Origin of the sequence: Streptomyces sp. NPDC020362 (assembly GCF_040642095.1) — a bacterium.
Lineage (GTDB): Bacteria > Actinomycetota > Actinomycetes > Streptomycetales > Streptomycetaceae > Streptomyces.
In genome coordinates this window covers 1-55729 of record NZ_JBFAET010000036.1, presented here as the reverse complement: position 1 = coordinate 55729, position 55729 = coordinate 1, and the positions used below count along the sequence as shown (strand labels likewise).

The window sequence follows — 55729 nt, the reverse complement described above, 5'->3', positions numbered from 1 at the left end:
GCGCTCGATCACCCCCTGGGCGGCCTTGTGGTACGCCTCCGGCGTTCGCTCGGTCGTGTACCACCCGTTGGCGTACGCCTTGACCCTGTCCGTCACCTTTCCGCCCAGCAACTGCCAGACGGGAACTCCGAGCGCCTTGCCCTTGATGTCCCAGCAGGCCGTCTCGACGACCGCGATGCCGGACATGACGATCTCGCCGGCCCGCCCGTAGTCGCCGTACTTCATCCGGCGTACGAGGTCCTCGACGGCGAACGGGTCGGATCCCAGGATGTGATGGGCCTCGGCCTCCCGCAGATAGCCGATCAGCGCGTCGGTGCGACCGAGCATGCGGGTCTCGCCGACTCCCGTGACCCCCTCGTCGGTGTGCACCTGGACGTAGGTCAGATTGCGCCACGGCGTCCCGACCACGTGTGTGCTGATTCCGGTGATGCGCACGGCAGTTGCCTCTCAGCTGTTCGAGATTTCGTCACACGTTCGAAATGTTGGCGTGACAGTAAGGACGGGGCGGTGGGGGTGTCAATGGGGCGAACGGGTAACGCTTTCGGCAAGGCTTTCGAGAACTTTTTCGGTCCCGCACGAAACCTTCACAGGGGTGCCTAGGAACGTGACCGGAGAGGAATCTAGTCTTCCGGCGTCATGGACTTCTGCCACCCGTGCCAACGGCACCTCAACGGCGCCCTGGCCTGCCCCGGGTGCGGCGCGCCGGCGCAGTCCGTCGCCGTGCGCGCGGACGCTCCCGTCGCGCACGGCTACGCGGGCGCGGTGGCGGCTCCGTACGTCCCGCAGCCCTTCACCGGCCCCTCCGGCGAGCAGTACGCCGGACAGGCGGGGCTGCCCGGCCACACCGCCTACTACGCCCCGGAGCCGCCCGGCGGGTTCGCGAGCGGCGGCACCGATCCGCACGACCACCCGGGCCGCGGCGGCTACGACGAACATCGGAGCCATGGCGGTTACGGCGACCGCCCGGGCCGCGGCGGTTACGACGACCATCAGGGTCATGACGGTTACGACGACCACTCGGGCCAGGACGCCCACGACGCCCACGACGACCACGACGAGCGGGACGACCACGCGGACGCGGACGACACCGCCGGCCGGCACGGCAGCGCGCACCACGGCGAGTCCGGCGGCCGGGCGGCCCGGCGCCAGTCACGGGGCCGGGGCCGTGGCGGCTCCCCCGACGGGGACGAGGCCGCCGACGGCGCCGCCGGTGAGGCCAGCCGCCGTGACCGCAAGGCCGCCGCGCACCGGCGCCGCCGGCGCCGCACGGTGCTGATCACCGCGGGCTTCGTCCTGGCGGCCGGCGGTCTCAGCCTCGCCGAACTGGGCATGGACGCCCCCTTCTCCGGCAACAAGCCGGCGGCGACCGGGGACACCTCGGCGGACGGCGGCACCTCGTCCGCCTCACCGGACCGCACGGCCGCCCCCCTCGACGACACCTCGGGCAGCGCGGCCGGTCCGGACGCCTCCGCCTCCCCGGACGCGTCGGCCTCCGCCTCCGCCTCCAAGTCCCCGAAGGACAGAACCACCAAATCCCCGTCCGCCGAGGACACCGCCGACCAGGGCCGGCAGTCGGCCACGACGGGCTCGGGCTCCGGGCCGGGCGCCTCGGCGCCCACCGCACCGGCGACGTCCGGGCCGACGCCCACCCCGACCTCGAACCCGACGACCTCGAACCCGGCTCCGCAGCCGTCGCCCACGAAGACCTGCACCCGGTTCCTGTGGTGGTGCACGTAGGGAAGCCGCCGGGGGATCCGACGGCCCCGCACCCGGCCCCGAACGCGGCTCCGCAGCCGTCGTCGGCGCAATCCCGGCCCCGGTTCCCGTGGCGGTGCACGTAAGGATGCTGCCAGGTCGCCGTGGTGCGGTCCCGGGGCCGCCGAGCGGTCCGCCCGAGCCGGGTCGTGTGCGCCTCCGCCCCCCATGTGCCCCCGTACCACCCCGTGCTCCCCGTCGTCCGGGGTATCCGTGACACCGACCCGCCGGTGAGGCGGTTGAGTCGAACAGGCACACCTCGCCGTACCGATCTCGGGAACGCCCGGCGGCGGAAGGGTCGTTGTGCACAGAGGGAGCAGCGAGCAGCGGCTCGGTTGAGGAGAACGGATGACGCAGGGGATCACCGTCCACGGCACGGTCAGCGAGGGCTTCGAAGCGGTGCGCGAGGAGTTCGCCGCCTTCGTCGCGGAGGAACGGGACGACTACGAGGGGCAGCTGTGCGCCTACGTCCACGGCCGGCAGGTCGTCGACCTGTGGGCGGGCGAGGGCGTCGACGGGGAGTCGCTGTACGGCGTGTTCTCGTCCACCAAGGGCGCCGCCCACCTCGTCGTGGCCCTGCTGGTGCAGGACGGCACACTGGAACTGGACCGCAAAGTCACCTACTACTGGCCCGAGTTCGGCGCCGAGGGCAAGGGCGCACTGACCCTGCGCGACCTGCTCGCGCACCGCGCCGGACTGGTCGGCACCGACACCGGCTTCAGCCCGGCGGAGCTGGCCGACGACCGGGCCCTGGCCGAACGCCTCGCCGACCAGCGGCCGTTCTGGCGCCCCGGCACCGTCTTCGGCTACCACGCCCTGGTGATCGGCGCGCTGACCGGCGAGATCGTCCGGCGCGCGACGGGCCGCACCCTCCAGGAGCTGTACGAGGAGCGGGTCCGCGCCCCGTACGGCCTGGAGTTCTACCTGGGCCTGCCGGTCTCGCGGGAGCCGCGCTTTCGCACTACGCAGCCGATGCTGCCGACGGCCGGGCAGTCCGATCTGCTCGCCGCGCAGGAGTCCGGACCGCACACGCTCACGTCCATCGCCTTCAACGGGCACGCGGCCGAGCCGACGGTGCTGGAGTCGCTGCCGAACGAGCGCGCGGTCCGGGCCAAGGGTCCGGCCTCGGTGGGCGGCGTCGCCTCTGCGCGCGGGCTGGCCGGGATGTACGCGGCGGTGATCAGCGAGGTCGGCGGCAAGGCGCCGCTGCTGAAGGAGGACACGGTCGCGGAGTTCGGCCAGCTGCACTCCGTCGGGTACGACGTGGTGGCTCGCGCCCACAGGTCCTTCGGCCTCGGCTTCCAGGCCACGGCCGACGCCTGGCACCCCTTCCTCGGCGCGGGCGCGATCGGCCACAGCGGGGCGGCCGGCTCCCAGGCCTTCGCCGACCCGCGCAGCGGCCTCGCCTACGGCTACACCCGGCGCCGGTTCGCGTTTCCCGGGGGTGCGGCACCGGAGAACGACAGACTGGCGAGAACGGTGCACAGGGCAGCGCTGGCGAGCGGCTGACGTCCACTTCTGACGCCGGGAGCGACAGCCGGCCTGAAGGGGTGCAGGGCTGTACCGATGTGCGGCTCCGCCGCGTGGGCGCGAGCAACCCACGACGACCCGCAGTCCACATCGAACCGCACCCCGCAGACGCAACCGGTCAAACGCAGCAGCCGCACCCCACGTCCAGGGATGCGGCTGCCGTTGTACGCAACGAGGGTGCTCAGACCAGCGTCACGGTGATGTTGCCCCGCGTCGCCTTCGAGTAGGGGCACACCTGGTGCGCCTTCTCGATCAGCTCGCGCGCGGTCGCCTCGTCGGCGTTCGGGATCCGCGCGGAGATCTCCACGATGATCCCGAAGCCCTCCTCGTTCCTGCCGATCCCGACCTTCGCGGTGACGGTCGAGCCGGAGACGTCGGCGCCCTCCTGGCGGGCGACGACTCCGAGCGCGCCCTGGAAGCAGGCGCTGTACCCGGCGGCGAACAACTGCTCGGGGTTGGTGCCGGCGCCGCTGCCGCCCATCTCCTTGGGCGGGTTCACGACGACGTCGAGCCTGCCGTCGTCGGTGGCGACACGGCCGTCGCGGCCGTTCTCGGCGGTGGCGACGGCGGTGTACAGGACGTCGGATTGCTGGATGGCCATGCCGGTTGTCTTCCTCCTCGGTCCGCCGTGACTCGCGCCCACGATCGACGGCAGATTTCGGAAAGAAGTTACCGCATTCCGGAAAGCCGGCAGAAGTCCCGGACCGGTCAGAGCTTGACGATCATCTTCCCGGTGTTGTCGCCGCGCAGGACCCCCAGGAACGCCTCCAGGGTGTTCTCGACGCCGTCGACGACCGTCTCGCGGTACTTCAGCGCGCCCGAGGCGACCCAGGGGCCGACCTCCTGGACGAACTGCGGCTGCAGGTCGTAGTGGTCGCCGACCAGGAAGCCCTCCATGCGGCCGCGGATCTGGATCAGGCGGACGAGGTTCTTCGGGCCGGGGGCGGGCTCGGTGTTGTTGTAGACCGAGATCATGCCGCAGATCGCGATCCGGCCGCCCTGGTTGAGCGAGCCGATGGCCGCCTCCAGATGGTCGCCGCCCACGTTGTCGAAGTACACGTCGATGCCGTCCGGGGCGGCCTCGCGCAGCTGCTCGCCCACCGGCCCGTTCTTGTAGTTGAAGGCGGCGTCGAAGCCGTACTCCTCCACCAGCAGCTTGACCTTCTCGTCGGACCCGGCCGAGCCGATGACCCGCGAGGCGCCCATGAGCTTGGCGAGCTGTCCCACCTGGCTGCCCACGGCACCCGCGGCGCCGGAGACGAACACCACGTCGCCCTCCTTGAAGGAGGCGGTGCGCAGCAGGCCGGCGTAGGCGGTCAGACCGGTCATGCCGAGCACGCCGAGGTAGGTCGACAGCGGCGCGGCCGCGGGGTCGACCTTGACGGCGTGCTGGGCGTCCAGGGCGGCGTACTCGCGCCAGCCGAAGAAGTGCAGCACGTGGTCGCCGACCGCGATGCCCTCGGCGTTGGACTCGACGACCTCGCCGACCGCGCCGCCCTGCATGACCTTGCCCAGCTCGAACGGGGGGAGGTAGGACTTCGCGTCACTCATCCGGCCGCGCATGTACGGGTCCACGGAGAGGTACTTGTTCCGCACCAGCACCTGGCCCTCGCCGATGGCCGGGACGGGTGCCTCGACCAGGGCGAAGTCCTCGGGCTTGGGCCAGCCGACGGGGCGGCTGAGAAGGTGCCATTCGCGGTTGATCATGACGGTGCCTTTCCGAATTTACTTCAGTACCTGAAACAACCATGCGCCTGAATATTTCAGGATGTCAAGTAACGGAGTACTCTGGAGCACATGTCCACTCCAGAGAAGACCCGCCGTCCCGACGCCCTGACCATGGAGGTCGTCGAGCTGATCGGTGACGTCGTGACCCGGTTCTACGCGGACTACGAGCTGGCGGCGGGCCGGCACGCGCTGACCGGCCCGCAGGCACGCCTGCTCAGCCTGCTGTCGCTGGAGCCGCTGCCGATGCGCAAACTGGCGCAGAAGCTGAAGTGCGAGCCGTCGAACGTGACCGGCATCGTGGACCGCCTGGAGGCCCGCGGCCTGGTCGAGCGCCGCCCCGACCCCGCCGACCGTCGGGTGAAGCTTGCCGTCGCCACCGACGAGGGCCTCAGCGTCGCCCGCGACCTGCGCGAGGGCCTGCGCTTCGCCCGCGAACCCCTGGCCGGTCTCACCGACGAGGAGCGCGGAGTCCTCAGGGACCTGCTGCGCCGGATGCTCGACGCCTGAGGTCCGGCCTCCGGGTAAAGTTTTCGCCATGCGCGATCTCGGGGTGGGCTTCGGCTATCTGCTGAAGGGCCAGCGGTGGGTGGGCCGGCACGGCCGTCAGTACGGTTTCGGACTGCTGCCCGGCCTGATCACACTGGTCCTGTACGCGGCCGCGCTGGTCGCGCTCGCGGTGTGGGGCGAGGACGCCGTCTCCTGGGCGACCCCGTTCGCGGACCACTGGGCGAGCCCTTGGCAGGGCCTGTTCCGCGGCCTTCTCACCGCCGTCCTCTTCGCCCTCGGCCTGCTGCTGGCCGTGCTCACCTTCACGGCCGTCACCCTGCTGATCGGCCAGCCCTTCTACGAGAACCTGTCGGAGAAGGTCGACGCGGACGTCTCGCCCGACGGCACGGCGCCGCAGTCCGGCCTGCCGCTCTGGCGCGAGCTGTGGATCTCCGCCCGTGACAGCCTGCGCATCCTGGTCAGGGCGGGCCTGTGGGGCGTCCTGCTCTTCGCCCTCGGCTTCGTGCCCCTCGTCGGCCAGACCGCCGTCCCGGTGATCGGCTTCTTCGTCACCGGGTTCTTCCTCACCGAGGAGCTGGCCGCCGTCGCCCTCCAGCGCCGCGGCGTGGAACTGCGCGCCCGCCTCGCCCTGCTCCGTTCCCGCAAGACCCTGGTCTGGGGCTTCGGCACGCCCCTCGGGCTCGCCTTCCTGGTCCCGCTCGTCGCGGTGTTCCTGATGCCGGGCGCGGTCGCGGGCGCCACCCTCCTCGCCCGTGACCTGCTGGGCGAGGAGAGCGCGGCCGAGGAGGAGTCCGAGGCCGACGAGGAGTCCGAGGACGAGATGCGGGTCACTTCCTGAACGTGGCCCCGGCCGCCACCGTCACGATCGCCCGCACCTGGGCGATGATGTCCAGCCGGTTCCGCACGAACTCCGGATCGGTCACCGTCCCCGTCGCCGGGTCGGTGTTGCCCGCGCCGAACTGCAGGACGGGCGTGTGCACATGGCCTCCCGGCAGGGCGTCGTGCAGGCCGAGCCGGTCGCGCAGCAGGGTCGCGCGGTAGGCGATCTCGTTGGAGAGGTAGTCCCCGCCGCCCCCGGCCCGGGCCGTCGAGCCCGGCGTCGGCCCGCCCGGCCGTACGACCGCCTCGGTGCCGCCCGCCGGGATCTCGGTCACCTCGGTGTGGTCGTACACGGGAAACCGGCCCGTGTCCGCGGCCGTGACGGCGGCGTACGGCAGGGTCGTCGTCGTCCACTGGGGCTGCGTGGCCGGATCCGTGACGGGGACGGTCCCGGTCCGGGAGGCGTTGTCGTTGTCGGGGAAGCCGCCCCGCCAGGCCCCGTTGGTACGCTCGACGTCGAAACGCCCGATACGGCCCTGGCTCACGGTGGTGAACAGGTCCACCTGGGGAAGGTACGGCCGCAGCGTCCGCTCGACGGTGCCCTCGGCGAAGTCCTCCCAGCGCACGGGGAACAGGGCCGTCTCCACCCGGGCGGGACCCTCGGCCGTCTCGATCACCGTGCCGTCGAGCGCGAGCGCGCTCGCCCCGGAGGGATTCGAGATACGGATGTCCCGGTCGAGGGTGAAGGGATCGAACCCGGTGACCAGGATGCGCCTGAGGTGCGCCGCCTCGGAGTAGCGGATGTCGGTCTGGCCGCGCGAGGTGCGCTCCAGCTCGTCCAGCAGGGCCGAGCGCCGGCGGTCGCTGAGGGCGAACCCCGGCTCCCAGGTGCGCACTTGCCGGGTCATGCCGAGCCGCGCCCAGTACAGGGGCCGGTCGTCGTCCCGGCTGAGGTCCGCCTGTGGCCCGCCGCCACCCTTCCGGGGAAGCGCTTCGCGCCTTCTTGATTCCGTCGGCCCCCGCCCCTGCGCCCGGTCCACGGCCCGCCGCCACAGCGCCGATCCTTCGCGGACGACGATGCGGCGGGCCTGCGCATAGGAGCGGGCGCCCGTCAGCTCGCGGGCGAACTCCGGTGCCACGTCGTCGAATCCGGAGCGCGCGAGGATCTCCTGTGGTACGGCCTGGTCGAGCCGCTGTTCCTCGACGGTGGGGGAGAGGGCCGCCGGGGCGGCGGAGGCCGCGGTCGCGGGGGCCGACAGGCCGGCCACCAGGGCCATGCCGAGCAGGGCGGTCCGTATGCGGAGGTGGGTCAAGGGGGTTCGGGTCCTTCCGTCGCCGGGGCGCGTGGTGCGGCGGTCGGCGGAAGTATCGCTTGGTGGGTGTGGTCTGCGCCATGGTGAGAATCAGCCGCGTCGCCTCCTCGCCGAGCACCTCGAGGAACGCCCGTACGGCCGGTGACGGCGACCGTCCCCGCACGGTCGCCGCGTACACCGCCCGCGCCGACGCCTCCTCGTCGTGCACCGGGAGCAGGACGACGTCCGGGCGCACCGAGGCGGCGGCAAGTCCCGGCACCAGGGTCACGCCGAGTCCCGCGGCCACATGGCCCTGCTTGGCGGTCCACTCGGCGACCACATGGGCCACCCGCGGCCGGAACCCTTCCCGCAAAGGCGCGCAGCCAGACGGTGGACAGGTCGGGGACGGCAGGAGGCCGTTGCTGATGCGGGATGCGCATGGCGGTCATGCTAGACATTCGCTTGTCGCAGGCAGAGGGGCCGCCTAGCGTCGACGGCATGCAGATCACGGTCGGCAACCCCGCTTCCGCACCCCAGCCCCTGAACGCCCACTCCTCCCAGGTGGCCCGCGTCGAACACGCCGACGGCAGCGCCCTGTTGTACCTCTCGGGGCAGATCGCCGAGGGTGCCACCCTCGCCGAGCAGACCCGGGGCGTCTTCGAGACGATCGACGCGCTGCTCAGGGCGCACGGCGCGACCCTCGCGGACGTCATCAACATCCGCACCTGCCTCACCGACATCACCGGGCTCGGCGAATACGGCGCCGTCAGGCGGGAGTTCCTCACCGGCACCCCACCGACGAGCATGACCTTCGAGGTGCCCAGGCTGTTCCGGCCTCAGGCCCTGGTGGAGGTGGAGGTCGTGGCGGCGGTGCCGACGCCTACCCGCCGGGCCGACTGAGACCGTAGGCGGGTGCGGGTGCGGGTGCGGGTGCGTGGGGGCCGATCGCGCAGTTCCCCGCGCCCCTTCGGGGCGCTTCCGGCACCGGGCGCCTCACTCCACCGGTTCGCCCAGCAGGCTCAGGAAGTCGCGGAACGCGCCCGGCATGTCGACCGACTCCGGGTCCAGCAGCCACTGGTACTGCAGTCCGTCCATCACCGCGATCAGCAGCGGGGCGGTGCGCTCGGGGGTGAGCCCGTTCGGCAGCAGGTCGCCGTACTCGGCGCGCAGCGCGTCCGTCATGGTCTCGCGGACCTGGGCGTAGCGCTCGGTGAAGTAGGCGCGGGCCGGGTGCCCCTCCGTCACGCTCTCGCCGAGCAGCGCCGAGAAGGTCTGGATGATGGCCGGGCGCATCGCGTTGTACTCGACCAGTGAGGTCAGCAGGTCGACCCGCCACCGGGTGTCCGGCACCGCGTCCCACCGGTCCCGCTCCTGGAGCACCGCCACCAGCAGGGCGTCCTTCGTCGGGAAGTAGTGCAGAAGCCCCTGCTGGGTCAGCCCGACCCGTTCGGCCACGGCGGCCAGGCTCGCCCCGCGGTAGCCGCGCGCTGCGATCACCTCCAGGGCCGCGCCGACGATCTCCGCGCGCCGCTCCTCGCTCCTGACCCTCGCGTTCATGACGTCACCGTACGGCATCTCGCCGCTGAAATGTAACGGCAGGATAACAAGACCTACCGATCTACAGGTGACGGATGCAGGATGGGAGGGATCCGAGGGACTTCAGCGAGGAGGCACCACCGTGGCGGAGACGGACGAGGCGCGTACGGACGAGGCCCGCGAGGCGGTCGTGGAAGCGGCCCTCGGGCGGCTCGATCTCGACGCCAAGGCGCGGCTGTTGGCCGGTCAGGACATGTGGACCCTGCCCGCCCTGCCGGAGATCGGCCTGAAGTCCCTCGTCATGTCCGACGGGCCGATCGGCGTGCGGGGCGTGCGCTGGACCGCCGACGACCCCTCCGTAGCCCTGCCCTCGCCGACCGCGCTCGCCGCCACCTGGGACCCCGCACTCGCCCGCCGCGCAGGCGCGCTGCTCGCCCAGGAGGCCCGCCGCAAGGGCGTCCACGTCCTGCTCGCCCCCACCGTCAACCTGCACCGCTCGCCGCTCGGCGGCCGCCACTTCGAGTGCTACAGCGAGGACCCGTACCTGACGGGCGTCATCGGCACCGGTTACGTCACCGGCGTCCAGTCCGGCGGTGTCGGCACCACCGTCAAGCACTTCGTCGCCAACGACGCCGAGACCGACCGCTTCACCGTGAACAACCTGGTCCCCGAACGCGCCCTGCGCGAGCTGTACCTGGCCCCCTTCGAGGCGATCGTCGAGAACGCCCGCCCGTGGGGCATCATGACCGCCTACAACAGGGTCAACGGCACCACGATGACCGAGCACCACCACCTGGTCAACGAAGTCCTGCGCGGCGAATGGGGCTTCGACGGCTTCAACGTCTCCGACTGGATGGCCGCCCGGGACACCGTCGGCGCGATCGACGGCGGTCTCGACGTCGCCATGCCCGGCCCCCAGACCGTCTACGGCAAGGCCCTCGCCCGGGCGGTCCGCGACGGCGAGGTCGCCGAGGCCTCGGTCGACGCCGCCGTACGCCGGGTACTGCGCCTTGCCGCCCGCGTCGGCATCCTGGACGGCGCCGCACCGGCCGTCGCCGAGCCGCCCGCGCCGCTCGACGGCGAGGCCCTGGCCCGCGAGATCGCCCGCCGCTCCTTCGTCCTCGTCCGCAACGAACGCGGCGCACTCCCGCTGAAGCCGGGCACGGTGGCCCTGATCGGCGCCGCCGCCCGCGACGCCCGCGTCCTCGGCGGCGGCTCCGCCACCGTCTTCCCGGCCCGGATCGTCTCCCCGCTCGACGGCCTCACCGCCGCCCTCGCCGACGGCACCCTCACCTACGCGGTGGGCGCCGACCCGGCCACCGAACTCGGCATCGCCGACCAGGGCTTCACCCTCCGCGCGGTCTGCCGCGACGCCGCCGGAGAGGTCATCGGCAGCGGCTCCGTGCCGGGCGGGCAGATCCAGTGGATGGGTTCCGACCTCCCCGAGGGCGTCACCCACGACCGGCTCCACACGGTCGAACTGACCGGCACCTTCACCCCGCGCGAGTCCGGCCCGCACACCTTCGGCATCAGGGGCATGGGCGCCTTCACGCTCACCGTCGACGGGACGACCCGCTACGACGACGTCCAGCGCCCCGTGAGCGACGACCCCTTCGAGACCCTCTTCGCAGCCCCCGAGCCCCGCGCCCGGGTGGAACTCGCCGCGGGCGAGCCCGTCGACGTCTCCCTCACCTACGTCGTGCAGTTCCCCGAGAACATCCCCATGAAGGTCATCACCTTCGCCCTCGCCCACTCCGCCCCGCAGCGCGACCCGGACGAGCTGATCGCCGAGGCCGTCGAAGCCGCCCGCGCCGCCGACACGGCCGTCGTCATGGTCGCCACCACCGACCGCGTCGAGTCCGAGGGCTTCGACCGCAGCGACCTCGGTCTCCCCGGCCGCCAGGACGACCTGGTCCGCGCCGTCGCCGCCGCCAACCCGAACACCGTCGTGGTCGTCAACTCCGGCTCCCCGGTCGAACTGCCCTGGCGGGACGAGGTCGCCGCCGTCCTGCTCGGCTGGTTCCCGGGCCAGGAGGGCGGAGCCGCCCTCGCCGACGTCCTCACCGGCGCCCACGAGCCAGGCGGCCGGCTCCCCACCACCTGGGGCCCGCTCACCGACGCCCCGGTCCGCGGGGTCACCCCCGACCGGGGCGAACTGCACTACACCGAGGGCGTCCTCATCGGCTACCGCGCCTGGGAGCGGGCCGGGCGCACCCCGTCGTACCCCTTCGGACACGGCCTCGGCTACACCGACTGGGCCTATGAGTGCCTGGAGGTGGACGGCACCACCGCGCGCATCCGCATCCGCAACACCGGCGACCGGGCCGGCCGCGAGGTCGTCCAGGTCTACGTCGCCCCGGCCGAGCCCGACGCCGAGCGCCCGGCCCGCTGGCTGGCCGGCTTCGCGGGCGCGGAGGCCGGGCCCGGCGAGAGCGTCGAGGTGAGCGTCGAACTGCCCCTGCGCGCCTTCGAGGTCTGGGACGAGACGGCGAAGTCGTGGGCGTGTGTGAAGGGTTCGTACGAGATCGCGGCGGGCCGCTCGATCGGCGACCGCAGGCTCACCGCGCCGATTAACGTCTGATCCGGGACAAGTCCCCCACGAACAGCCCCGGTCCGGGACCTGACCTCCGGACCGGGGCTCATGCCGCCCGGGCTCATGTGGCAGACTCCCGGGCCGCGAACACCGCAGAGAACGGGCACGGGGGAGAGACACCATGTTTCCAGGGCAGCAGCCACAGCAGCCGGGGCCGTACGGCGGGCAGCCGCAGTACCCGCAGCCGGGGCCCTACGGACAGCAGCCCCAGTACCAGCAGCCCCAGTACCAGCAGCCGTACCCCCCTCAGCAGGCTCAGCAGCCCTACCCGCCGCACCAGGCTCAGCAGCCCTACCCGCCGCACCAGGCCCAGCAGCCCTACCCGCCCCACGCGTACAACCCCCGTCAACCGCCGCAGCCGGCCCCGAACCAGCCCCCGGCGCCCGCCCAGCACCTCGGCGAGGGCCGGATGCGGCTGGACCCCAATCTCACCCCGGACCAGCGCGACCTGGTGCTGAAGATCCAGCAGCGGGCCAAGCCCATGGCGTACGGCCTCGTGCTCGGCATCCCGCTCACCTTCGGCGGCGTCCACTACGGCATCACGCACACCCCCGTCGGCTTCGCCGGCGCGGTCGCCGGACTGGCCCTGCTCGCCTTCGGTGTCTTCTCCCTGCTGCGGATGCAGGCCCTCAAGCGGCAGCTGCGGCTGATCACCCCGGATGCCTGGCGCTCCCCGGCCGCGCATCTGCCCGGCGCCCGCAAGGCCGCCACCCAGGCCGCCTACCTCAACGGCCTGCTCGTCCTGCTGTCCCTCACCGCGACCGGCTATCTGCTCTACAAGGGCGCCGGCTGGGGCGCGTACGGCAACTCCTTCGGCTTCGGCGCCCTGATGCTCGCCGCCGCCCTGCCCTTCGGCATGGCCCTGGCCGCCGCGACCACCATCCCGCAGCTGCTCCAGGTGATCCCGGCCGGCGCGAAGGTCGGCCGCAGCCTGTACTCGATCATCTTCGTGCTCGCCACGACCGTGACCGGCGAGGGCATCAAGGGCGGCTCGCTGCCCCCGATCGTCGCGGGCGGCAGCACACTGCTGATCTGCGGGGGCGCGATGGCCCTGCTGGGCAAGGCGGCCAAGCGGATGCGGGGCGAGACCGCCTAGCGCACCGAGAAGCCGTACACCGTCTCCGAGCGGTAGACCTCGCCCGGCCGTAGCACCGTGCCGGGGAAGTCCGGCCGGTTGGGGGAGTCCGGGAAGTGTTCGGTCTCCAGGGCGATGCCGTCGCCGGGGGCGAAGGGGTCGCTCAGGTGGTCGGCGGTGTAGAGCTGGAGGCCCGGCTCGGTCGTGGCCACGGTGAGCACCCGCCCGGACACCGGGTCGTACAGCTCGGCCACCTCCTCGGGCGTCCTGGTCACGCCTTTGTCCAGGACGAAGTTGTGGTCGTATCCGGAGCCGACCGTGCGGGCCGTACGGAAGTCGAAGCGGGAGCCGGCCACCTCCTCCAGGGCACCGGTGGGGATCAGGTCCGCGTCGACCGGGGTGTACCGGGAGGCGGCCAGCCGCAGCTCGTGCCCGTCGGCGTGGCCGGTGCCGCGCAGGTTCCAGTACGTGTGCTGGGTGAGGTTGACCACGGTCGGGGCGTCCGTGACCGCCTCGTAGGCGATCCGCAGCGCGCCCGACGCGTCCAGGGTGTAGGCGGCCGTCACCTCCAGCCGGCCCGGGAAGCCCTCCTCGCCGTCCGGGCTGACCCTGGTCAGGCGTACGCCGTGCTCGACCGGCTCGGCCTCCCACACCCGCTTGTCGAAGCCCCGCTCGCCGCCGTGCAGGGAGTTGGGCCCGCTGTTGCGGGCGAGGATGCAGGTCCGGCCGTCCAGCGGGAAGCGACCGCCCGCGATGCGGTTGGCGTACCGGCCGACCAGAGCGCCGAGATACGGCTCCGGGTGCTCCAGATAGCCGTCGAGCCCGGGGAAGCCCAGCACCACGTCCGCCGTGCGCATGTCCCGGTCCGGAACCTCGAACGACTGCACGATCCCGCCGTACGACAGCACGCGCACCCGCACTCCGGCCCGCTGCAGGGTCCAGCGGTGCACCGGGGTGCCGTCGGAAAGTGTGCCGAAAAGTTCGCTCATGCGGGAAACCCTAGGTCAGGGTTTCTCCGTGGTGATGGTGCGGTAGGCGATCTCGGCGAGCCTGGCCTGGCCGTTCCGGCTCGGATGGAACCAGTCCCAGTGGCTGAGCTGTTCCGTGTCGAAGTCGTAGTCGAAGACGGCGTTGTCGTCGAAGCGGCAGCGGCGGTCCTTGGCGCAGACGTCCTTGAGCACCGTGTTGTAGGCCTCCACCCGCTGCTGCACCTTGTCCCGGCGCAGGACGGCCTTGTGCGTGAGGTCGTCCGCGTCGCGCAGCATCGACGGGCAGATCCCCAGCTTCCACACCTGCTTGCCCAGCTGATTCCCCCGGCCCTCGGACCACAGCCGCTTCAGGTTCGGCACGCTGGCCACGTACACCTGCGTCTTCGGCAGCGCCGAGCGCAGGGTGCTCATCGCCTCCTCGAAATCCGCGCGGAAGCCCGCCACCGAGGTCATCGCCCGCGCCGACGAGCGGCAGGCGTCGTTCGCCCCGGCCATCACCGTGACCAGCTCCGGGCTGCGGGTGGCCGCCTGCGCCATCTGCTCCGGCAGATCGGCCATCCGGGCGCCGGTCACCGCGTAGTTCCAGCTGCGCTCCGCCGCTCCCGTCACCCCGAGCAGCCGCACCGCGAGGCTGTCCACCTTGGCGTCGCTGCCCGTCGCCCACGACACCTCGGGACAGTCGGAGAGCACCGTGCACGCGTCGAAGCCACGCGTGATGGAGTCACCGACCGCGGCGATCGAGTCCGGGCTGCGGTTCCACACCGGCGCGCGCCCGGCCGCGGAACGCGACGCATTCGCCCCGGAGTCCGTACCGTCGGCGTCGCCCCCGCCGAAGGCGTCGCAGCCGGCCGTCGCCAGCAGGGTCGTCACCACCAGGGCAAGGGAGGCTCGCGCACGGTGCCTTCGTTTCCGCATCCCTGCTGATCTCCTCGCTCGACGGTGGACTGTTCCCTCCCATAACAACGCGTGGGAGTTCCCGTCCCGCTTCGATGGAACGGCTCACACCCGTACAAGCGTCCCCCTGGGTGAATGGCGGGGGTTTCCTGGCACCTGGACCGACGGTACGTCACACTCCTTGCGCCGCCGCAGGGTAGCCTCGCCATCAGCGCGGCCGTCGTGCTACTGCCGCCAGTCAGGCCGCAAGGTGTCCCGCTCAGCCCGGAGGTTCCGGTGACGACACGTGGAGTTCTGTACGTCCACTCCGCGCCGCGCGCGCTGTGCCCGCACGTCGAGTGGGCCGTCGCCGGGGTGCTCGGCACGCGCGTCAGCCTGGACTGGATCCGACAGCCCGCGGCTCCCGGCACCTGGCGCTCGGAGTTCTCCTGGCAGGGCGAGGCAGGCACGGCCTCCAAGCTCGCCTCCGCGCTGCGCGGCTGGCACCTGCTCCGCTTCGAGGTCACCGCGGAGCCCTGCCCCACCGCCGAGGGCGAGCGCTACAGCTGCACCCCCGATCTGGGCATCTTCCACGCCGTCACCGGCATCCACGGCGACATCCTCATCCCCGAGGACCGCCTGCGCGCCGCCCTGCTGCGCAGCCAGCGGGGAGAGACCGAGCTGGAGGGCGAGCTGTCCAAGCTGCTCGGCAAGCCGTGGGACGACGAACTGGAGCCGTTCCGCTACGCGGGCGAGGGCGCCCCGGTCCGCTGGCTCCACCAGGTGGTCTGAAGCGCCCTGAGGGGCAGCCGACCTTGAAGGGGCGCGGGGCTGTGTCGATATGCGGCTGCGCCGCGTGGGCACGACCGGCCCGAACGGACCCGCAACCCGGCAACGGAAACGGACCCGCACCCGGCAACAGAACAGAACCCCAACGGCGAATGGCCCCCTCTCCACCACGGGAGAGAGGGCCATTCGGCGTCTCAGGACTCAGATCGTCCGGAACGCCAGGACCACGTTGTGCCCGCCGAACCCGAACGAGTCGTTCAGCACGGCGATACGCCCCTCGGGCAGCTGACGCGCCTCACCGACGACGACATCCGCGTTGACCTCGGGGTCGAGGTTCTGCACGTTGATGGTCGGAGGAGCCGTCCGGTTCACGAGCGCCAGGATCGACGCAACGGTCTCGATACCACCGGCACCGCCCAGCAGATGACCCGTCATCGACTTGGTCGCCGAGATGGCCATGTGGTCGACATCGTCGCCGAACACCTTGCGCAGCGCCTTGATCTCGGCGACGTCACCCTGCGGCGTCGACGTGGCGTGCGCGTTCACGTGCACGACCTCTGCGGGCTTCAGGTCGGTGTTGTCCAGCAGGTTCTGCAGCGCGTGCGCGATGCCGTTGCCGGACGGCTCGGGCTGCGTGATGTGGTGGCTGTCGGCGGAGATGCCCTGGCCGACCGCCTCGACGTAGATCCGGGCGCCGCGGGCCTTCGCGTGCTCCTCGGACTCCAGGACGATGACACCGGCGCCCTCGCCGAGCACGAAGCCGTTGCGGTCGGCGTCGTAGGGACGCGAGGCGCCCTGCGGGTCGTCGTTGCTCTTGGACATCGCCATCATGTTGCCGAACGCGGCGATCGGCAGCGGGTGGATGGCGGCCTCGGTACCACCGGCCACGACCACGTCCGCACGCCCGGTGCGGATCATCTCGATCGCGTACCCGATGGCCTCCGCGCCCGAGGCGCAGGCCGAGACCGGGGTGTGCACACCGGCGCGGGCACCCAGCTCGATACCGACGTTGGCCGCCGGGGAGTTGGGCATCAGCATCGGCACGGTGTGCGGGGAGACGCGGCGTACGCCCTTCTCCTTGAGGATGTCGTACTGGTCCAGGAGCGTGGTCACACCGCCGATGCCGGAGGCGATGACCGCACCCAGACGGTCGGGGTTCACGGACGTGTCCTCACCGGCCTTGGCGGTGAAACCGGCGTCCTTCCAGGCCTCCTGAGCGGCGATCAGCGCGAACTGCGCGGACCGGTCCAGCTTGCGGGCCTGCGGCCGGGGCAGGATCTCGCCCGGCTCGACGGCGATCTGAGCGGCGATGCGGACCGGCAGGTCGGCTGCCCATTCCTGCTCCAGGAGGCTGACGCCGGACGTGCCGACGAGGAGGGCCTCCCAGAACGAAGCTGCGTCGCCACCCAGCGGTGTGGTTGCGCCGATACCGGTGACGACCACGGTGTGATTGGTCGGGCTCACGGGAATTCTTTCTCCAACGGATGCGGGAATCTACGGCGCCACCGCCGGGTGGCGGGGCCTTGCAGCCCTAGGACCTAAGGGGTGGCTCAGGCCTGGTGCTTGAGGATGTAGTCGGTGGCGTCACCGACGGTCTTCAGGTTCTTGACGTCCTCGTCCGGGATCTTCACGTCGAAGCGCTCCTCGGCGGCGACGACAACCTCGACCATGGACAGCGAGTCGACGTCCAGGTCGTCGGTGAAGGACTTGTCCAGCTGGACGTCCTCAACCGGGATGCCGGCGATCTCGTTCACGATTTCGGCGAGACCGGCGACGATCTCTTCCTGAGTGGCGGCCATGTCAGGCGCTCCTTCTTGATTTCCAGACGGTATTACGGCGCCCGCCGCGACAGCGGCAGGGTGGTGCGACGACCGTGCCGGATCACACGACCCGGCACGGAGTGCCTAGGGGAGGGTAACGACCGTGGCGGCGTAGACGAGACCCGCCCCGAATCCGATGACGAGCGCGGTGTCGCCGCTCTTCGCCTCGCCGGTCGCCAGAAGCCGCTCCATCGCGAGCGGAATCGAGGCGGCCGAGGTGTTGCCGGTGGTGCGGATGTCCCGGGCGACCGTGACATGCTCCGGCAGCTTCAGCGTCTTCACCATCGAGTCGATGATCCGCACGTTGGCCTGGTGCGGAATGAAGACGTCCAGGTCGTCCGGGCTGATTCCGGCCGCGTCCAGCGCCTGCTGTGCGACCTTCGCCATCTCGAACACGGCCCAGCGGAACACCGCCTGGCCCTCCTGCGTGATCGCAGGGAACTTGATGTTGCCGTCGCTGTCGACGGGCAGCTCGGACAGGTCACCGATCCGGAACCGGTCCCACGGGACGGTCTGCTTGATGGTCTCGGACTTGTCGCCCTCGGAGCCCCACACGGTCGGGCCGATCGCCGGCTCCTTGGAGGGACCGACCACGACCGCGCCCGCGCCGTCGCCGAACAGGAAGGCCGTCGCCCGGTCCTCCAGGTCGGTCAGGTCGCTCAGCCGCTCCACGCCGATGACCAGCACGTACTCGGCGGAACCTTCCACCACCATGCCCTTGGCGAGGGTCAGGCCGTAGCCGAAGCCCGCGCAGCCGGCCGAAATGTCGAAGGCAGCGGCCTTGCCCGTGCCGAGCTTGTCGGCGATCTCGGTGGCGACGGCCGGGGTCTGGCTGAAGTGCGAGACGGTCGAGACGACCACGGCGCCGATCTGCTCGGCGTCGATGCCCGCGTCGGCGATCGCCTTGCCGGAGGCCTCGATGGCCATCGCGGCGACCGTCTCCTCGGGGCCCGCCCAGTGCCGGGTCTCGATGCCGGAACGCGACCGGATCCACTCGTCGGACGAGTCGATCTTCTCCAGGATCACCTCGTTGGGCACGACTCGGGTCGGCCGGTAGCCGCCGACGCCGAGGATGCGGGCGTACGGGGCGCCCTTGCTGGGCCTGATCTTGGACATGCTCCGGTGCTCCTTCGTCAGGCGCCCGCCGCGTCGGCGGCAGGTGTCGACGCCTCGGCGATGAGCTCGCGGGCAGCGTCGAGATCGTCGGGGGTCTTCAGCGTCACCCGCTTGACGCCGGGCATGGCGCGCTTGGCAAGGCCGGTCAGCGGGCCGCCCGGGCACACCTCGATGAGCGCGGTGGCGCCCAGCTCCTTGAAGGTCTCCATGCACAGGTCCCAGCGCACGGGGCTGGCGACCTGGCCGACCAGCCGCTCGAGCACCTCGGCGCCGGTGGCGACGGTCCTGCCGTCCTTGTTGGAGACGTAGGTGAACTTCGGGTCGGCGGGCGCGACCTCCGCGGCAGCCCTGGACAGGACCTCGACGGCGGGCGCCATGTGCTCGGTGTGGAAGGCGCCGGCGACCTCCAGCCGGACGACCTTGCGGACGCCCTCGGGCATGTCCTCCATCAGCGCGGTGATCTGCTCGCGCGTTCCGGCGGCGACGATCTGGCCCGCGCCGTTGATGTTCGCCGGGGTCAGGCCCAGCTTCTCCAGGTGCGCGACGGAGACCTCCGGGTCACCGCCGAGCAGCGCCGCCATGCCGGTCTCGGTGATCGCGGCGGCCTCGGCCATGGCCAGTCCCCGCTTGCGGACCAGACCCAGCGCGGTGGTGTCGTCCAGGACACCCGCGACCGCGGCGGCGGTGAACTCACCGACGCTGTGACCGGCGACGGCGCCCGGGGCGATCCCGGCGATGTCACCGAGTGCCTCGGTGGACAGGATCCCGGCGGCGACCAGCAGCGGCTGCGCCACCGCGGTGTCCCGGATGGCGTCCGCGTCGGCCTGGGTGCCGTAGTGGATCAGGTCCAGTCCGATGGCGTCCGACCATGCGGCCACGCGGTCGGCGACACCGGGGAGTTCGAGCCAGGGGGTCAGGAAGCCGGGCGTCTGAGCGCCCTGGCCGGGAGCGACGAGTACGAGCACTCTCACACTCTCTCTTGGGGACGGCCACGGCCGCCCGTGAGGACAGGGACGAAGAACACGGGGGCCTTTTGTGGGCACCCCACAAAAACCTAGAGTTGGGGGTCTCCATCGGCCAGACGCCCCAGGATCAGCGCGATTCGCAGTGTGAACGCGGATCGTACATCCGATGGCGACCAGCCGGTGACGTCTGTCACACGTCGGAGCCGGTAGCGCACGGTGTTCGGGTGAACGAAGAGCATGCGGGCCGCGCCCTCGAGGCTGCTCGCCTGCTCCAGGTAGACGCTCAGGGTCTCCAGGAGCGCCGAGCCCGCCTCCTCCAGCGGTCTGTAGATCTCCTCCACCAACTGCTCGCGCGCGCCCGGATCGCCCGCGATGGCCCGCTCCGGCAGCAGATCGTCCGCCAGCACCGGCCGTGGTGCGTCCTGCCAGGCGGAACACGCCTTGAGGCCCGCGGCGGCGGCCTGTGCGGACCGGGTGGCGGCCAGCAGGTCGGGGACGACGGGCCCGGCGACGACCGGTCCGGCCGCGAACGGCCCGATCAGCGACTTGGCGACGGCGAGCGGGTTCGCGCTGCCGCCGGCGATGACGACGAGCCGGTCCCCGAGCACCCCCGTGAGCACCTGGAGCTTGGCGTGCCGGGAGGCCCGCCGGATCGCCTCGACGGTCAGCTCGCTGTCCCCGTCGGGCGCGGTCCCGAGCACGACGCACACATGCTCCGGCGAGTTCCACCCGAGCGCGGCGGCCCGGCTCACGGCGCCCTCGTCGGCCTCGCCGCTGAGCACGGCGTTGACGACCAGCGACTCCAGCCGCGCGTCCCAGGCACCGCGTGCCTCGGCGGCCTGGGCGTACACCTGGGCGGTGGCGAAGGCGATCTCCCGCGCGTACACGAGCAGGGCTTCCCGCAGCACGCTCTCGTCCCCGGGGGCCGCGACCTCGTCGATCGCGCTCTCCATCACCTCGATGGTGGTCCGCACCATCTCCACGGTCTGCCGCAGCGTGATGGCCCGGGTCAGTTCGCGCGGCGCCGTCCCGAAGACATCCGTGGAGATCGCCTGGGGTGCGTCCGGGTGCCGGAACCACTCGGTGAAGGCGGCGATGCCCGCCTGGGCCACGAGCCCGATCCAGGAACGGTTCTCCGGGGGCATGGCCCGGTACCACGACAGGGTCTCGTCCATGCGCGCGATGGCCTGCGCGGCGAGACTCCCGGAGGACTTCTCCAGCCGCTTCAGGGTCGCGGAGTGCGGGTGGACGTGCTGCGCTGCGGGGTCGCTGTGGTGGGATTCGGGTTCGGGCACGGGACAAGACTGCCTTATCCGGACGGGACCGTGCGTCGCCGGGTCAGGGGTGAGGTCTACGGTGGTGCCCGTGATGGACGTACGGCGCGCCGGCGAGCGCTACCGCGGAGGGGATCCGGAGGCCGGGATCGACTCCCGCCACGCCTTCTCCTTCGGCCCGCACTACGACCCCGGGAACCTGCGGTTCGGCGCGGTCATCGCCTGCAACGAGGAGCGGCTGGCGCCCGGGGCCGGTTTCGACGAGCATCCGCACAGCCACACCGAGATCGTCACCTGGGTCGTCGAGGGCGAGCTGACCCACCGCGACTCCACGGGGCACGAGACCCGGGTCCGGCCCGGAGACGTCCAGCACCTGAGCGCGGCGGCGGGCGTCCGGCACGTGGAGCGCAACGACGCGTCGGTGCCGCTGACCTTCGTCCAGATGTGGCTGGCGCCTCTGGAGCCGGGCGGCGATCCCTCGTACGAGATCGTTCACGGCATCGCCGACTCCACTCCGTACGCCGTCGCCGGCGCGGGCGCGATGCTGCATGTCCGCCGCCTGGGGCCGGGGGAGCGGACGGCCGTTCCTGACGCGGCGTACGTGTACGCGCACGTGGTCCACGGGGAGATCCGCCTGGCGGGGGAGACGCTGGGTCCCGGTGACTCGGTGCGGATCACGGGGGCGGAGGGCTTGGAGGCGGTGGGGGCCACGGCCTCGGAGCTGCTGCTGTGGGAGATGAACCGGTAGCCGCGTGCCCGTTCTTCGGCTGCGGCCGGGTGGGGGTTTGTTGCGCAGTTCCCCACGCCCCTTCGGGCCGGGGGCCGTTGCCCGGCTGCGGCCCGGTGGGGGGTTTGTCGCGCAGTTCCCCACGCCCCTTCGGGGTGCGGTCGGGCTCAGCCTCGGAGTTCCGAGAGGACCGCGTCGGTGAACGGCGGCCATGCCTCGCTCGCCCACGGTCCGAACGCCCGGTCCGCCAGGGCGACGCCCGCGACCCCCGCGTCGGGGTCGATCCACAGAAACGTACCGGACTGGCCGAAGTGCCCGAAGGTGCGCGGCGAAGACGAAGACCCCGTCCAGTGCGGCGCCTTGGAGTCCCGGATCTCGAAGCCCAGCCCCCAGTCGTTCGGGTTCTGATGACCGTAGCCCGGCAGCACCCCCTTCGTCCCCGGGTACTGGACCGTCATCGCCTCGGCCACCGTCCGCGGGTCCAGCAGCCGTGGCGCCTGCACCTCCGCCGCGAAACGCAGCAGGTCCTCCACCGTCGACACCCCGTCCTTCGCCGGCGAGCCCTCCAGCGACGTCGCCGTCATCCCCAGCGGCTCCAGCACCGCCTGCCGCAGGTACTCGGCGAACGGAATGTCCGTCGCCTTGGCGATGTGATCCCCGAGCTGCTCGAACCCCGCGTTGGAGTACAGCCGCCGCTGCCCGGGCGGGGCCGTCACCCGGTGCTCGTCGAAGGCGAGCCCGGAGGTGTGCGCGAGCAGATGACGCACGGTCGCGCCGGGCGGCCCGGCCGGCTCGTCCAGCTCGACGGCGCCCTCCTCGTAGGCGACCAGCGCCGCGTACGCCGCCAGCGGCTTGGTCACCGAGGCCAGCGGAAAGCGGTGCCCGACGGGCCCCTGCGTCCCGAGGACGGTCCCGTCGGCCCGTACGACACCCGCCGCGGCGGTCGGGACGGGCCAGTTCTCGATCTGCGCGAGGCTCTTCAGTGACATGCCCCGAGCCTAGGCGCTCGGAGCGTCAGCTCCATCAAAGGGTCGGGCTTGGGCACGAAGCCGAGGTCGGCGTAGAGCGGTGCGGCCTCGGCGGACGCGGTGAGGTGGACGCGGCCGGCGCCGCGCTCGCGGAACCAGTCCAGCAGTGTGTCCATGCACGCGCGGGCGTACCCCCGGCGGCGCATGTCCGGGTCGGTGGCGACACTGAAGACGAACCCGACCGCCCCGAGCGGATCACCCGCCTTCCCGATCCGGTAGTCGACCGTCCCGGCCACCAGCGCGGCCAGCGTTCCCGGCCGCTGCGGGTGTTCCACGACGAAGGCCGCGAAGTCCCCGTCCGGTTCGTCCAGCCGGGCGCGCAGCCCCGGCAGGGACTGCGGGTGCCAGTCGGTGGAGCGGTCCGCGCCGGGCATCGAATCGATCATCACCTGGCGCAGGCGCAGCACTTCCGGCGCGTCCTCGGCCACGGCACGGCGTACGAGAGTCATGTCGCGCACGCTAGCGACCCCGCCCCCGGTCCGTCGCACGGATTTCTTACCGGTTCCGCTTGCTTGGAGCGCACTCGAAGGCCATAGCGTGGGGGCATGACGGTGATGCAGACCATGCCAGCGGACACCGAGCAGGCCACCCGCGTCGACATCTGCTCCGCCCCACCCCGGCACCATCCCCGCCCCGACGGCCAGGACAGCTACACGATCAGCGAGGTCGTCGCCTTCACCGGCCTGACCGCGCACACGCTGCGCTGGTACGAGCGCATCGGCCTGATGCCGCACGTCGACCGCTCCCACACCGGCCAGCGCCGCTACAGCAACCGCGATCTGGACTGGCTGGATCTCGTGACCAAGCTGCGCCTGACCGGCATGCCGGTGGCGGACATGGTCAGGTACGCGGAGCTGGTACGGGAGGGCGAGCAGACGTACGGGGAGCGGCGGCAGCTGCTGGAGTCGACCCGCCGCGACGTCGTGACCAGGATCGCGGAACTGCACGACACGCTCGCCGTCCTGGACCGGAAGATCAGCTTCTACGCAGCGGAGCGGTAACCAGCCAGGGGAGCGGGCGGCCGGCCCCGCACGACCCGCACCCGAGGAAATCACCCCACCCGGCAGGCGCTACAACTCGGCCAGCAACTCGGCCTTCTTCGACGAGAACTCCTCATCGGTCACCAGCCCGGCCTGATGGAGTTCCCCGAGATGCCGGATCCGCTCCGCGATGTCGGCAGGATCCCGTCGCGACGGGGCCGGTACCACCGGTACCGGCCCTCGCGTGCGTACGGCCGCCAGCACGGCTGCCGCGAACGGCAGCGACTCGTGCACCGGCCCGTACCCCAGCCCGAAGACCACGGCCGCCAGATCCTGGTCGGGCTGCACGGACTCCGCCGGACCGGCGGAGCGCGGCAGCAGCCGCAGATGTCCTTCGAAGACCTCCGGCGACCGCCACTCCACCCCGCCGAGGTCGGCGACCGCGAAGCTCTGGTCCCCGGCCTTCCATTTCGTCGAGGACGCGCCCGTCCAGGACCACCGGAACTGCACCGACGTCCCGTCGAAGGACGCCTTCCCGTCGTACGCCTTGAACTGGAGAGGCGTCTCGGGCGCGGTCACCAGGTACCGGTCGGCGGGCCCGGCCCCGGCATCGGTGAGCAGCCCCTTCAGCTCGTCGGCGTAGTACTCGGCGAGCGTCGACCGCTCGGCCGGCAGTACCAGCCGGTACGGGTCGGAGCCCTCGCGCAGTTGCCCGGCCGCCGCCTCCATCAGTGGATCCGCGCCCAGGCGCGGGCGCAGCCGCAGGGCGACCGTGCCGCGCTTGCCCGTGGTGAGCGTCACCGCGTCGACCGCGGACAGCGGGATCCGCCGCTCGCCCAGCGCCTGGAACAGCTTCGGTGTCCTGATCCCCCGTTCGTAGCGGATGAGCACGGAGTCGGACTCGAACTCCCAGACGGCATGAAATCCCGCCAGTACGTCACCCATGCGGCTCATCGTATGCGGCACGTGCTCCTCCGTCGCCACCCGCGCAGACCGCACTTCCTGCTGTTTCTACGCGCGTCCGGCCGTCGTCGTGCCGGGCAGACCGGCCCGGCAGGCATCGTTCTCATGCACACAGGTCACGTCGTCGTACGCGCCCACCCCGACGTCGGCGAGGTTGCGCAGGCTGTCCGTGCCTGGCTGGAAATAGCCCGCGTGGCCCTGCGCGTCCTGTGCCGACAGCACCCGCGCACCGAACGCCGAGGACACCGGGTCCGCCCCGTGCCCGAGCCCGCCGACCTCCAGGTACGGCACGTCCTGCACCCAGTCGGTGGCGTCCCGCATCGCCCATACCCGGGCAGAGGTGCCCAGGTGGGAGGCGCTGGCGACCCGCATGCCGGGGCTCGCGGCCACTGCTATGTCGGCCACCCGGCGGGGCATGCCGTGCGCGGCGACCCCGCAGACCACCGAGCCGTAGCTGTGGCAGAACATCGACACCGGCGCCCGGCCGGGCAGGGCGTCGAGCAGCGCGTTCAGGCGTACGGCGCCCTCCTCGGCGCGCAGCCCCGTGGCCGCGTCCACGCCGAGCCCGTCGGGGGCGGTGTAGTCGGCCCAGGCGATCACGGCCGTACGCGTCGAGGGGCTCTGCGTCCGCTCGGCCCCGTACAGGGCCTCGGCCATGCCGACCGTGGCGCTGTACTTGCGGTACGTCTTCTGGAAGGTGAGCAGATCGGTGTCGACGCCGGGGACGACGACGGAGATCCGCTCGGCCGCGTCGAGGTTCCCGAACACCTCGGCGATCCGGCCCGAGCCCTCGGGGTCGAAGGCGAGGATCTGCCGGTCGGGCTGCATCAGCGCCTCGTAGCGGTGCATGCGGCGGCCCGCGTCCTGATGGCCGGCCGCGCTGAGCCGGCTGTCGTGCATGCGCTTCTTCTCGACCTTGCGCGCCTGGTCCAGCGCGACGCGGTTGGCCCGGTAGCGCAGGGAGACGGGGGCGCCGTTCATGTTGCCGACCGCGAGGGGGTAGCGGTGGGCGAGACGGTCGCGCTCGTGCGGGGTGAGCGCGGCGAAGAAGCGGGTGAGCCGCGCCGGGGAGGAGTCGGGGGCCGGCAGGTGGAGGCCGTGGATGCTGCCGTGCTCCCACTTGGCGAGCGAGGCCTGCAGGGCGGTCGACTCGCGGTGGGTGCGCAGGGCGGTCCAGCCGGTGGTCGCCAGCATCACGAACACCACGCCCAGCGCGAGCAGCGCGCGCCAGACGTTGAGTTGCGGAGAGGTGTCGAAGGAAGTCACTGGGAGGACACACTAGGAGAACGAGAGGGTCTCGCGGTAACTCAGTGACAGGTATCACGTTTCGCGAAAGATCCGAACGATCTGCGAAGGATCTGCGAACGATCTCAGTCGGAACGCCAGTTCCCCGTCAGCGCCGAGCCCACCTGATCGAGGTGTGACGCGGTGAGCGCGCGGATCGCCTCCAGGCTGAAGTCGTCGCCCGTGCTCCACTGCCGTTCGCTGACCCTGATCACCCCGCCGAGGACGGCCACGGCCAGCCGTGGGCGCGGATCGGTGTCCACGTCGACGCCCTCGCGCTCGGCGAGCAGCCGCGCGATGGTCTCCTCCGTGGACGCGGAGCGCCGCAGATGGGCGGCGAGCAGCGCGGGCGTCGACTCGATCGTCCGGTACATGCGCACGTACAGCTCGACCGGTACGACCGCCTCGATGGCTTCGCTCAGTCCGTCCCAGCCCTCCAGCACCGCCTGCCGCAGGGCCTCCATCGGCGCCTCGTGCGACGGCCGCTCCCGCACCGCCGCGACGAAGCGCTCCTCCGCCAGCTCCTGGGCGGCGAGGGCGACGTCCTCCTTGCCGGCGAAGTAGCGGAAGAAGGTCCGCTCCGAGACGTCGACGGCATCGGCGATCTCGGCGACGGTCGTGCGCTCGTAGCCCCGGGAGGTGAACAGTTCGAGGGCGGAGCGCAGGAGGGCGTCCCGGGTGCGCTGTTTCTTGCGCTCACGCAGAGTTTCCATAATGTGTCAGTTACCGACTTGTGATTTTGTTTGTCAAATGTCAGTCGCTGTCACTAGCCTCGAACGCATGACCAGTCAGACCACCATCGACACCACGGGACCGGAGGACAGGGCGCCTGCGGCAGCGGCGGAGTCGATCCCGGCCCCGGGGCTGCGCGGCCATCCGTGGCTCACCCTCATCACCGTCGCCGTAGGGGTCATGATGGTGGCCCTCGACGGCACCATCGTGGCGATCGCCAACCCCGCGATCGCGAAGGACCTGCACGCGAGCTTCTCGGACGTGCAGTGGATCACCAACGCCTACTTCCTCGCCCTCGCGGTCTCCCTGATCACCGCGGGCAAGCTCGGTGACCGCTTCGGCCACCGGCAGACCTTCCTCATCGGCGTGACCGGCTTCGCCACCGCGTCGGGCGCCATCGGCCTGTCCCACAGCATCGCCGCGGTCGTCACCTTCCGCGTCTTCCAGGGCCTGTTCGGCGCCCTGCTGATGCCGGCCGCGCTCGGCCTGCTGCGGGCGACCTTCCCGGCCGAGAAGCTCAACATGGCGATCGGCATCTGGGGCATGGTGATCGGCGCGTCCACCGCGGGCGGCCCGATCCTCGGCGGTGTCCTCGTCGAGCACGTCAACTGGCAGTCGGTGTTCTTCATCAATGTGCCGGTCGGTCTGATCGCGCTGCTCCTCGGCCTGATGATCCTGCTGGACCACCGCGCCCGGAACGCGCCGCGCTCCTTCGACATCCTCGGCATCGCGCTGCTGTCCGGCGCGATGTTCTGCCTCGTGTGGGCGCTCATCAAGGCCCCGGCCTGGGGCTGGGGCGACGGCAGGACATGGGCGTTCCTCGCCGTCTCGGTGCTGCTCTTCGGGGTGTTCGCCCTCTGGGAGACGAGGATCGCCGAACCCCTGATCCCGCTCGGGCTGTTCCGCTCCGTGCCGCTGTCCGCGGGCGTGGTCCTCATGGTCCTCATGGCCATCGCCTTCATGGGCGGCCTGTTCTTCGTGACGTTCTACCTCCAGAACGTGCACGGCATGAGCCCCATCGACGCCGGTCTGCACCTGCTGCCCCTCACGGGCATGATGATCGTCGGCTCCCCGCTCGCGGGCGCCGCCATCACCAAGCTCGGCCCGCGCATCCCGCTGGCCGGCGGTATGGCTGCTACCGCGGTCGCCATGTACGGCATGTCGACGCTGGAGGCCGACACCGGCAGCGGCGTGATGTCCGTCTGGTTCGCCCTGCTCGGACTCGGCCTCGCGCCGGTCATGGTGGGTGCCACCGAGGTCATCGTCGGCAACGCCCCCATGGAGCTGTCGGGTGTGGCGGGCGGCCTCCAGCAGGCGGCCATGCAGATCGGCGGCAGCCTCGGTACGGCGGTGCTGGGCGCTGTGATGGCCTCCAAGGTCGACAGCGACCTGCCGGGCAACTGGACCGGAGCCGGGCTGCCGCAGCTGACCCCGGGGCAGATGGACAAGGCGTCCGAGGCGGTTCAGGTCGGCGTGGCCCCGGTCGCCAAGGGCACCCCGGAGCCGATCGTCGCGAAGATCACCGCTGTCGCCCACGACACCTTCATCTCCGGCATGAGCCTCGCCTCCCTGGTCGCGGCGGGCGTGGCGGCGGTGGCCGTCCTCGTCGCGCTGCTCACCAAGCGGGGGCAGAACGCGGAGGCGGGCGTGGGAGCGGGCCACATCTGAGGTCTCTACTCGGCTGATTCCTGGCGGATTTCGCCCATCAGGGTGACTCCGCTAAAGATTCCTCGCCCTCGGTGCGCGCCGCAGGTCACAGTGGGTCAAGTCCTCCGCAGGGGCGGAAGGAGGACCGCCGGACCGCGGCGCGCGCTGCTGGAGGGGGGCAGCGTGGCCGCGTCCGCGGGGGCGCCGACACCAGTCTCCCGGCCGCCCTTCTCCTGCGGGGGCGGGTGGCTTGTCGCGCAGTTCCCCGCGCCCCCGGGGGAGTTGCGGTCGCCGCACCTGCACAGCGCACGTACGGAGCTGCGGGCAGTCGTGCCGCTTGGGGCGGCACGGGTGGGCGACGGGGGTCCCCCGCTCGAGCGAAGCCGAGAGCGGGGGAGGCACCCTGTGAGCGTGGGCAAGCGATCCGGCCCCGCCCCGGCCCCCGTACCGGGCGCCCCGTCAGCTGCGTTGGCTCTCCCGCTCCTCGGCCAACCGGGCCACCTCCGCCCGCAGCAACCGAACCTCCTCGGTCAGAGAAGCGATCGCCTCCGTCTGCCGCCGCTCCTCCACGTCGTCCTTCTCGAACCGGGAGATGAACCAGGCCGCGATGTTCGCCGTCACCACACCCAGCAGCGCGATCCCGGACAGCATCAGCCCCACCGCGATCATCCGCCCCAGCCCGGTCGTCGGCGCATGATCCCCGTACCCCACGGTCGTCATCGTCGTGAACGACCACCACACCGCATCACCCAGCGTCCGGATGTTCCCGTTCGGTGACTCCCGCTCCACCGACAGCACCGCGAGCGACCCGAACATCAACAGGCCGATCACCGAGCCCACGACATACGTCGTCAGCCGGATCTGCGGAGCCATCCGGGCCCGCCGCCCCACCAGCAGCAGCGTCGACACCAGCCGCAGCAGCCGCAGCGGCTGGAGCATCGGCAGCACCACCGCGCACAGATCGGGCCAGTGCGTCCGCACGAACTCCTTGCGCCGGGGCGCGAGCGTCAGCCGTACGAGGTAGTCCGCCGCGAACGCCCCCCACACCACCCATTCCACGACCGTGCACGCGGACGTCAGGGAGTACCCGGCCGAACCGTCCACGATCGGCACCGCATAGGCGACGGCGAAGGCCACCGCGAGCGCCAACAGAGGCCGTTGGCTGAGTCGTTCCCAACGTTCCTGCGCCGGCCGTTCCCGCATGCCCTTCATGGCGGAATCGTAAATAAGCGGAAAGGGCGGCGCAGGCATGAGCCCCGCCGCCCTTACGCCGACTGCCCGGTAGCGCCTATGCGTCGCCGCCGGCCGCCCCCGGATCCGCCGCCGAGACGTCCAGCAGCTGATACCGGTCGATGGCCTGCTTCAGCACGGACCGGTCGACCTTGCCGTCCCTGGCCAGCTCGGTCAGCACCGCCACCGCGATCGACTGGGCGTCGATGTGGAAGAAGCGCCGGGCCGCACCGCGGGTGTCGGCGAAGCCGAAGCCGTCCGCACCGAGCGACTGGTACGTGCCCGGTACCCACCGCGCGATCTGGTCCGGAACCGATCGCATCCAGTCGGACACGGCCACGAACGGGCCCTCGGAGCCGCCCAGCTTCTGCGTCACGTACGGCACCCGCTGCTCCTCCTCCGGGTGCAGCAGGTTGTGCTCCTCCACGGACACGGCCTCGCGCCGCAGCTCGTTCCAGGAGGTGGCCGACCACACGTCGGCCTTCACGTTCCACTCCTCGGCGAGCAGCCGCTGCGCTTCGAGCGCCCACGGCACCGCGACACCGGACGCCATGATCTGCGCCGGGATCGCGCCGCCCGTGCCCGCGCTGATGCGGTGGATGCCCTTGAGGATGCCCTCGACGTCCACTCCGGCCGGCTCGGCCGGGTGCTGGATGGGCTCGTTGTAGACGGTCAGGTAGTAGAAGACGTCCTCGCCGTGCGGGTGCTCGGCGTCGCCGCCGTACATCCGGCGCAGGCCGTCCTGGACGATGTGCGCGATCTCGTAGGCGTACGCCGGGTCGTAGGCCACGCACGCCGGGTTGGTCGAGGCGAGCAGCTGGGAGTGGCCGTCCGCGTGCTGCAGCCCCTCACCGGTCAGGGTCGTACGGCCCGCTGTCGCGCCCAGCACGAAGCCGCGCGACAGCTGGTCGGCCATCTGCCAGAACTGGTCGCCGGTGCGCTGGAAACCGAACATCGAGTAGAAGACGTAGACCGGGATCAGCGGCTCGCCGTGCGTGGCGTAGGCCGAACCGGCCGCGATCAGCGAGGCCGTGCAGCCCGCCTCCGAGATGCCGTCGTGCAGCATCTGGCCCGTCGGCGACTCCTTGTACGCGAGCAGCAGATCGCGGTCGACCGCTTCGTACTGCTGGCCCAGCGGGTTGTAGATCTTCGCGCTCGGGAAGAAGGAGTCCATGCCGAACGTGCGGTACTCGTCCGGCGCGATCAGCACGAAACGCCTGCCGATCTCCTTGTCCCGCATGAGGTCCTTGAGGAGACGCACGAAGGCCATCGTCGTGGCGATGGACTGCTGGCCCGTGCCCTTCTTCACGGTCGCGTAGGTCTTGTCGTCCGGCAGGGCGAGCGGCTTGGAGCGCACGACGCGGGTCGGGACGTACCCGCCGCACGCCTTGCGCATGTCGTGCATGTACTGGATCTCCTCCGTGTTGCGGCCCGGGTGGTAGTACGGCGGCACGCCGGACTCCAGGTCCTTGTCGGAGATCGGCAGGTGCAGGCGGTCCCGGAAGCGCTTGAGGTCGTCGACCGTCAGCTTCTTCATCTGGTGCGTGGCGTTGCGGCCCTCGAAGTTCGGGCCCAGGGTCCAGCCCTTGATGGTCTTGGCCAGGATGACCGTCGGCTGGCCCTTGTGCTCCTTGGCCGCCTTGAACGCAGCGAAGATCTTGCGGTGGTCGTGGCCGCCGCGGCCCAGGTGCAGGATCTGGTCGTCGGTCATGTTCTCGACCATCGCGCGCAGCCGGAGGTCGTCGCCGAAGAAGTGCTCGCGGATGTAGGCGCCGGACTCGGTGGCGTAGGTCTGGAACTGCCCGTCCGGGGTCGTGTTCATCTTGTTGACCAGGACACCGTCGCGGTCCTGGGCGAGCAGCGGGTCCCAGGTGCGGTCCCAGATCAGCTTGATCACGTTCCAGCCGGCGCCCCGGAAGACCGACTCCAGCTCCTGGATGATCTTGCCGTTGCCGCGCACCGGGCCGTCGAGCCGCTGCAGGTTGCAGTTGACGACGAAGGTCAGGTTGTCCAGACCCTCGCGCGCGGCGATGCTCAGCTGGCCGAGCGACTCCGGCTCGTCCATCTCGCCGTCGCCGAGGAACGCCCACACGTGCGACCTGGAGGTGTCGGCGATGTCGCGCGCCTGCATGTAACGGTTCATCCGCGCCTGGTAGATCGCGCCGAGCGGGCCGAGGCCCATGGAGACCGTCGGGAACTCCCAGAAGTCCGGCATCGAGCGCGGGTGCGGGTAGCTGGACAGTCCGTTCGGGTACTTCGACTTCTCCTGCCGGAAGCCGTCGAGCTGCTGCTCGGTGAGGCGGTCGAGCAGGTACGCGCGCGCGTAGATGCCGGGGGAGGCGTGGCCCTGGAAGAAGACCTGGTCGCCACCGTCGCCCTCGTCCTTGCCGCGGAAGAAGTGGTTGAAGCCCACGTCGTACAGGGAGGCGGAGGAGGCGAAGGTGGCGATGTGGCCGCCGACCCCGATGCCGGGGCGCTGGGCGCGCGAGACCATCACGGCCGCGTTCCAGCGGGTCGCGTTGAGGATCCTGCGCTCGATCTCCTCGTTGCCGGGGAAGAACGGCTCGCTCTTGGTGGGGATCGTGTTGACGTAGTCCGTGCTGCGCATCTCGGGCACGGCCACGCGCTTCTCGCGGGCCCGCTCGATCAGGCGCAGCATGAGGTAGCGTGCTCGCTCCCGGCCGCGCTCGTCCACGGCGGCGTCGAGGGAGTCGAGCCACTCCTGGGTTTCCTCGGGGTCGAAGTCAGGAACCTGACTCGGAAGGCCGCCAATGATGATCGGGTTGCGATCGGATCCGGAAGCCACGCTGTTCCTTACCTGTCGGAGGGGCGCTTTTCTTGGCTTTTCGCTCGTGCCTACACCGCTCCCCATCGTGTACCGCGGGAAGGCGTACGTCATCTCTACCGTGGGGTAACCGGACCCGGGTCCGGTCAAATAGCAACGATACGCCCGGGGTGTGACAGGCTTGGCAAAGTTGTTCGATGGCCGTATCGCCGGATGATTCCGAATCGCACAAAGCGGGCACATCGGTGTGATGTGGGTCACGATGGATCGGGGTACGGTGCCAAGGGTTGCGACGACACGGCCGGGATCGTCACCGTTTCGGCGGTCTGGACGGCCGGGTACTTGCGCGATCCGTCCCGCCCGTGTGGACTACGGCCAATGCTTCGCGCACGCGCGTGGCTGAGATATTCACCAAGACATGATCAGGAGGCAACCCGTGAGCGCGACCGCGGACCACGCGGAGGAGCGGACGAACCCTGCCGCCAGGCTGGGGTTCCAGCCCGGGCAGGTGGTCCAGGAGATCGGCTACGACGACGACGTCGATCAGGAGCTCCGCAAGGCCATCGAGGAAGCCATCGAGAGCGACCTCATGGACGAGGACTACGACGACGTGGCCGACGCCGTCGTGCTGTGGTTCCGTGACGAGGACGGCGACCTGACCGATGTACTCGTCGATGCCACCACGTACATCGAAGAGGGCGGTGCCATCCTGCTGCTCACGCCGAAGACCGGCCGTGCGGGGTACGTGGAACCGAGTGACATCTCGGAGGCCGCGACGACCGCAGGCCTGACGGCGTCCAAGAGCGTCAGCGTCGGCAAGGACTGGAGCGGCTCGCGTCTGGCGACGCCGAAGGCCGCGAAGTCCGGCAAGAAGTAACAAGCGGCAAACCGCCTCGTCTTCGGGGCGGCGGACGGGCCGGGAGTCCCCGGCCCGTCCGGAGGCCTGCGGTCGCACCGCGGTGATCGCTGCGTAGGGTGGTTCCGAGCGCTTGCTGTGCTCTCACCCGAACAGCCCACCGAAGGGATGCACGACGATGGCGATCCAGGTCGGCGACAAGGCGCCCGACTTCGAGCTCAAGGACAACCACGGCCGCACCGTGAAGCTCTCCGACTTCCGCGGCGACAAGAACGTGGTCGTGCTCTTCTACCCCTTTGCCTTCACCGGCGTGTGCACCGGCGAGCTGTGCGAGCTGCGCGACAACCTGCCGAAGTTCTCGGACCGCGACACCCAGCTGCTCGCCGTCTCCAACGACTCCATCCACACCCTGCGCGTCTTCGCCGAGCAGGAGGGCCTGGAGTACCCGCTGCTGAGCGACTTCTGGCCGCACGGCAACGTCTCGCGCGCGTACGGCGTCTTCGACGAGGACAAGGGCTGCGCCGTCCGGGGCACCTTCATCATCGACAAGGAGGGCGTCGTGCGGTGGACCGTGATCAACGGCCTGCCGGACGCCCGTGACCTGACCGACTACGTGAAGGCGCTCGACACCCTGTGATCGGGCTCCCTGGGCCGACACCTGTGATTCGACGGGTCCAGGGTCTGCGGGGCGCGGGAACCCGTCACTAGGATCGGCACGTTGATCCCATATCCGAAGCACGACGGGGCTCCCCGCCCCTGGACACCACATGGAGGACCCGTGGGAGTCAGCCTCAGCAAGGGCGGCAACGTATCGCTGACGAAGGAGGCCCCGGGCCTGACCGCCGTCATCGTCGGCCTGGGGTGGGACGTGCGGACCACGACCGGTACCGACTTCGACCTCGACGCCAGCGCACTGCTGCTGAACAACTCCGGCAAGGTCGCGAGCGACCAGCACTTCGTCTTCTTCAACAACCTCAAGAGCCCCGACGGCTCCGTCGAGCACACCGGTGACAACATCACCGGTGAGGGCGAGGGCGACGACGAGCAGATCAAGGTCAATCTGGCCGGCGTCCCGGCCGACGTCGACAAGATCGTGTTCCCGGTGTCGATCTACGACGCCGAGAACCGCCAGCAGTCCTTCGGTCAGGTCCGCAACGCGTTCATCCGCGTCGTCAACCAGGCCAACGAGCAGGAGATCGCCCGCTACGACCTGAGCGAGGACGCCTCCACCGAGACCGCGATGGTCTTCGGCGAGCTGTACCGGAACGGCCCGGAGTGGAAGTTCCGCGCCATCGGACAGGGCTACGCCTCGGGCCTGCGCGGTATTGCCCAGGACTTCGGCGTCAATGTCTGACGCCTGACAGTTCCACCGACGTCCGGCGCCGCACCGTTTACGGGCGCCGCCGGACGTGCAGGACAACCAGGGAAGCACCACTAGGGGAGGACCAGCATCATGGGCGTCACGCTCGCCAAGGGAGGCAACGTCTCCCTCTCCAAGGCCGCACCGAATCTCACCAACGTCATGATCGGGCTCGGCTGGGACGCGCGCTCGACCACCGGCGCCCCCTTCGACCTGGACGCCAGCGCCCTGCTGTGCGGAGCCGGGAACAGGGTGCTGGGGGACGAGTGGTTCGTGTTCTACAACCAGCTCAAGAGTCCGGACGGCTCGGTGGAGCACACCGGTGACAACCTCACCGGTGAGGGCGAGGGCGACGACGAGTCGATCCTGGTGGACCTGCTGAAGGTCCCGGCCACCTGCGAGAAGATCATCTTCCCCGTCTCCATCCACATGGCCGACGAGCGCGGCCAGACCTTCGGCCAGGTCTCCAACGCCTTCATCCGCGTGGCCAACCAGGCCGACGGCCAGGAGCTCGCCCGCTACGACCTCAGCGAGGACGCCAGCACCGAAACGGCCATGATCTTCGGGGAGCTCTACCGCTACCAGGGCGAGTGGAAGTTCCGCGCGGTGGGCCAGGGGTACGCGTCCGGGCTGCGGGGCATCGCCCTGGACTTCGGCGTCAACGTTTCGTGAAGCCCGACGCGGGGCCCCGGCCCCGCACTCTGCTCGCTCGTGCACAGCGCCGCACTCAGGAGGCCGAGGGGCGCTGACCTGCGCGACCTGTGGCTTTTCCGTGCAGGTCGCCCTGGCCGCCGTCCACGGCTGGGTGCCCCTCTACACTCGTGGTCAACGTTTAGCAAAGCTGAGTACGGCGCGGGGGAGACCCGTACCAACACGATGGGGTAGCCAGTGCTTCTCAAAACCTTCGGCTGGTCGTTCGCGGTCACCGCGGTCGGTCTGGTCGCTGCGGTCTTCTACGGGGGGTGGGAGGCCTTCGGCATCGTGGCGATCCTCTCCGTCCTCGAGATCTCGCTGTCGTTCGACAACGCGGTGGTCAACGCCGGAATCCTGAAGAAGATGAATGCCTTCTGGCAGAAGATCTTCCTGACGGTCGGCGTGCTCATCGCGGTCTTCGGCATGCGGCTGGTCTTCCCCGTCGTCATCGTCGCGATCACCGCAAAGATGGGGCCGATCGAGGCCGTCGACCTCGCCCTCAACAACAAGGACCGCTACCAGCAGCTGGTCACCGACGCCCACCCGGCGATCGCCGCCTTCGGTGGCATGTTCCTGCTGATGATCTTCCTCGACTTCATCTTCGAGGACCGGGACATCCAGTGGCTGCGCTGGATCGAGCGGCCCCTGGCCAAGCTCGGCAAGGTCGACATGCTGTCGGTCTGCATCGCCCTGATCGTCCTGCTCATCACCTCCTTCACTTTCGCCACCCACGCCCACCAGCACGGCGGCGCCCACGTCGACAAGGGACAGACGGTCCTGATCGCCGGCATCGCCGGCCTGATCACGTACATGATCGTCGGCGGTCTCTCCGGCTACTTCGAGGACCGGCTGGAGGAAGAGGAGGAGCGCGAGCACGAGGAGGAGGAAGAGGCCGCCCGCAGCGGCAAGCAGCGCTCGGCGGTGCTTCTGGCCGGCCAGGCCGCGTTCTTCATGTTCCTCTACCTGGAGGTCCTGGACGCGTCCTTCTCCTTCGACGGCGTGATCGGCGCCTTCGCCATCACCAACGACATCGTCCTGATGGCGCTGGGCCTCGGCATCGGCGCGATGTACGTCCGTTCGCTGACGGTCTACCTGGTCCGCCAGGGCACCCTCGACGACTACGTCTACCTGGAGCACGGCGCCCACTACGCGATCGGCGCCCTGGCCGTGATCCTCATGGTCACCATCCAGTACGAGATCAACGAGGTCGTCACGGGTCTCGTCGGCGTCATCCTGATCGCCTGGTCCTTCTGGTCCTCCGTCCGCCGCAACCGCGCTCTCGCGGCCGAGGAGGCGGGCACCGGCGAGAAGGCCGAGATCTCCTCCGGGGTGTGACACCCCGCGCGGTGAGGAACGCTCTGTTCGGGGCGGCCGACGTGGTCGGCCGCCCCGACGGCGTTGTGACGAGTACCTGGTGTACCTGGGGGCGGGAATGGGATTCTTCGACGGGCTGCGCGGCGGACGCGCCGAGTTCGACTCGGGCAGTGCTGCGACCAATGCGATCGAGCTGACCCGGCGGCACCAGCAGGTGTCGCTCACCAAGCAGGACGCGGCCACCGGCCATCTGCGCGTCAACCTGACCTGGCGGATGCGGACCTCCGACTTCGACAGCACACAGCGCACGGGTCTGTTCCGGCACCCCTTCAGGGCGCTCAAGCCGCCGGAGGTGCTCGGGCACGGGCAGAGCATGGTCAACGTCGACCTCGACCTGGGCTGTCTGTACGAGCTGACCGACGGCACGAAGGGTGTCGTCCAGCCGCTCGGCGGCTACCTCGGGGACGTCAACGCACCGCCGTACATCAAGCTCAGCGGGGACGACCGGTTCGGGTCGGCGTCCGGCGAGACGATGTACGTCAACCTGGACCACCGGGACGCGATCAAGCGGTTGCTGGTCTTCGTGTACATCTACGACCAGACGCCGGCCTTCGACCGTACGCATGCGATCGTGACTCTTTACCCCAGCAACGGTCCTCGGATCGCGATAGGCCTTGACGAGCGGCATCCGCAGGCCCGCTCGTGTGCGGTCGTGATGATCGAGAACGTGAAGGGGGAGCTGGTGGTCCGGCGCGAGGTGAAGTTCGTGTACGGCTTCCAGGGCGAGCTGGACCGGCTGTACGGATGGGGACTGTCCTGGGGGCGCGGTTACAAGTCGAACGCGGAGAGGTAACCGCCCACGAGTCCGGGTGCGCGGACCGCGCCCCTGAGCCGGCTGCCCCTTACCGGCCGATGAACTGCGGCCCCTGCGGCGGCAGCCGGAAGTTCGGGTCCAGGGGCCCCGCCAGGGCCGGCTGGGGCTGGGGATAGCCGTAGGAAGGCTGGGCCGAGGCGGGCTGGGGGTAGCCGTACGACGGCTGCTGCGCGGACGTCGGCTGCGGATAGCCGTACGCCGGCTGGGACGGGACCGCCGGCGGCTGCTCCGGCGGCAGGGGCTGGGACGTGGTCTCGGGCAGGGCCTGGCGCGGCTCCTCGTCCTCCGCCTCCGACTCGTCCACGGAGATGCCGAAGTCGGTGGCGAGGCCCTTCAGGCCGTTCGAGTAGCCCTCTCCCAGCGCACGGAACTTCCAGCCCTCCCCGCGGCGGTACAGCTCGCCGCAGATCAGCGCGGTCTCGGCGCCTGTCTCCGGCTTGATCTCGAAGGTGGCCAGCGGTTCGCCGTCGGCGACGGCCGCGTCGTAGAGCAGGATGCACATGCCCGGGACACGGTCGAAGGGGACGCCGTCGGCGGACGCGACCAGCAGGATGCGGCCCACAGCGGGCTCGACGCCCGAGAGATCTGACTGGATCGTGTCGGTCAGGCCCTCGGTGATCCGCTTCTTGCCGAGGCGCCACACCTTCCCGGACGGGTGCCGGGGCTGGTTGTAGAAGACGAAGTCCTCGTCGGAGCGCACACGGCCGTTCGGGCCCAGCAGCAGCGCCGAGGCATCCACGTCGGGGACTCCCTGCCCGGTCGCCCAGCGCAGCACGGCGCGCACCGTGGTGGCCTCGAGAGGGATGTTCGACCCCTTCAGCATCGCGTGCGTCATGCCGTCATCCTGCCCTCTGCGTCCTGGCCACGACAATGCGGGGGGTGTTGTCGCCGACACGGCCGAGTTACCGGAAATTCATGCCCGGGGGGAACCCCCGACATAGGTCCCTACGTACTATTACCGGCCACCCTTTACCGAATCCACGGACTCGGCTTGCGCATCGAGGAGTCCTATGCGTCATTTCGGGCACATCGCCCCTGAGGTGCGGCAGCGCCTCTTCCACCGGGAGCCGGGCGCGTTCACCGCCGACTCTCCGGCACGGCTGCTCTCCGCGGCCCTGGGCGCGACGCTGTACAGCCCGGCCACCCGGCCACGGCTCGCCGACGACATCGTCAAGCAGGCCGGCAACGGTGTGGTCTCGATGGTGCTGTGCCTGGAGGACTCGATCGACGACGCGGACGTCGCCGAGGGCGAGGAGAACCTCGTGCGGCAGTTCGCCGACCTCGACTCCCGCGCGGGCGTGGAGCCGCCCCTGCTGTTCATCCGGGTGCGCGTCCCCGAGCAGATCCCCGACCTCGTACGGCGTCTCGGCACGGGCGTACGGCTGCTGTCCGGGTTCGTGCTGCCCAAGTTCACCGAGGAGCGGGGCCTGCCGTTCCTGGAGGCCCTGGCCTCGGCCGAGGCCGCAAGCGGACGCCGGCTGTTCGCCATGCCCGTCCTGGAGTCGCCCGAGCTGCTGTACCGCGAGTCCCGCGTCGACACCCTGGAGGGCATCGCCCGCGCGGTCGACAAGTTCCGCGACCGGGTGCTCGCCCTGCGCCTCGGTGTGACGGACTTCTGCTCCTCCTACGGCCTGCGCCGGGCCCCCGACATGACCGCCTACGACGTGCAGATCGTCGCCTCGGTGATCGCCGACGTGGTCAACATGCTGGCCCGCGCCGACGGCACCGGGTTCACCGTGACCGGGCCGGTGTGGGAGTACTTCCGGGTCTCCGAGCGCATGTTCAAGCCGCAGCTGCGCCAGAGCCCCTTCCTGGAGGTGCAGGCCGTCGAACTGCGCGAGAGGCTCATCGAGCACGCGATGGACGGGCTGCTGCGGGAGATCTCCCTGGACCAGGCCAACGGCCTGCTCGGCAAGACCTGCATCCACCCCTCCCACGTCCTGCCCGTGCACGCGCTGTCCGTGGTCAGCCACGAGGAGTTCAGCGACGCCCAGGACATCCTGAGGCCGGAACGCGGCGGCGGGGGTGTACTTCGTTCGGCCTACACGAACAAGATGAATGAAGTGAAGCCGCACCGCGCGTGGGCCGAGCGGACCCTGCTGCGCGCCGAGGTCTTCGGCGTGGCCAAGGAGGACGTCGGCTTCGTGGAGCTGCTCGCCGCCGGAATACCCGGCTGACCTTTCCCAACCCAAGGAACGCATGAATCACGCAGTGAACGACGGGGTCTGGTCCGGCAGCTGGGTCGCCGAGCGGCTCGGGGTCGGACTGGAGGGGGACGACGGGCTGTCGGCCCTGCTGGGGCTCGCGCTGCGCCGCAACCCCAAGCGGGCCCACCTGCTGGTCTCGAACGTGCTCGGCAAGCATGTGCCCCAGTCGCCGTCCGTGGTCTACGGCCACGGAATCCGTCTCGGCCGCCGGGTCCGTGAGCTGCTCGGCGAGCATGAGGCCGCCCGGGCGGTCGTCCTCGGCTACGCGGAGACCGCCACCGGCCTCGGCCACGCGGTCGCCGACGGCCTGGGCCCGGCCCCGTACCTGCACTCCACGCGCCGCCCGGTGGCAGGGCTCGCCCCGGCGGGCGGCTTCGAGGAGTCCCACTCCCACGCCACCTCCCACCTGCTGCTCCCCGAGGATCCCGCGCTGCTGGCCGGCAACGGCCCGCTGGTGCTGGTCGACGACGAGTTCTCCACCGGCAACACCGTCCTCAACACCATCCGTGACCTGCACGAACGCTATCCGCGTCGCCGGTATGTGGTGGTCGCCCTGGTCGACATGCGCTCGCCCGAGGACAGCGCCCGCCTGGAGCGGTTCGCCGACGGGATCGGCGCCCGGGTGGATCTGGTCGCGGCCGCCTCCGGGACCGTACGGCTGCCCGAAGGGGTGCTGGAGAAGGGGCAGGAGCTGGTTGCACGGTACGCGTCCGCCGGCGATGCCTCGTCGTCCGGGTGCGGGCCGGCTGCGGCTGGTCGCGCCCGCGCGGCGGAGCCGCACGACGTCCCGCCCCGCGCCCCTGCCGGGGTGCACCGGTCGGGCCAGGTCGTTCGAGTGGACCTCGGCTGGCCCCCGGGCCTCCCCGACGGTGGTCGCCACGGGTTCACACCGGAGCATCGCGCCCGGCTGGAGGCCGCGCTTCCCGGGATGGCCACCCGAATGGCCGACGCCCTGCCCGCCGGCGCCGGACGCGTCCTCGTCCTCGGCTTCGAGGAGCTGATGTACGCGCCGCTGCGCCTGGCCTGCGAGCTGGAGCGGCTCATATCCGCCGAGGTGCGCTACTCCACCACCACCCGCTCGCCCGTCCTCGCGGTCGACGACCCCGGCTATGCGATACGCACCCGCCTGGTCTTCCCCGCCCACGACGACCCGGCCGACGGCCCCGGCGAGCGCTACGCCTACAACGTCGCGGGCGCCGGCTTCGACGCCGTCGTCGCCGTGGTCGACTCGGTCGCCGACACCCCCGCGCTGCACGCCCCGGACGGGCTGCCGGCCCGCCTGGCGGCCCACACCCCGCACGTCCTGCTCGCGGTCGTCCCCTCGTACGTCCCCGAGCCCCTCTCCCTCCCCGAAAGGCCGGCCATGCTGCCCGAGCCCCTCCGCGGCCCCGCCTTCTCCTCGTACGCCCCCGAGGAGGTCGGCTGGCTGCTGCAGGACCTCTCGGAGGTGACCCTGGAGGCGCCGACCGAGGAGCGTGAGGAGGCCATCCAGAGCGGCGGGGCGCACTACGCCGAGTCGCTGCCGGTGGAGTACCAGCCCAGCGAGCAGTACCAGGAGCTGTTCCGTACGGCCCTGGACGCCTCGGCCACACGGATCGCGCAGGCCGTCGGCGTCGTCACCGAGACGGTCCTCGCCGAGCGGTCGCCGCGCCCGGTGCTGGTCTCCCTGGCCCGCGCCGGCACCCCGGTCGGCGTGCTCATGCGCCGCTGGGCCCGGTACCGGCACGGCCTCGACCTTCCGCACTACGCCGTTTCGATCGTCCGCGGCCGCGGCATCGACGCCAACGCGCTGCGCTGGCTCGCCGCCCACCACGACCCGAGGGACGTCGTCTTCGTCGACGGCTGGACCGGCAAGGGTGCGATCGCCCGCGAACTCGCCGACGCCGTCGAGGAGTTCGAGGAGAAGGAGGGCATCACGGGCTTCGACCCGGAGATAGCCGTACTCGCCGACCCCGGCTCCTGCGTGCGCACCTACGGCACCCGCGAGGACTTCCTCATCCCGTCCGCCTGCCTCAACTCGACCGTTTCCGGCCTGATATCCCGCACGGTCCTGCGCGCGGACCTCGTCGGCCCGGACGACTTCCACGGCGCCAAGTTCTACCGCGAACTCGCCGGCGCCGACGTCTCCGTGGACTTCCTCGACGCCGTCTCCGCCCGCTTCCCGGAGGTCGCCGGCACCGTCGACACGGCGGTCAAGGAGCTGATGGCCGAGGACCGCACCCCGACCTGGGCGGGCTGGCAGGCGGTCGAGCGGATCAGCGAGGAGTACGGCATCCACGACGTGAACCTCGTCAAGCCCGGCGTCGGCGAGACCACCCGGGTGCTGCTGCGCCGGGTGCCGTGGAAGATTCTCGCCAAGGCCGGCGCGGGCGCCGACCTCGACCATGTACGGCTGCTCGCCGAACAGAGAGGAGTACCCGTGGAGGAGGTCGGCGAACTGCCGTACACCTGCGTGGGGCTGATCCACCCCAAGTACACGCGGGGCGCCACGGGCGCCGACGGCAGGGCGGTGAACGTCTGATGCCGGTGCTGGTGGCGAGCGACCTCGACCGTACGCTGATCTACTCCGCGGCGGCCCTCGCGCTGACCATGCCGGACGCGCGGGCACCCCGGCTGCTCTGCGTGGAGGTGCACGAGAGCAAGCCGCTGTCCTACCTGACGGAGACCGCGGCCCAGCTGCTGACCGACCTCGGTGACACAGCCGTCTTCGTGCCGACCACGACCCGCACCCGCAAGCAGTACCAGCGCATCAACCTGCCCGGCCCCCAGCCGGCGTACGCGATCTGCGCCAACGGCGGGCATCTGCTGGTCGACGGCGTCACGGACCACGACTGGCACGCCGGGGTGCTGGCGCGGCTCGCCGACGAGTGTGCGCCGCTGGAGGAGATCCGCGATCACCTGGCGACGTCGGCCGATCCCGCCTGGGTGCGCAAGCACCGGGTCGCCGAGGACCTGTTCGCCTATCTGGTCGTCGAGCGCGAGCTGCTGCCCGAGGACTGGGTGAAGGAACTGGCGGTGTGGGCGGAGAACCGGGGCTGGACGGTCTCGCTGCAGGGGCGCAAGGTCTATGCCGTCCCGAAGCCGCTCACCAAGAGCGCGGCCGTGCGCGAGGTCGCCCGGCGCACCGGCGCCGAGCTGACCCTGGCCGCCGGGGACTCCCTGCTCGACGCCGACCTGTTGCTGGCGGCCGACCAGGGCTGGCGCCCCGGCCACGGCGAGCTGGCCGACGACGGCTGGAGCGCACCGCAGATCGCTGCGCTGCCGGAGCGTGGGGTCCTGGCGGGGGAACGGATCCTCAGGGAGTTCCTGAAAGCGACCCGCACGCCGGCTCCCTAGGGGCGCCCGAAGGCGCTAGCCGCAGCAGCCTCCACCGCAGCACCCGCCACCGCCGCCGCCCGCCCGGGGCGCCGCGGCCGGTGCGGACGCCGAGCCGCCCACGGCCACCGTCGACAGCAGCTTCACCGTGTCGTCGTGGCCCGCGGGGCAGGCGGCGGGGGCGGCGGACTCCGCCATCGGACGGCTGAGTTCGAAGGTGTCGCCGCAGGTACGGCAGCGGTAGTCATAACGAGGCATGCGCACAGGTTAACCGGAGTGGTGCTGCTCACATCGTCTCAAAGTTTCATGAGTGTTCGGATCTGCCCGATACTTGTGGGGAGATTTTGAAAAGATCGCTGATAACTTGGCTGAGCCGCGAGGAGCCGTAAGACCGGGGGGATGAGGGGGGTCTCCACGCCGCGACCATGATCGCGGCCGTGTCCACCTGCTGAGTCTGACCACGCGCGCAAGCACCACTGCGAGGGGAGACTCAGCCTTGACCGAGGCAGGGCAGCGGTCAGACGGCCGCGAGGACGACGACAACGCCCGGCCCAAGGGGCGGCAGCAGCCGCCGGAGGCGGACGCCACCCTGCATCTGCGGGTCGACGCCCTCCGTGCGGACGCCACCATGCAGTTGCGCGTGCCCCCGCCGCCGGAGCCGGAGCCGGCCGGGGACCGCGCCGCCGGCGGCCGCGCACAGCGGCGGCGCAGCGCACGCCTGCCGGTCCACACCCGCGCCGGCGGCGCCGCCACGTCCGGGCTCGCCCGCCTGCGTGCCGCCGCGGGCCCCCGGCTCGCCCCGCTGGCCCCCTACGCCCGCCGCCTCAAGCCGCTCTACCCGCGCCCCGGTCGCAGCGGCTGGCGGCGCTGGATACCCTCCTGGCGCCAGTGGCTCGGCGCCGTGCTGTCGAGCTTCGTCCTGATGAGCCTGTCCCTGTTCATCGCCTACGAGATGACGGACATACCGAAGAACCTCAACTCCTTCGCCACACAACAGGACAACATCTACTTCTGGTCCGACGGGACGCCGATGGCCCGCACCGGCTGGGTGCAGCGCCAGGACATGCCCCTCAAGGACATACCCGAGCAGGTCCGCTGGGCGGTGCTCGCGGCGGAGAACGCGAGCTTCTACTCCGACCCCGGCATATCCGTCAAAGGCATCACCCGGGCCGTGTGGCGGACCGTCGGAGAGGGGGACACCGAGGGTGGTTCCACCATCACCCAGCAGTACGTCAAGAACGTCTACCTGAACCAGAACCAGACCGTCAGCCGCAAGTTCACCGAGGCGATGATCTCCCTCAAGCTCGACAACAAGATGAGCAAGGACGACATCCTGGAGGGATACCTCAACACCAGCTGGTTCGGCCGCGGCACCTACGGCATCCAGCGCGCCTCCCAGGCCTACTACGGCAAGGACGTCAGCCGGCTCAACGCCGGCGAGGCGGCCGTGCTCGCCTCCATGCTCAAGGGCGCCGCCCTCTACGACCCCACCCTCAGCGCGGCCAACCACAAGCGGGCCGTCGCACGCTGGTCCTGGATCCTGGACCGGATGGTCGACATCGGCAAACTGACCCCGGCCCAGCGTGCCCAGTACAAGACGTTCCCCGAGCCGCTCAAGTCGGGGCGCATCTACGACACCGGCAAGCAGAGCGACTACCTGGTGGAGCTGGCCCAGCAGTACGCCAAGAAGACCGCCCACATCTCCGACCGGCAGTTCGACCTCGGCGGCTACCAGATCTACACGACCTTCGACCGCAAGCGCGAGAGCGCCCTGACCGACGCCGTGACCAAGGCCCGCAAGCAGGCCGGCAAGAGCCACCCCGACACGGCGAAGACCGCCCACTACGGTGCCGCCTCGGTCGCCGCCGACGGCCGGATCCTCGCCGTCTACGGCGGCCCCGACCACCGCAAGCAGGGCTACAACGAGTCCAACGCGGCCACCGTCCAGGCCGGCTCCGCCTTCCTGCCGTTCGTCTACGCCGCCGGCCTGGAGCACGGGGTCCACAAGACCCGCGGCGGACCGGCCACACCCGTCACGCCCGAGACGGTGTACGACGGAGACGACGGCGTCGCCGTCACCACCCCCGAAGGCCCCTACTGGGACCGCAGCGGCAGAAAGGTCGCCGCCCACAACGAAGGAGGCAGGTCCTACGGCCGGATCACCCTGGACCAGGCGCTCGCCCAGTCGGTGAACACGCCGTTCATGCAGCTCGGCATGGACACGGGCCTGGACAACGTGCGCCAGACCGCGGTGGCGGCGGGCCTGCTCCCCTCCAGCCTGGGTCCGCAGGTGCCCGCCCTGTCCCTGGGCAGCAACTCCACGCCCAGCGCCATCCGGATGGCGAGCGGATACGCCACGTTCGCCGCCTCCGGCATGCACACCGAGCCGTACTCGGTGCGCCGCATCACCCGCAACGGCTCCCAGGTGCCCATGGCCACCCCCCGCCCGCACCGGGCGGTCGGCGCGAACGTCGCCGAGCAGGTCGACCGGGCGCTGACGGAGTCCTTCCGCACCGCCCACCCGGCCGCCGCACCCTCTCCCGCTCTCGGCTCCCCCCGAGCGGGGGGATCCCCGGCCGCTGGGGTCTCGGGCAAGGCGGGCACCACCCACGACGACACCGCCGCCTGGTACACCGGCACCTCCGCGTCCGTGTCCACCGCCGTCGTCGTCTACCGCATCGACCTGGCCAAGTCCCTGGAGCCCCTGTCCCTCGACGGGCTCGCCGGAACCGCCGCCGACGTTCCCTACGACATATGGTCGACCGCTCTGGGTCTGGACTGACCCGGCGGCCGCTTTGCTGCCCCACCTCCCACGCAGAATGAGCCGCGCATGTCCCGCATGAAGCCGCCGACCGGCCGCCGCCGCAGGTCCCGTACCTCCCGTCACGTCACCCGTCCGCAGGTCATGACCCTGGCCGCCCTCCTCGTCGTGGCCTCCGTGGTCGCGGGGTACCTGGTCCTGACGCGACCCGACCGCACCGAGCCCACGGCCTCCGCCGGCGCGGGCCACAGCGGCGGGGCCAAGCCGAAGCCCACGCCCTCATGGGACGGCAGAACGAAGATCCTCGGCGACGGCTCCACCTCCTACACCGGGCCCCAGAAGGGCGAGCTGAAGCCCGAGCCGCTCAAGCCGGGTGAGAAGCCGCCCCAGTTCGTCGTCTTCTCCTGGGACGGCGCCCTGGAGGGCAGCGACCATCTCTTCTCGCACTACCGGGAGATGGCCAAGGAGTACAACGCCCACATGACCTTCTTCCTCACCGGCATCTACCTGCTGCCCAAGAGCAAGAAGGCCCAGTACCACGGCCCGATACACTCGCCGGGCGACGCGGCCATCGACTACGCCACCGACGACCACATACGCACCACCCTGGAACAGCTGAGCGAGGCCTACGACCAGGGCAACGAGATCGGCACCCACTTCAACGGCCACTTCTGCGGCAAGAAGGGCGGCGGCGACTGGAGCGTCGAGCAGTGGAAGAGCGAGATCGACCAGTTCTACGACTTCGTCGGGCACTGGAAGACCAACACGGGCTTCAAGGACGTACCGGCACTTCCCTTCGACTTCAAGAAAGAGGTCACCGGCGGCCGGGCGCCCTGCCTGGAGGGCCAGAAGAACCTGCTGAAAGCGATCAAGAGCTACGGCTGGCGCTATGACGCCAGTTCACCGGGCGACTTCCAGATATGGCCGACGAAGAAGAACGGCATATGGGACTTCCCGCTCCAGATGCTGCCGTACGAGAGCGGCAAGTACCAGGGCCTTTCCATGGACTTCAACTTCCTCTACAACCAGTCCGACGGCGAGACCACGGGCGACCCGGCCAAGTACCCCGAGTGGGAACAGCAGACCGTCGACTCGTACATGGCCGGCTTCAACCGCGTCTACTACGGCAGCCGGGCACCGCTGTTCATCGGCAACCACTTCGAGGACTGGAACGGCGGCATCTACATGAAAGCCATCGACCAGGTCGTCAAGAACGTCTGCACCAAGAAGGGCGTCAAGTGCGTCTCCTTCAAGGAACTCGCCGACTGGCTCGACGTACAGAAGCCGGCGACCCTGGAGCGGCTGCGTGCCCTCGATCCGGCACAATCGCCCGAATGGTCCGCAGTGGTCAAATGACCCGCAAGGGCCCCCAGTTCCACTTGTGCAACCCCCTTCACATCATGTGCACATGTCATGCGAAGATGCCCTCTCCCGGTAGGTGTACCGGTGTAGAGGGGAACTTCATTGAAATCTAGAAAACTGAGCCGTAAGGGGCGCCGCGCCGGCATAGTCTCGGTGGCCGCCGCCTCGGTCGTCGCCGGTGCGGCCCTCGTGCCCAACTGGAGCGCGGGCGCGGCGGTCGTCGACGACCCGACGGTGGACGCCGCGACCAAGGCGACCTTCCAGCGACTGGCCGACGCGGTCTTCACCGACCGCACGGAAGCCCTGGTGGACGGCGCCGGCAGCAAGCGGGCCGTCTCCGGCTTCTCCGGTCACGTCAAGCTGTCCGCCTCGCAGTCGCGCGCGGAGAACTCTGCGGTGAGCGAACTGCACGGCCGCAAGTCCCGCCTCGCCAAGCTGGGCGAGAAGTACAGCGCCGGCACCACCCGGGTCACGCTGGACGCCACGCGGGTCACCGGCCGCACCGCCAAGGCCGACGTCACCGAGACCACGACGCTGACCTACGCGAAGGCCAAGGGGAACGAGCCGAAAACCACCGGCTTCCAGGCCCACCACGAACTGACCTTCCGGGCGGACCGCCGGGGCACCTGGCAGCTGACCGACGTCAAGGACACGGACAACGGCTACATCGCGGTGAACCAGGTGGCCAAGCAGCCGCCCGTCGCCGTGAAGGCCAGCCCCGCCGACGACAGCCCGCCCGACGCGCCCCGCGCGGCGACCTCGTGGCCCGCGCCGGTCAACCGCAAGAACGTCACCACCGGCGCCTACGACTACAAGGCGATGGTGACCTACGCGACCAAGTACTGGAACCACTACAACCCGGACTACCCCGACTACAACGGCCAGGGCGCCGGCGGCGACTGCACCAACTTCGTCAGCCAGTCCCTGAAGGCCGGTGGCTGGAAGCACGTCCCCGGTTACACGAACGACTTCCACAAGTGGTTCGGCAACGCCGACATCCAGTCGGACTCGTTCGTCGGCGTCAACGAGTTCTCCTGGTTCGCCCTGTCCTCCAAGCGCGTCACCAGCCTCGCCAACGTCTACCAGCTGGACATCGGTGACGTGCTGCAGATGGACTTCAACAAGGACGGGTCCAAGGACCACTCCATGATCGTCACCTACCGCAGCCCGCAGGGCGTGCCGTACGTGACGTACCACTCCACCAACACCTACAACCGGTCGGTGGCGAGCCTCGTCGCGTCGTACCCGAGCGCGGCCTTCTACGCCTACCGCACCTGACCCGGGCCCTGACGGGCCTGCTGCTCCGGCTCCACGGTGTCGGGGTGGCGGGCCCGCCAGTACGGGTTGTCGTGCGGCAGCGTCGAACCGACTCTGCCGTACATCCCGAAGACCATGAGCAGCACGCCGACCACGAAGCTGAACAGCACGTTCTGGATCTTGAAGGCCAGGAAGTTGTGGCTGCTGTCGAGCAGGGACAGGTTCAGGAACCCGCTGAGGATGAACAGGATCCCCAGTGTCATGTTCAGCGTCGACGCGAAGTTCCCGCCGATCACCATGCCGACGAAGAGCAGCAGCCCGACACAGACGGACAGAACACTGAGCGAGCCATTGGTGTTCAGGCCGAGGGCGGTGTTCCCGCCGGTGTCGAAGAACCCGATGTTGTTGGTCAGGCCGAGGATGCCGAAGGCGAGCAGGAACAGACCCATCAGGCCCGCTCCGATCCGGTAGACCGTGTTCAGGCGGTGGTCGACGGGAAGGTGATCGTCGAGCCGGATCCGTCGCCGCGTCACCTGGTGCACTGAATGTGTGGCCATATCCGCCTCCTTCGTGTGCCAGCGGAGGCCATACGTACGTCCCAATATCCGCCCACCACGCCGCGGCGGCAAACGGCTCAGTGAGCGCCGCCCCGGTCCTCGCGGATCTGGGCCACCACCCGGGCCACGGTCTGCCGCACGGCCTCCGTCTCGGTCAGGAAGTGCCAGTAGTCGGGGTGCCGGCCCTCCAGCGTGCCGACCGCCCGCTCCAGCCGGGTCACCGCGTCGTCCAGCGGCCGCGCATGGCGCGGATCCGGGGTCGTACGGCCGGTCATGGCCAGCCGCTGGGCGTCCCGGATCGCGAACCGGGTCCGGTCGGTCTCCGCCTGCGGATCCTTCTGCACCGCGTTCAGCCGGGTGAGCCGGTCACCGGCGGCCGACACCGCCTCGTCGGTGCTGTTCAGCAGGGCCCGCACCGTCGACAGCAGCGACGTGGCGTCCGCCCAGCGCTGGGCGTCCCGGGCGGCCCGGGCCTCGCGCAGCTTCAGCTCGGCCTGCCGTACGTTCTCCGCGGCCTGCGTGGGCACCTGCTGCAGATCCTGCCAGCAGGCGGCCGAGAACCGCCGCCGCAGCTCGCTCAGCACCGGGTCGACCTGCCCGGCCCGGGTCGTCAGCGCCTGCGCCCTCGTCCGCAGGCTCACCAGCCGGTGATCGATCTCGGCCGCCTTCTGCGGCAGCCGCTCGGCCTCCGCCCGGATCGCCGCGGCCTCCCGCTGCACCCGCTCGGCCCGCTCCAGCGTCTGCGTCAGCCCGTGCTGCCCGGCGCCCTGGTTCAGTTTCGTCAGCTCGGGGGAGAGGGCGGCCAGCCGCGCGGCGAGATCCTCGGCCGTCAGCCCCTCCCGCCGCACCGCGTCCAGGGCATTGCTCGCGCCCAGCAGCGCCTGCCGGGCCCGCTCCACCGCGGGGGCGAGCCGGGCGAGCTGCGTCTCGGCCTTGCCGAGCAGCGGCGCGAGCGAGTTGCCGAACCGGTCCAGCTCCTGCCGCACCCGGACCAGTTCGTCCTTGGCGGCGGTCAGCTCACCCCGCGCCCGGGCGGCCGCCGCGGCCTCCAGATCGTCCCGGTCGAGATCATGCGCGTCGACGGCCTGGATGTAGCGCTGACTGACCTCGTCGATCCGCCGGCCCAGCGCCTCGAAGTCGTCGCTCGCGCGCCGCGCGGCGGGGGAGTCGTCGACGGCCGTGATCGTCTCGATGGAGATCCGGAGGTCCCGCTGAGCAGTGTCGAGTTCGTAGAACGCGGCCGCCGCGGCGTCCTTGGCAGCCTGCGCCTCGGCGCGCTGGCCCTCCGCACGCCCCCCGAACCAGCGCCGGGTGCCGCCGCCCGCGAACGCGGCCGGCAGCGCCAGCGCGGCAAGCACCGGCAGGGTCATCAGGATGAGGGTGTCACGGACCGGACCGGAGGTCCCTCGGGGTGTCGCCGTCACATCCCTCTCCCGTGCTGTGGTTCGCCCTGTGTGGAGTCGCCATTCTCCCACCTGTACAGGACGAACACACGGGCCGGTCAGTTCGCCGTGCGCACCGTCACTTTCCCGTCCGAGGAGTGGGCGGACACGGCGTGCGGGCTCTTGTCGTCGCGGGGCACCGACACCGACACCGCGCCGTCGTCGGAACCCGCCTCGACGTGGTAGGCGGCCCGGGGCAGCGCGACGGTGACCGCCCCGTCGTCGCTGCCGACGTCCACCCGGTCGGGCACCGAGCTCAGTTCGAGGCGAACCGATCCGTCACTGCTCTCGGCCCGCACCCGCCGCGAGGAGACCTCGGCGCGCACGGACCCGTCGTCGGACTGAAGATCCAGCGGCCCGGCCGAGTCGGTGACCCGCACCGCGCCGTCGCTGGTGCGGACAGTGAGCGGATCCGTGAACCCCTGCGCCCGCACCGCCCCGTCCCCGTTGTCCACCTTCACGGAGATCCCGCGCGGCACCTCGATCCGGTGCCGGGCCGAGCAGTCGGCGATGAACCCCGAGCAGTGCACCCGCAGCACCAGCCGGTCGTCCTTGAAGGACCAGCGCACCGAGGGATCGCTGCCGACCACCACGGACCCCTGGAACCACCGGGTCACCTCGACGGTTCCGGCCCTGTTCCCCTTGGCGGCGACGATCTCCAGGGCCGAGTTGTCCGAGTCGACGGTGAGGGTACGGCCGTGCAGCGCGAAGGACCGGTGATCGGGTTGTTTGTCGTCGCTCGCGGAGGCGCCGCAGGCGGAGAGCGTGGCGGCGAGAGCCACGGCACCACCGAGGACGGCGGTCGCGCGAACGGGAACGGAACGGGCCATGCTGAGTCTCCCCCTGGACCGGCCTGCCGGATCGGCGGCCGGAGCGTCTTGGTCTGCGACGACAGTAGGAGATCTACGACGGCCCGCACGATCCTGCTGGCGCCCGCAACGGGGGTGGGGTTAACCCCAGGACGCACGCCCCGAACACGGTTTGCCGCACCGCGCCCCGGGCCATGTAGGCTGTCGATCTGTCCCGGGTGCGTAGCTCAGGGGTAGAGCGCCTGCCTTACAAGCAGGATGTCGGCGGTTCGAAACCGTCCGCGCCCACCGTGAGAAGCGAGAAGCCCCCGACCGGTACCGGTCGGGGGCTTTCGTGTCACTTCTTGTCCTCGGCCTCGTTCTCGTGGGCGTGCTTCAGCTTCATGCGGGCCTCGACCCGCTCCGCCGCCGCGATCTCGGCCCAGAAGCGGTGTCCGCTGACGAACACCGCCAGTTCGTGCTCCCGTCGCCGCAGCTTCTCCACCTCGGCCTGGTCGTCCGGCGTCCAGCCGGGGGACGCGGGCCGCTCCGCCTTGCGCCAGCCGTTGTCGTCGCTGAAACCGTCCATCGGCTCGACCGACCACGGTAGCCGCTTGAGCAGGGCCGACAGCTCGGCCCGGACCTGATGCAGCTCCTCCTGACCGGCGCGGAGGTCACTGGGGAATTCATAGGTCGTAGCCACGCGGCAATGCTACGCCTGTTCGATTTTGGGTGGCGAGTTCGGTTGTGGGGTTCACGCGAACGGGTGGGCCGGGCCGCCTCCTGTTGTCGTTCGGCCGGGCCGCCTCCCGTTGTCGTTCAGGAGAGGGGATGCAGGTCACATCTCTTCGTGTCACGACTCGTGAGGGCTGTTCGGTCAAAGGGGTGTAGCCACCACCGACCACACAGGAGTGCACCGTGGAAGCTCGGTTGAACCCCATGGCCAGCCCGGCCGCGGCCAAGGCCTTGAAGCACATCATCGCCGCGGCCAAGGCGCTCGATGAGTCGACGCTGCCGACTGCGACGCGTGAACTGGTGAATCTCCGCGCCAGCCAGATCAACGGCTGCGCCGGCTGCATCGACATGCACACCAAGGAGGCCGCCGCGGCCGGGGAGACCGCGGTGCGCCTCCATCTGGTCGCGGCCTGGAGGGAGGCCACGGTGTTCACCGACGCCGAGCGTGCCGCCCTGGAGCTGGCCGAGCAGGGCACCCGCATCGCCGACGCGGCCGGTGGTGTCACCGACGAGGCCTGGGAGAACGCCGCCAAGCACTACGACGAGGACCAGCTCGCCGCCCTGGTGACCCAGATCGCCCTCATCAACGCCTTCAACCGCGGGAACGTCATCACCCAGCAGCCGGCCGGCCACTACGAGGTCGGCATGGTGCACTGACGGGAGGGCCGGTCTCGTCCGGCACCGGCCACACACACCTCGGGCACCGTTGCGCGCAGCGGTGCCCGAGGCGTGTGTGCCGGGTGCCGCCCGGCGGCCCGAACGGGACGGTGTCCGTCAGTCGGTCGGCAGGCCCTCTCGTGCCGCCAGACTGCCCAGGGCCGTGTGCAGTGCCTGTCGTTCGGGCTCGCCGAGGTGCGCGGTCAGTTCGGCGTCCAGGGTCCTGGCCTCGGCCGCGCAGGCGGCGAGAAGCTCCTGGCCCCGGTCGGTGAGGGTGAGCACCTGGCGACGGCGGTCCCGTGGATCGCGTACCCGCTGCACCGCGCCGAGGGACTCCAGGTGGTCGGCGAGGGACACCACCAGGCTGGGGGCCACGCCGAGGCGGCCCGCCAGCTCCTGCTGCGAGGCGAACGAGCCCTGGCCGAGGGCGGTGAGCAGTCCCACGTGCTTGGGCTTGAGGTCGTGGCGCTCGATGCGCTCCGCGAAGCGGTCGCCGATCACCGAACCCAGCGTGCCGAGCCGGAACACCAGGGTGCCCGGCAGTCCGGCGGAACCCTTGACGTCATTCATGCCGAGGATGGTAGCGTCATCACAATCATTCAGAGAGAGAATGATTCTGACCATGACTGAATGCTCGGAAGGTCTGGTGGGGACATGTCCGTATCGACCGCGCACCTCGTGATCGGCCTGCTCAACGCCCTCGGCGCGCTCGCCTCGGGGGCTTTTGCCGTGGTCGGGATGGTCCGGCCCGCCCTGGGGCTCGTGGCGGGCGAGTCCGTCGGTCCGGGGGTGGTCTTCTTCGCCCGCGCCTACGGCGTCCGGGCCGTCCCGCTCGGCGCGGCCGTGCTGGTGCTGCTCGCCGCCGGCTCCTGGGACTCCCTCGGTCCCGTGCTGATCGTCGCGGGCCTGGCGCAGCTGGGCGACGCCGCGATCGGCGCCGCCCGCCGCAACACCGGCATGCTGATCACCGCGGGCGCTCTCGCGGTGGTGCACCTGGTGTCGGCCCAGTGGCTGCTGACCCACTGAGCCGACGGGTCTCAGTGGCCGGCGGCGCGCAACTCGCCCACCAGGCGGGCCGTCACCGGCACGGGTACGCCGTGCCGCTTTGCCGCACGCAGCAACGCGCCGCCGATGGCGTCGAGTTCGAGCGGGCGGCCCGCCTCGGCGTCGCGCTGCATGGAGGACTTGGCGGAGGGCGGGAAGGCGTCGTACCGGGACAGGGCCTGGGCCGGGTCCGCGGGGGCGCCGCAGGCGCGGCTGACCGCGCCGGCCTCGGCGACCAGGGCCTGCAGTTCCTCGCGGTGGCGGGTGCGGGCCTCGCCGAGGGGGAGGCCGTAGCGCGTGGTGAGCAGGGCGAACGGGGCGAGGAAGGTCATCTTGGCCCACAGCGCCGCCGTCTCGTCCTCGAGGACGCGGGCGGTGGCACCGGCCGTGGAGAGGGCGGCCGCGAGGGATTCGAGGCGGGGGCGGGGGACCGGGTCGCCCGTCAGGTCGATCTCCGTGAAGGGGCTGCCGTGCTCGATCACGCCGGGGGCGAGCCGGGTGGACTCCACACGGATCACCGCGGGGGCCACGCGGTCGGGGCGGTAGTGGGCACGCAGGGCCGCGGGGTGTTCGACGCCGTTCAGGAGCGGTACGACGAGGGCGTCGCCGAGCGCGGCGGGCGGGACGCGGGTGAGGGCGGCGTCCAGGGTGGTGTGCTTGACGGTGATCAGGCAGGCGTGCACGGGCTCGCGCAGTTCGGTGTCCGCCTCGACGGGAGCCGTGAAGTCGCCGAACTGGCGGCTGCGGACCTGGATGCCGGTGCTGCGCAGGGTGTCGGCCGTGTCCTGACGGGCCAGGCAGATGACGCGGTGGCCGGAGCGGGACAGGAGGGCGGCGAGGAGGCCGCCGGTGCCGCCGGGGCCGAGGATGGCCACGGTGTGCTTCGTCGTCATGAGGATGTTCCTCTCGTGGGTCGGCCCCGGGAATCGGTGGCCGCCTTCGACGTGATCTTCGCAGGGGCGCGCGATGTGCGTGAGACTGGGGGCATGTGCCGGAGTATCAAGACGCTGCGTCCGCCCGTGCTGCCCGGTGAGGCCACCGACGACGACATCCGCGCCGCCGCGCTGCAGTACGTGCGCAAGGTCTCGGGGTTCCGGGCGCCCGCCGCCCACAACCGTGAGGTGTTCGACCGCGCGGTGGACGCCGTCGCCCAGGCCACGGCCGAACTGCTCGCGGGGCTGGAGGTGCGCGGCCGGTCCGTGCGCGAGGCGGGGCGGGAGGCGTGAACCTTCCCCGAGGGCACCGCCTGAGCCCATCGGCTGATTGCGTCTGTTGAGCCCGTCGGCTGAGCCCCTCGGCTGAAAGCACCGCCTGGGCACACCACTTGCCGACCGCCGCGGACCCGGACCGGGAACGGCGGCGGGCCGCCGGCCGCGCCACCCGGCACGCCCGGCGCCGCATTGCGCTCGCCCACCCGTCGGCCTGCCGCCCACCCGTCGGCCTGCCGCCCGTCCGCCTGCCCGCCCGGCCGTCCGCCTGCCCGTCGGCCCGCCCGCCCGGTCGGCCGACGTCTGCCTCTCCGATCGGTCGCACACCGTCGGCCGCACGCCGTCGCCGCGCGAGACCGGCGGGCCGGATGTGTCCCCCCGCACCGTGCCCGCCCCTGTCGCCTGACTGATCGACAAGATCGCCCGGAGGTCGAGCAGTTCGTGTTCGCAGTGCCGACGGCAGGTGTGCGGCGGGTGGCCTCCGCGGCCGTGCGGCCAGGAGTGGATTCGGTCACCTTTCCGGATGTCCACATGCTGGAGTGCGCCGCCCCATGTGCGGCCGTGGCCGCTGTTGAATCGCACGGACAGGCGAAAGTGTGGCCTGATGTTGAACTTGCAAGCATTGATTAGGTTCGCCTAACCTAGGTCCCCCGTTCGGTACCGCCGCCCTCACGACCGGCCTGCCCCCCGGCCGGCCCGACCGACACCGAAAGAGGAGAAACCCCCATGTCCGCTCGTCTCAACTCCGCCCAGCCGTACGTCCTCGGTCTCTTCCGCATCGTCATCGGCCTGCTCTTCGCTGTGCACGGCGCGGCCTCGCTCTTCGGCGTCCTCGGCGGCGCCGTGGGCACCAACGGCGGCACGATCCCGGCCGGCACCTGGCCCGGCTGGTACGCGGCCGTGATCCAGCTGGTCGCCGGCGGCCTCGTCCTGCTCGGCCTCGGCACCCGCGCCGCCGCACTGATCGCCTCGGGCTCGATGGCCTACGCGTACTTCGACGTCCACCAGCAGGCCGCCCTGTGGCCCATCCAGAACGGCGGTGAACTGTCGGCCCTCTTCAGCTGGGCGTTCCTGCTGCTGGTCTTCACCGGCTCCGGTGCCTTCGGCCTGGACCGTGTCGTCGCCCGGCGCGCCACCGCGACGCCTCGGCCGGCCGTCGACCAGACCCCGATAGCGGCCTGACCGACCCTCCGGGCGGCGGCGCCTCCTTCGACGACACCGGCCGCGCGGTCGAGATCGGTGACCACACCTACCGTCCCTCG

54 protein-coding genes, 1 tRNA gene and 1 pseudogene (1 of these 56 cut by a window edge) are annotated in these 55729 nt (G+C 70.8%); 28 read left to right on the top strand and 28 right to left on the bottom strand.

All coding sequences use genetic code 11. The features are described 5' to 3' along the window. Positions 1-435, bottom strand: partial view of a mandelate racemase/muconate lactonizing enzyme family protein gene (locus tag AB0H32_RS16540; protein ID WP_361120105.1) — the 5' end (the start) only. The gene continues 723 nt to the left of window position 1, outside the view; 435 of the gene's 1158 nt are visible here — the first part of the coding sequence; it begins with the start codon at positions 433-435; its stop codon lies beyond the left edge, outside the window. Between the two features lie 201 nt (positions 436-636). On the opposite strand from AB0H32_RS16540, the gene AB0H32_RS16535 reads away from it, so the two are divergent. Beyond that, positions 637-1737 (top strand): hypothetical protein, encoded by a 1101-nt coding sequence (locus AB0H32_RS16535; protein ID WP_361120102.1) that lies wholly within the window; start codon positions 637-639, stop codon positions 1735-1737. A 366-nt stretch (positions 1738-2103) separates the two neighbouring features. After that, entirely contained in the window at positions 2104-3264 is a 1161-nt protein-coding gene (locus AB0H32_RS16530; RefSeq protein WP_361120099.1) for a serine hydrolase domain-containing protein, read from the top strand. Positions 3265-3466: 202 nt separating this feature from the next. Here the strand turns inward: AB0H32_RS16530 and AB0H32_RS16525 are convergent, their stop codons facing one another. Together AB0H32_RS16525 and AB0H32_RS16520 are read right to left on the bottom strand one after the other, a co-directional pair. Next, on the bottom strand, positions 3467-3886 hold the full coding sequence (locus tag AB0H32_RS16525; protein ID WP_361120095.1) for an organic hydroperoxide resistance protein: 420 nt from the start codon (positions 3884-3886) through the stop codon (positions 3467-3469). Positions 3887-3993: 107 nt separating this feature from the next. Beyond that, positions 3994-4992, bottom strand: a complete 999-nt coding sequence (locus AB0H32_RS16520) for an NADP-dependent oxidoreductase (RefSeq protein WP_361120092.1) — start codon at positions 4990-4992, stop codon at positions 3994-3996. A gap of 90 nt (positions 4993-5082) precedes the next feature. Here AB0H32_RS16520 and AB0H32_RS16515 point away from each other — a divergent pair, with 90 nt between their 5' ends. After that, positions 5083-5520 (top strand): MarR family transcriptional regulator, encoded by a 438-nt coding sequence (locus AB0H32_RS16515; RefSeq protein WP_361120089.1) that lies wholly within the window; start codon positions 5083-5085, stop codon positions 5518-5520. Between the two features lie 28 nt (positions 5521-5548). Further along, positions 5549-6358 (top strand): EI24 domain-containing protein, encoded by an 810-nt coding sequence (locus tag AB0H32_RS16510; RefSeq protein WP_361120085.1) that lies wholly within the window; start codon positions 5549-5551, stop codon positions 6356-6358. Here AB0H32_RS16510 and AB0H32_RS16505 read toward each other — a convergent pair. Both AB0H32_RS16505 and AB0H32_RS16500 read right to left on the bottom strand, forming a co-directional pair. Beyond that, a complete protein-coding gene (locus AB0H32_RS16505; RefSeq protein ID WP_361120082.1) occupies positions 6348-7652 on the bottom strand; it encodes a pyroglutamyl peptidase in 1305 nt (434 codons plus the stop codon). The genes AB0H32_RS16510 and AB0H32_RS16505 overlap by 11 nt on opposite strands. A gap of 115 nt (positions 7653-7767) precedes the next feature. Then, positions 7768-8004: pseudogene (locus AB0H32_RS16500) on the bottom strand (LysR substrate-binding domain-containing protein); the annotation flags it as partial. 125 nt (positions 8005-8129) lie between these two features. Here AB0H32_RS16500 and AB0H32_RS16495 point away from each other — a divergent pair. Beyond that, positions 8130-8531, top strand: coding sequence for a RidA family protein (locus tag AB0H32_RS16495; protein ID WP_361120079.1), 402 nt, complete (start codon positions 8130-8132; stop codon positions 8529-8531). Between the two features lie 93 nt (positions 8532-8624). On the opposite strand, the gene AB0H32_RS16490 is transcribed toward AB0H32_RS16495, so the two are convergent. Continuing rightward, positions 8625-9206 (bottom strand): TetR/AcrR family transcriptional regulator, encoded by a 582-nt coding sequence (locus AB0H32_RS16490; RefSeq protein WP_361120076.1) that lies wholly within the window; start codon positions 9204-9206, stop codon positions 8625-8627. A 103-nt stretch (positions 9207-9309) separates the two neighbouring features. On the opposite strand from AB0H32_RS16490, the gene AB0H32_RS16485 reads away from it, so the two are divergent. Continuing rightward, positions 9310-11748, top strand: coding sequence for a glycoside hydrolase family 3 C-terminal domain-containing protein (locus AB0H32_RS16485; RefSeq protein ID WP_361120073.1), 2439 nt, complete (start codon positions 9310-9312; stop codon positions 11746-11748). Positions 11749-11881: 133 nt separating this feature from the next. Continuing rightward, positions 11882-12856, top strand: coding sequence for a hypothetical protein (locus AB0H32_RS16480; RefSeq protein ID WP_361120070.1), 975 nt, complete (start codon positions 11882-11884; stop codon positions 12854-12856). On the opposite strand, the gene AB0H32_RS16475 is transcribed toward AB0H32_RS16480, so the two are convergent. Beyond that, entirely contained in the window at positions 12853-13824 is a 972-nt protein-coding gene (locus AB0H32_RS16475) for an aldose epimerase family protein (RefSeq protein ID WP_361120067.1), read from the bottom strand. The two genes, AB0H32_RS16480 and AB0H32_RS16475, sit on opposite strands and share 4 nt — an antisense overlap. A gap of 15 nt (positions 13825-13839) precedes the next feature. Beyond that, positions 13840-14739, bottom strand: coding sequence for an SGNH/GDSL hydrolase family protein (locus AB0H32_RS16470; RefSeq protein WP_361120064.1), 900 nt, complete (start codon positions 14737-14739; stop codon positions 13840-13842). Between the two features lie 255 nt (positions 14740-14994). Here AB0H32_RS16470 and AB0H32_RS16465 point away from each other — a divergent pair, with 255 nt between their 5' ends. Then, entirely contained in the window at positions 14995-15489 is a 495-nt protein-coding gene (locus tag AB0H32_RS16465) for a DUF3145 domain-containing protein (protein WP_361120061.1), read from the top strand. 198 nt (positions 15490-15687) lie between these two features. Here the strand turns inward: AB0H32_RS16465 and fabF are convergent, their stop codons facing one another. From fabF to fasR, 5 genes are all read right to left on the bottom strand, one after another. Continuing rightward, complete coding sequence (gene fabF, locus AB0H32_RS16460; protein ID WP_361120058.1) at positions 15688-16950, bottom strand: beta-ketoacyl-ACP synthase II; 1263 nt, start codon at positions 16948-16950, stop codon at positions 15688-15690. Positions 16951-17036: 86 nt separating this feature from the next. Beyond that, the gene (locus AB0H32_RS16455; RefSeq protein WP_030341284.1) at positions 17037-17285 is read right to left on the bottom strand and encodes an acyl carrier protein; all 249 of its coding nucleotides are present in this window, start codon (positions 17283-17285) and stop codon (positions 17037-17039) included. Positions 17286-17390: 105 nt separating this feature from the next. After that, on the bottom strand, positions 17391-18422 hold the full coding sequence (locus tag AB0H32_RS16450) for a ketoacyl-ACP synthase III (RefSeq protein WP_361120055.1): 1032 nt from the start codon (positions 18420-18422) through the stop codon (positions 17391-17393). Between the two features lie 17 nt (positions 18423-18439). Beyond that, positions 18440-19387: an ACP S-malonyltransferase gene (locus tag AB0H32_RS16445; protein WP_361120052.1), complete on the bottom strand. Its 948-nt coding sequence runs from the start codon at positions 19385-19387 to the stop codon at positions 18440-18442. Between the two features lie 89 nt (positions 19388-19476). Then, positions 19477-20682 (bottom strand): fatty acid biosynthesis transcriptional regulator FasR, encoded by a 1206-nt coding sequence (gene fasR, locus AB0H32_RS16440; protein WP_361120049.1) that lies wholly within the window; start codon positions 20680-20682, stop codon positions 19477-19479. A gap of 73 nt (positions 20683-20755) precedes the next feature. On the opposite strand from fasR, the gene AB0H32_RS16435 reads away from it, so the two are divergent. Continuing rightward, complete coding sequence (locus AB0H32_RS16435) at positions 20756-21409, top strand: pirin family protein (protein WP_361120134.1); 654 nt, start codon at positions 20756-20758, stop codon at positions 21407-21409. A gap of 146 nt (positions 21410-21555) precedes the next feature. On the opposite strand, the gene AB0H32_RS16430 is transcribed toward AB0H32_RS16435, so the two are convergent. Continuing rightward, positions 21556-22377 carry a serine hydrolase domain-containing protein gene (locus tag AB0H32_RS16430; RefSeq protein ID WP_361120046.1) on the bottom strand — a complete coding sequence of 274 codons (822 nt, stop codon included), beginning with the start codon at positions 22375-22377 and terminating at the stop codon, positions 21556-21558. Continuing rightward, positions 22368-22865: a GNAT family N-acetyltransferase gene (locus tag AB0H32_RS16425; protein ID WP_361120043.1), complete on the bottom strand. Its 498-nt coding sequence runs from the start codon at positions 22863-22865 to the stop codon at positions 22368-22370. The genes AB0H32_RS16430 and AB0H32_RS16425 overlap by 10 nt, the downstream gene beginning before the upstream one ends. 96 nt (positions 22866-22961) lie before the next feature. On the opposite strand from AB0H32_RS16425, the gene AB0H32_RS16420 reads away from it, so the two are divergent. Next, positions 22962-23417, top strand: a complete 456-nt coding sequence (locus AB0H32_RS16420) for a MerR family transcriptional regulator (protein ID WP_361120040.1) — start codon at positions 22962-22964, stop codon at positions 23415-23417. Between the two features lie 69 nt (positions 23418-23486). Here the strand turns inward: AB0H32_RS16420 and AB0H32_RS16415 are convergent, their stop codons facing one another. From AB0H32_RS16415 to AB0H32_RS16405, 3 genes are all read right to left on the bottom strand, one after another. Next, positions 23487-24341 carry a DUF4429 domain-containing protein gene (locus tag AB0H32_RS16415; protein ID WP_361120037.1) on the bottom strand — a complete coding sequence of 285 codons (855 nt, stop codon included), beginning with the start codon at positions 24339-24341 and terminating at the stop codon, positions 23487-23489. Between the two features lie 66 nt (positions 24342-24407). Further along, the gene (locus tag AB0H32_RS16410; RefSeq protein ID WP_361120034.1) at positions 24408-25625 is read right to left on the bottom strand and encodes an alpha/beta hydrolase; all 1218 of its coding nucleotides are present in this window, start codon (positions 25623-25625) and stop codon (positions 24408-24410) included. Positions 25626-25729: 104 nt separating this feature from the next. Next, the gene (locus AB0H32_RS16405) at positions 25730-26356 is read right to left on the bottom strand and encodes a TetR family transcriptional regulator (protein ID WP_361120031.1); all 627 of its coding nucleotides are present in this window, start codon (positions 26354-26356) and stop codon (positions 25730-25732) included. Positions 26357-26423: 67 nt separating this feature from the next. Here AB0H32_RS16405 and AB0H32_RS16400 point away from each other — a divergent pair, with 67 nt between their 5' ends. Beyond that, on the top strand, positions 26424-28043 hold the full coding sequence (locus tag AB0H32_RS16400) for an MFS transporter (RefSeq protein ID WP_361120028.1): 1620 nt from the start codon (positions 26424-26426) through the stop codon (positions 28041-28043). A gap of 438 nt (positions 28044-28481) precedes the next feature. On the opposite strand, the gene AB0H32_RS16395 is transcribed toward AB0H32_RS16400, so the two are convergent. Both AB0H32_RS16395 and aceE read right to left on the bottom strand, forming a co-directional pair. Then, complete coding sequence (locus tag AB0H32_RS16395; protein WP_361120131.1) at positions 28482-29225, bottom strand: potassium channel family protein; 744 nt, start codon at positions 29223-29225, stop codon at positions 28482-28484. An 85-nt stretch (positions 29226-29310) separates the two neighbouring features. Next, positions 29311-32058, bottom strand: coding sequence for a pyruvate dehydrogenase (acetyl-transferring), homodimeric type (aceE, locus tag AB0H32_RS16390; RefSeq protein WP_361120025.1), 2748 nt, complete (start codon positions 32056-32058; stop codon positions 29311-29313). Between the two features lie 415 nt (positions 32059-32473). On the opposite strand from aceE, the gene AB0H32_RS16385 reads away from it, so the two are divergent. The 6 genes from AB0H32_RS16385 (at position 32474) to AB0H32_RS16360 (ending at position 37113) form a co-directional block, all read left to right on the top strand. Beyond that, positions 32474-32914 (top strand): DUF3052 domain-containing protein, encoded by a 441-nt coding sequence (locus AB0H32_RS16385; RefSeq protein ID WP_361120022.1) that lies wholly within the window; start codon positions 32474-32476, stop codon positions 32912-32914. Between the two features lie 157 nt (positions 32915-33071). Beyond that, the gene (locus AB0H32_RS16380; RefSeq protein WP_361120019.1) at positions 33072-33530 is read left to right on the top strand and encodes a peroxiredoxin; all 459 of its coding nucleotides are present in this window, start codon (positions 33072-33074) and stop codon (positions 33528-33530) included. A gap of 141 nt (positions 33531-33671) precedes the next feature. After that, entirely contained in the window at positions 33672-34247 is a 576-nt protein-coding gene (locus AB0H32_RS16375) for a TerD family protein (RefSeq protein WP_361120016.1), read from the top strand. 99 nt (positions 34248-34346) lie between these two features. Continuing rightward, positions 34347-34925 carry a TerD family protein gene (locus AB0H32_RS16370; protein ID WP_361120014.1) on the top strand — a complete coding sequence of 193 codons (579 nt, stop codon included), beginning with the start codon at positions 34347-34349 and terminating at the stop codon, positions 34923-34925. Positions 34926-35141: 216 nt separating this feature from the next. Continuing rightward, positions 35142-36281: a DUF475 domain-containing protein gene (locus AB0H32_RS16365; RefSeq protein ID WP_361120011.1), complete on the top strand. Its 1140-nt coding sequence runs from the start codon at positions 35142-35144 to the stop codon at positions 36279-36281. Between the two features lie 97 nt (positions 36282-36378). Then, positions 36379-37113: a Tellurium resistance gene (locus AB0H32_RS16360; RefSeq protein ID WP_361120009.1), complete on the top strand. Its 735-nt coding sequence runs from the start codon at positions 36379-36381 to the stop codon at positions 37111-37113. Positions 37114-37162: 49 nt separating this feature from the next. Here the strand turns inward: AB0H32_RS16360 and AB0H32_RS16355 are convergent, their stop codons facing one another. Continuing rightward, complete coding sequence (locus AB0H32_RS16355; protein WP_361120006.1) at positions 37163-37969, bottom strand: TerD family protein; 807 nt, start codon at positions 37967-37969, stop codon at positions 37163-37165. Between the two features lie 175 nt (positions 37970-38144). On the opposite strand from AB0H32_RS16355, the gene AB0H32_RS16350 reads away from it, so the two are divergent. The 3 genes from AB0H32_RS16350 to AB0H32_RS16340 are packed head-to-tail and all read left to right on the top strand — an operon-like array spanning position 38145 to position 42677. Further along, the gene (locus AB0H32_RS16350) at positions 38145-39311 is read left to right on the top strand and encodes an HpcH/HpaI aldolase/citrate lyase family protein (RefSeq protein WP_361120003.1); all 1167 of its coding nucleotides are present in this window, start codon (positions 38145-38147) and stop codon (positions 39309-39311) included. 22 nt (positions 39312-39333) lie between these two features. Further along, positions 39334-41862 carry a phosphoribosyltransferase gene (locus AB0H32_RS16345; RefSeq protein WP_361120000.1) on the top strand — a complete coding sequence of 843 codons (2529 nt, stop codon included), beginning with the start codon at positions 39334-39336 and terminating at the stop codon, positions 41860-41862. Further along, a complete protein-coding gene (locus AB0H32_RS16340; RefSeq protein WP_361119997.1) occupies positions 41862-42677 on the top strand; it encodes an HAD family hydrolase in 816 nt (271 codons plus the stop codon). Before AB0H32_RS16345 ends, AB0H32_RS16340 begins: the two co-directional genes overlap by 1 nt. Positions 42678-42692: 15 nt before the next feature. Here AB0H32_RS16340 and AB0H32_RS16335 read toward each other — a convergent pair whose 3' ends face one another. Further along, positions 42693-42914, bottom strand: coding sequence for a zinc ribbon domain-containing protein (locus AB0H32_RS16335; protein ID WP_361119994.1), 222 nt, complete (start codon positions 42912-42914; stop codon positions 42693-42695). Positions 42915-43284: 370 nt separating this feature from the next. On the opposite strand from AB0H32_RS16335, the gene AB0H32_RS16330 reads away from it, so the two are divergent. The 3 genes from AB0H32_RS16330 (at position 43285) to AB0H32_RS16320 (ending at position 48057) form a co-directional block, all read left to right on the top strand. Next, positions 43285-45438, top strand: coding sequence for a transglycosylase domain-containing protein (locus AB0H32_RS16330; protein ID WP_361120128.1), 2154 nt, complete (start codon positions 43285-43287; stop codon positions 45436-45438). Positions 45439-45495: 57 nt separating this feature from the next. Further along, positions 45496-46773: a hypothetical protein gene (locus AB0H32_RS16325; protein ID WP_361120125.1), complete on the top strand. Its 1278-nt coding sequence runs from the start codon at positions 45496-45498 to the stop codon at positions 46771-46773. 159 nt (positions 46774-46932) lie between these two features. After that, positions 46933-48057 carry an amidase domain-containing protein gene (locus AB0H32_RS16320; protein WP_361119992.1) on the top strand — a complete coding sequence of 375 codons (1125 nt, stop codon included), beginning with the start codon at positions 46933-46935 and terminating at the stop codon, positions 48055-48057. On the opposite strand, the gene AB0H32_RS16315 is transcribed toward AB0H32_RS16320, so the two are convergent. The 3 genes from AB0H32_RS16315 to AB0H32_RS16305 form a co-directional block, all read right to left on the bottom strand. Continuing rightward, entirely contained in the window at positions 48045-48593 is a 549-nt protein-coding gene (locus tag AB0H32_RS16315; RefSeq protein WP_361119989.1) for a DUF4383 domain-containing protein, read from the bottom strand. The two genes, AB0H32_RS16320 and AB0H32_RS16315, sit on opposite strands and share 13 nt — an antisense overlap. A gap of 77 nt (positions 48594-48670) precedes the next feature. Next, positions 48671-49963, bottom strand: a complete 1293-nt coding sequence (locus tag AB0H32_RS16310) for a hypothetical protein (protein ID WP_361119987.1) — start codon at positions 49961-49963, stop codon at positions 48671-48673. A gap of 131 nt (positions 49964-50094) precedes the next feature. Further along, the gene (locus AB0H32_RS16305; protein ID WP_361119984.1) at positions 50095-50865 is read right to left on the bottom strand and encodes a DUF4097 family beta strand repeat-containing protein; all 771 of its coding nucleotides are present in this window, start codon (positions 50863-50865) and stop codon (positions 50095-50097) included. A gap of 195 nt (positions 50866-51060) precedes the next feature. Between AB0H32_RS16305 and AB0H32_RS16300 the strand changes: the two genes are divergently transcribed. Then, positions 51061-51132 (top strand) — tRNA-Val (locus tag AB0H32_RS16300). Between the two features lie 49 nt (positions 51133-51181). Here AB0H32_RS16300 and AB0H32_RS16295 read toward each other — a convergent pair. Continuing rightward, complete coding sequence (locus tag AB0H32_RS16295) at positions 51182-51526, bottom strand: hypothetical protein (RefSeq protein WP_361119981.1); 345 nt, start codon at positions 51524-51526, stop codon at positions 51182-51184. A gap of 215 nt (positions 51527-51741) precedes the next feature. On the opposite strand from AB0H32_RS16295, the gene AB0H32_RS16290 reads away from it, so the two are divergent. After that, positions 51742-52215: a carboxymuconolactone decarboxylase family protein gene (locus tag AB0H32_RS16290; RefSeq protein ID WP_361119979.1), complete on the top strand. Its 474-nt coding sequence runs from the start codon at positions 51742-51744 to the stop codon at positions 52213-52215. 117 nt (positions 52216-52332) lie between these two features. Here the strand turns inward: AB0H32_RS16290 and AB0H32_RS16285 are convergent, their stop codons facing one another. Then, on the bottom strand, positions 52333-52785 hold the full coding sequence (locus AB0H32_RS16285) for a MarR family winged helix-turn-helix transcriptional regulator (protein ID WP_361119976.1): 453 nt from the start codon (positions 52783-52785) through the stop codon (positions 52333-52335). Between the two features lie 84 nt (positions 52786-52869). Here AB0H32_RS16285 and AB0H32_RS16280 point away from each other — a divergent pair, with 84 nt between their 5' ends. Beyond that, a complete protein-coding gene (locus AB0H32_RS16280; RefSeq protein WP_361119973.1) occupies positions 52870-53241 on the top strand; it encodes a hypothetical protein in 372 nt (123 codons plus the stop codon). Between the two features lie 11 nt (positions 53242-53252). Here the strand turns inward: AB0H32_RS16280 and AB0H32_RS16275 are convergent, their stop codons facing one another. Beyond that, positions 53253-54152 carry a 2-dehydropantoate 2-reductase gene (locus AB0H32_RS16275; protein ID WP_361119970.1) on the bottom strand — a complete coding sequence of 300 codons (900 nt, stop codon included), beginning with the start codon at positions 54150-54152 and terminating at the stop codon, positions 53253-53255. Positions 54153-54245: 93 nt separating this feature from the next. Between AB0H32_RS16275 and AB0H32_RS16270 the strand changes: the two genes are divergently transcribed. After that, positions 54246-54485 carry a DUF2277 domain-containing protein gene (locus tag AB0H32_RS16270; RefSeq protein WP_361119967.1) on the top strand — a complete coding sequence of 80 codons (240 nt, stop codon included), beginning with the start codon at positions 54246-54248 and terminating at the stop codon, positions 54483-54485. A gap of 708 nt (positions 54486-55193) precedes the next feature. Beyond that, the gene (locus tag AB0H32_RS16265; RefSeq protein WP_361119964.1) at positions 55194-55649 is read left to right on the top strand and encodes a DoxX family protein; all 456 of its coding nucleotides are present in this window, start codon (positions 55194-55196) and stop codon (positions 55647-55649) included. Positions 55650-55729 lie beyond the last annotated feature (80 nt).

Coding starts and splice junctions, on each gene's coding strand:
- AB0H32_RS16535 (WP_361120102.1), top strand. CDS start 637: ATGGACTTCTGCCACCCGTGCCAACGGCACCTCAACGGCGCCCTGGCC.
- AB0H32_RS16530 (WP_361120099.1), top strand. CDS start 2,104: ATGACGCAGGGGATCACCGTCCACGGCACGGTCAGCGAGGGCTTCGAA.
- AB0H32_RS16525 (WP_361120095.1), bottom strand. CDS start 3,886: ATGGCCATCCAGCAATCCGACGTCCTGTACACCGCCGTCGCCACCGCC.
- AB0H32_RS16520 (WP_361120092.1), bottom strand. CDS start 4,992: ATGATCAACCGCGAATGGCACCTTCTCAGCCGCCCCGTCGGCTGGCCC.
- AB0H32_RS16515 (WP_361120089.1), top strand. CDS start 5,083: ATGTCCACTCCAGAGAAGACCCGCCGTCCCGACGCCCTGACCATGGAG.
- AB0H32_RS16510 (WP_361120085.1), top strand. CDS start 5,549: ATGCGCGATCTCGGGGTGGGCTTCGGCTATCTGCTGAAGGGCCAGCGG.
- AB0H32_RS16495 (WP_361120079.1), top strand. CDS start 8,130: ATGCAGATCACGGTCGGCAACCCCGCTTCCGCACCCCAGCCCCTGAAC.
- AB0H32_RS16490 (WP_361120076.1), bottom strand. CDS start 9,206: ATGCCGTACGGTGACGTCATGAACGCGAGGGTCAGGAGCGAGGAGCGG.
- AB0H32_RS16480 (WP_361120070.1), top strand. CDS start 11,882: ATGTTTCCAGGGCAGCAGCCACAGCAGCCGGGGCCGTACGGCGGGCAG.
- AB0H32_RS16475 (WP_361120067.1), bottom strand. CDS start 13,824: ATGAGCGAACTTTTCGGCACACTTTCCGACGGCACCCCGGTGCACCGC.
- AB0H32_RS16470 (WP_361120064.1), bottom strand. CDS start 14,739: ATGCGGAAACGAAGGCACCGTGCGCGAGCCTCCCTTGCCCTGGTGGTG.
- AB0H32_RS16455 (WP_030341284.1), bottom strand. CDS start 17,285: ATGGCCGCCACTCAGGAAGAGATCGTCGCCGGTCTCGCCGAAATCGTG.
- AB0H32_RS16450 (WP_361120055.1), bottom strand. CDS start 18,422: ATGTCCAAGATCAGGCCCAGCAAGGGCGCCCCGTACGCCCGCATCCTC.
- AB0H32_RS16435 (WP_361120134.1), top strand. CDS start 20,756: ATGGACGTACGGCGCGCCGGCGAGCGCTACCGCGGAGGGGATCCGGAG.
- AB0H32_RS16430 (WP_361120046.1), bottom strand. CDS start 22,377: ATGTCACTGAAGAGCCTCGCGCAGATCGAGAACTGGCCCGTCCCGACC.
- AB0H32_RS16425 (WP_361120043.1), bottom strand. CDS start 22,865: ATGACTCTCGTACGCCGTGCCGTGGCCGAGGACGCGCCGGAAGTGCTG.
- AB0H32_RS16420 (WP_361120040.1), top strand. CDS start 22,962: ATGACGGTGATGCAGACCATGCCAGCGGACACCGAGCAGGCCACCCGC.
- AB0H32_RS16415 (WP_361120037.1), bottom strand. CDS start 24,341: ATGGGTGACGTACTGGCGGGATTTCATGCCGTCTGGGAGTTCGAGTCC.
- AB0H32_RS16405 (WP_361120031.1), bottom strand. CDS start 26,356: ATGGAAACTCTGCGTGAGCGCAAGAAACAGCGCACCCGGGACGCCCTC.
- AB0H32_RS16400 (WP_361120028.1), top strand. CDS start 26,424: ATGACCAGTCAGACCACCATCGACACCACGGGACCGGAGGACAGGGCG.
- AB0H32_RS16395 (WP_361120131.1), bottom strand. CDS start 29,225: ATGCGGGAACGGCCGGCGCAGGAACGTTGGGAACGACTCAGCCAACGG.
- AB0H32_RS16380 (WP_361120019.1), top strand. CDS start 33,072: ATGGCGATCCAGGTCGGCGACAAGGCGCCCGACTTCGAGCTCAAGGAC.
- AB0H32_RS16370 (WP_361120014.1), top strand. CDS start 34,347: ATGGGCGTCACGCTCGCCAAGGGAGGCAACGTCTCCCTCTCCAAGGCC.
- AB0H32_RS16360 (WP_361120009.1), top strand. CDS start 36,379: ATGGGATTCTTCGACGGGCTGCGCGGCGGACGCGCCGAGTTCGACTCG.
- AB0H32_RS16355 (WP_361120006.1), bottom strand. CDS start 37,969: ATGACGCACGCGATGCTGAAGGGGTCGAACATCCCTCTCGAGGCCACC.
- AB0H32_RS16350 (WP_361120003.1), top strand. CDS start 38,145: ATGCGTCATTTCGGGCACATCGCCCCTGAGGTGCGGCAGCGCCTCTTC.
- AB0H32_RS16345 (WP_361120000.1), top strand. CDS start 39,334: ATGAATCACGCAGTGAACGACGGGGTCTGGTCCGGCAGCTGGGTCGCC.
- AB0H32_RS16340 (WP_361119997.1), top strand. CDS start 41,862: ATGCCGGTGCTGGTGGCGAGCGACCTCGACCGTACGCTGATCTACTCC.
- AB0H32_RS16335 (WP_361119994.1), bottom strand. CDS start 42,914: ATGCCTCGTTATGACTACCGCTGCCGTACCTGCGGCGACACCTTCGAA.
- AB0H32_RS16330 (WP_361120128.1), top strand. CDS start 43,285: ATGCAGTTGCGCGTGCCCCCGCCGCCGGAGCCGGAGCCGGCCGGGGAC.
- AB0H32_RS16325 (WP_361120125.1), top strand. CDS start 45,496: ATGAAGCCGCCGACCGGCCGCCGCCGCAGGTCCCGTACCTCCCGTCAC.
- AB0H32_RS16315 (WP_361119989.1), bottom strand. CDS start 48,593: ATGGCCACACATTCAGTGCACCAGGTGACGCGGCGACGGATCCGGCTC.
- AB0H32_RS16310 (WP_361119987.1), bottom strand. CDS start 49,963: ATGACCCTGCCGGTGCTTGCCGCGCTGGCGCTGCCGGCCGCGTTCGCG.
- AB0H32_RS16305 (WP_361119984.1), bottom strand. CDS start 50,865: ATGGCCCGTTCCGTTCCCGTTCGCGCGACCGCCGTCCTCGGTGGTGCC.
- AB0H32_RS16285 (WP_361119976.1), bottom strand. CDS start 52,785: ATGAATGACGTCAAGGGTTCCGCCGGACTGCCGGGCACCCTGGTGTTC.
- AB0H32_RS16280 (WP_361119973.1), top strand. CDS start 52,870: ATGTCCGTATCGACCGCGCACCTCGTGATCGGCCTGCTCAACGCCCTC.
- AB0H32_RS16275 (WP_361119970.1), bottom strand. CDS start 54,152: ATGACGACGAAGCACACCGTGGCCATCCTCGGCCCCGGCGGCACCGGC.
- AB0H32_RS16270 (WP_361119967.1), top strand. CDS start 54,246: ATGTGCCGGAGTATCAAGACGCTGCGTCCGCCCGTGCTGCCCGGTGAG.
- AB0H32_RS16265 (WP_361119964.1), top strand. CDS start 55,194: ATGTCCGCTCGTCTCAACTCCGCCCAGCCGTACGTCCTCGGTCTCTTC.